The following is a 57,671-nucleotide window of genomic DNA, read 5'->3' as shown; positions in this document are numbered from 1 at the left end:
GTTGTCGCAGTTCGGTATCAAGGTGCCGGCGGGGTCGGGCAACGTGCAGTTGAAAAACGTCGCGGCGGTGTCGGTCAGTGCCGACCTGCCGGCGTTCGCCAAGCCAGGGCAACAGGTGGATATCACTGTTTCGTCCATCGGTAACTCCAAGAGTCTGCGCGGCGGCACCTTGCTGCTGACGCCGCTCAAGGGTATCGACGGCAACGTCTACGCCGTCGCCCAGGGCAACCTGGTGGTGGGCGGCTTTGACGCCGAGGGGCGCGACGGTTCGAAGATCACCGTCAACGTTCCGTCGGCTGGCCGTATCCCTGGTGGCGCGTCGGTGGAACGTGCGGTGCCGAGCGGTTTCAACCAGGGCAACAGCCTGACCCTGAACCTCAACCGTTACGACTTCACTACCGCCAAGCGCATCGTCGACAAGATCAACGACATGCTTGGCCCAGGCGTGGCCCAGGCCATCGATGGTGGTTCGGTGCGCGTCACTGCACCGCTGGATCCGAGTCAGCGGGTCGACTATTTGTCGATCCTGGAAAACCTTGAAGTCGATCCGGGCCAGGCGGTGGCGAAAGTCATCATCAACTCGCGCACCGGCACCATTGTGATCGGCCAGAACGTCAAGGTTTCACCCGCTGCGGTGACCCACGGCAGCCTGACCGTAACCATTACCGAAGACCCGATCGTCAGCCAGCCTGGACCATTGTCCAATGGCCAGACCGCCGTGGTGCCCCGTTCGCGGGTCAATGCCGAGCAGGAAGCCAAGCCGATGTTCAAGTTCGGCCCGGGCACTACCCTGGATGAAATTGTCCGGGCGGTGAACCAGGTCGGCGCGGCGCCGGGCGACTTGATGGCGATTCTCGAAGCCTTGAAGCAGGCCGGCGCGTTGCAAGCCGACCTGATCGTGATTTAAGGAACGAGCCATGGATATGCGCAAGGGCGCTTTGATCAGCGGGGATTCGGGTTCCTACTCGGACCTCAATCGCCTGAACCAGCTCAAGGTCGGCGACAAGAACAGTGACGGCAACCTGCGCAAAGTGGCGCAGGAATTCGAGTCGTTGTTCATCGGTGAAATGCTCAAGTCCATGCGCGCGGCCACCGAGTCGATGGGCAAGGACAACCCGCTCAATACCGCTGAAGCCAAGCAGTACCAGGAAATGTACGACCAGCAGTTGGCCGTTTCCATGTCTCGCGAGGGTGGTGGTATCGGCTTGGCCGACGTGCTGCTGCGCCAGATGTCCAAGAACAAACCCCTGGCGTCAGGCGAGGCGGCAACGCTTTCGGCGGGCAAGCAGGAGCAAGCTTTGGACGAGGCCGTCAAGGCCTCGGTGCCGACGCCCATTGCCGCCGGCACATTACCCGACGGGCCATTGTCGCGCTCCAACGGCCAGCGGCCCCTGTGGGCTTCGCGGGCCGTGAGTGCGCCGCAAGGGGCGGGCGAGGGCGTTCATCGCAACGACATGGAATTGCTCAACCAGCGCCGCCTGGCTTTGCCGCCGAAACTGGCCGACCGTCTGCTTGCCGGGCTGGTGCCTTCGGCTGCCGCAGCGCCTGACGTCAAGGCGCAGAACATGTTCCCGGATCGTGCCATCACCGCCGTCAAGCCTGCCACCGGCGAACTGGCTAATGGCGACTGGCTGGCCGCGCTCAAGGCAGCAGAACCGAGTGGATCCATGCAGGTGTACGGGCGCGCCGTGGCGCAGCCACCCCTGGCTCCAGCCCGCAAGGCCTTCCGCGACGCTGACGAGTTTGTCGATGCCATGCTGCCAATGGCCAAGGAAGCCGCAGACCGTATCGGCGTGGACCCGCGTTATCTGGTGGCCCAGGCGGCCCTGGAAACCGGCTGGGGCAAATCGGTCATGCGTCAGCCCGATGGCAGCAGCAGTCACAACCTGTTCGGTATCAAGGCCAGCAAGAACTGGACGGGCGATTCGGCGCGGGCGATCACCAGCGAATTCCGCAATGGCGAGATGGTCAAGGAGACGGCCCAGTTCCGTTCCTACGCCTCGTATCGCGACAGCTTCCATGACCTGGTCAATCTGCTGCAAAGCAACAGTCGCTATCAAGATGTGCTGAAGTCGGCCGATAACCCGGAACAGTTTGTGCGTGAGTTGCAGAAGGCCGGTTACGCCACCGACCCGAACTACGCCAGCAAGATTTCGAATATAGCCCGGCAGATGACCAGTTACCAAAACTACGCTTCGGCTGGCGCCACTACGACTTTATAAGGTCTGAACCATGAGTTTGCTCAACATCGGGATGTCGGGTCTGTCCGCAAGTCAGACCTCATTGGTGACCACGGGTAACAACATTGCCAACGTTGATACCGCCGGTTATTCGCGTCAACAGACCGTGCAGACCACCAAGGCATCCAATCAATACGGCAACGTTTTCATCGGCTCCGGCACCACCCTGGCCGATGTGCGCCGGGTCTATAATTCCTACCTTGAAGCGCAGTTGAAGACCACGACCTCGCTCAACAGCGATGCGGCGGCCTATCAAGGGCAGATCACCCCGCTCGACTCCCTGCTCTCGGACAGTGGCACCGGTCTTAACGGCGCCCTGACCAAGTTTTTCGCGTCGGTGCAGAACGTCAACGCCAAGCCGGGTGACGATGCGTCCCGTCAGTTGTTGCTCAGCGATGCCCAGGCCCTGAGCAACCGTTTCAATTCGGTCGCCAGCCAGTTGACGGAGCAGAACCAGAACATCAACGGTAACCTGTCGAGCATGGTCGATCAGGTCAACAAACTGGCCACCACCGTTGCTCAGTTGAACAAGAAGATCGCCGAAGTCTCCAACTCCGGCGGGGCTCCCAACGATCTGCTCGATGCCCGCAACCAGACCATCCTCCAGCTCTCGGCGTTCACCGGTACTCAGGTCGTGGAGAACGGCAGCAGCCTGGACATCTACCTGGGTTCCGGCCAGCCGCTGGTGATGGGCAATACCGTCAATACCCTGCAAACCGTGCCGGACAAGAACGATCCGGGGCGCTTGGGGATCCAGCTCAATAGCGGCTCCAGTGTCATGGACCTCACCCAGGTACTCACGGGTGGCGAGATCGGCGGCCTGATGCGCTATCGCAGCACCGTGCTCGACCCGGCCATGAATGAACTGGGCCGCGTGGCCCTGGTGGTCGCCGACCAGATGAACGCGATCCAGGCCTCCGGCATCGACAAGAACGGCGCCTTCGGTTCCAACCTGTTCACCAACATCAACAGTGCCGCGCAGATGAGCCAGCGCAGCATTGCCGCGCTGGACAACAGCGCCGGTTCCGGCAACTTCAACGTGTCCATCGAAGACACCGGCGCGCTGACCACCAATGATTACAAGGTGACGTTCACCAGCGGTACCAACTACACGGTCCAGCGCCTGCCCGACGGCACTTCAATGGGTTCGTTCAATACCGCAACGACGCCGCCGCCGGTGATCGACGGTTTCTCGATGACCTTCGCCAATGGCACCGCTGCCGCTGGTGATTCGTTCAAGATCACCCCGACCCGCAACGCAGCGACCAGTATCAAGACCGAGATGACCGACTCCAAGCGGCTGGCGATTGCCGCCCCGCTGGGCGCCGCCATCGTGCCGGGCGGCAGCGGTACGCTGACCATTCCGGCCAGCGGCCAGCCGGCCATGACGTCGCAGCTGGATATCTATGACGAAGCCACCACCACCATCATCCAGAACGGCATCAAGACCTCGATGCCAGTCAAGGTGGTCTTCGGTGCGACGTCCGCCGACGGCACCAGCCAGGCTTATCAGTTGCTCGATGCCACGGGCGTCGAGATCAGCAATGGCACGATCAAGCCCGGCCAGAGCAATACCTTGAACCTGAGCGTTCCGCTCAAGGATGCCAGTGGCAACCCGATCATGGATTCTTCCGCACCGCCGGTGCAGCGTACCGTCACCTTCGACATGTCGATTGCGGGCGCGCCGTCCAACGGTGCCGCGATCGATGTGAGCGTCAGCCAGGCCGGCAGCCTGGACAACCGTAACGGCACTGTCCTGGCTGGGTTGCAGACCGCCAAGACCGTGGACACCGGTTCTGCCAGCAAGGGTATTTCCCTGGGCGATGCCTACGGCAAGCTGGTGGAAGGGGTCGGCTCCAAGGCCGCTCAAGGCAAGCTCGACAGCGCCGCGACCGGTGCGATCCTGGATAACGCCAAAGGCGCTCGCGACTCGCTGTCGGGCGTGGACCTGGACGAGGAAACCGGCAACCTGGTCAAGTATCAGCAGTACTACACCGCGTCTTCGCAGATCATCAAGGCTGCGCAGGAAATCTTCAGCACATTGATCAACAGTCTTTAAGGAGTCGTAGCCCATGCGAATTTCTACCGCCCAGTTTTACGAATCCACGGCTGCGAACTATCAGAAAAACTTCGCCAATGTGGTCAAGACCAGCGAAGAGGCCAGTAGCCTGGTGCGCATCAATACCGCCGCCGATGACCCGGTAGGGGCTTCGCGTCTGCTGCAATTGGGGACGCAGGCCTCGATGCTGGCCCAGTACGAAACCAACGCCAACACCATCAAGGCCACCCTTGGCACCACTGAAGCGGTGATGACCAGCATTGGCAACGTGCTGCAGCGCGCCAAGGAATTGGCCGTCGGTGCCGGCAACGCTGGCTACACCGACGCCGACCGCCAGGCCAATGCTTCTGAGCTGGCGCAGATCGAAGAGCAGTTGCTCAGCCTGATGAACAGCAAGGACGAAAACGGTAAGTACATTTTCGCCGGTTCCAAGGGCGATACCATTCCGTTCACCCGCAACAACGACGGCACCTACAGCTATAACGGTGATCAGGTGACCCTTGATCTGCCGGTCGGCGACACCATGTCGATGGCCACCAACAGCACCGGCTGGGAAGTGTTCCAGCAGGCCGTCAACACCAGCCGCAGCCAGGTCACCATGACCGCGCCGGCGGTGGACGATGGTCGTGTCGTGCTGTCCAACGGTCAGGTGTCGTCCAGTGTCAGCTACAACAGCAAATTTCGCAGCGGCGAACCGTATACCGTTGAGTTCACCAGCGGCACGCAGTTGAGAATCACCGACTCCGGCGGCAACGACGTCACCGCCGAAGCCAGCCAGGGCGGCGCTTTTGATCCCACCAGCAAAAGCGGTCAGGCGGTGCAGTTCCGTGGTCTGGAACTGACCCTGAACATCAATCTGCAAACCGGTGATGATGCCAATACCGTGTTGCCGGGCCATACCTTCACCCTGGCCGCCAAGCCGGACACCTTTGCCGCGACCCGCAGCCCGGGCAATCCGACCGCCGTCCAGGTCACGGGCAGCGAGATCACCGACCCGGTGGCGTATCACGCCAGTTTCCCTACCGGTTCGGCCGTATTGAAGTTCACCAGCGCCACCGATTTCGACCTGTACGCCGCGCCGTTGACCGCCAACAGCCAGCCGGTGTCCAGCGGCACCCTGGCCGGCAACGTGGCCACTGCCTCGGGCGTGAGCTTCACCCTGAACGGTACGCCCGGTGCAGACGATCAGTTCAGCATCGCGGTCAATACCCACGAGACCCAGAACATTCTGGACACCGTGAACCAGCTGAAAACCGCGTTGGACACGCCGACCAACAACGATCCGATTGCGCTTCAAAAGCTGCAGGCTTCGCTGGCTTCTGGTATCGGCAACCTGGCCAGCGGCACCGATCAGTTGTCCAGCGCCTTGAGTTCGGTAGGTGGGCGTGGTCAGGCTCTGGAAACCCAAAGCGACACGAACCAGAGCCTGTTGTTGGCCAATACCCAGACCCAATCGTCGATTCGTGATTCCGATGCGGCCGAAGTGATGACTCGCCTGACCTTGCAGCAGACCATGTTGCAGGCTTCGCAACTGGCTTTCAGCAAGATCACCCAACTGGGCCTGTTCAACAAGATCTGAGCCGGTATCGACCGAGCCGCCAACCGTCTTTTTTAAGCGGTTCCGGGGCTCCGACCTGAAAAGGCCGGGGCCCGCCGCTCGAGAGTTTTCGCCGTGAAACCATTGCCCCTCGTCAGTATTGTCATTCCTGCGTACAACCCCCGGTTCTTCGATCAGGCACTGCTCAGTGCCCTGGCCCAGACTTACGAGCAGATCGAAATCGTTGTTTGCGACGATTCGCCTGGCGATGAAATTCGCCGGATAGTCGATTCCTTCACTGAACCGTCCCATCCGATCCGCTATCTGCGAAACCCGCAGCGACTGGGGCTTCAGGGCAACCTGTTGCGTTGTGTCGAAGAGGCCAGGGGCGAGTTCATCAAAGTGCTGTGCGACGATGATCGGCTGTTTGCGCCGAGCATTGCCAAGCAGGCTCAGGTGTTGATCGATCATGCCGATGCCAGTGTGGTATTTGCGCTTCGGTTGTTGTGTGATGCGGGGAATTTCATTCTGCCTCCGCGTATCGACAATTGCCGGTTCGCGCCGAATGACGCTTTGCTCAAGGGCGACGATATGCTCGCCATTTTCGAGAAAACGCCGACCAATTTCGTCGGTAATTTCAGTTCCGCCCTGATGCGCCGGGCCGATGTACTTGAGCTGCTGCCCACGCTGGTTCAGGACGGTGCCGGGTTCATTGCCACCCTCGACTTCGCCCTGTTTGTCTGCCTGATGCGTCGCGGCAATCTGGTAGCGCTCGGTACCGTGTTGAGTATCGAGCGCCTGTACCCCGAGCGTTTGAGTAAGACCCCTGAGATGCTCAAGGCCGCCAAGGTAGAGTGGGACTGGCTGACGCAGATGTTGGCGGTGCGCAACGGTGAATCGGCACCGGCCTCGGGGTGGGTGCGTTATATCGACTTGATCGACATTACTGACCAGCCCCATGCATGGCGGGAGCTGTGCATAACACGTGTGCTGGGCAATCGCAGCACAGTGGTCAATGGCCGGGTGGGGGCGCAGAGCGAGAGTTACGCTGAGTTTTACCGCGAGTGGCTGGCGATCCGTCGGTTCAGCGACGCTGAACAACGGGTCATGCCCCAGCGCATCGACAGCTGGCCGGTGAGGCCAAAAATCGTTCCCGTGGTCATCGACAGTGTCGGCAGCAGTGCGGCGCTGGACACAACGCTGCGCAGCATTGCTGACCAGTTGTACCCGGCTCAAGCGGTTTTGGTGTTATCCGATGCCCATTGCGAGGCTGATGAACGTGTGATGCAGTTGCCGCACCAGCCGAACTGGGCGGTTCAGCTCAATGCCATCGTTCCTCAGTTGGAAGGCGCGCACTGGTTCTATCTGTTGCGAGCTGGCGACACCTTGCGCGATTCTGCGCTGTTGATCCTGGCCGAGCGGGTGGCGGGTTCGCCCGGCATTCTCTGCGCTTACAGTGACGAGGGCGCACTGGTGGACGGGGAGTCCGTAGAGCCGGTGTTCAAACCCGATTTCAACGTTGATCTGATGCGTGCCTATCCCTACGTTGGCCGGACCCTTGCCTTCGAGCGTGAGCGTTTTATGACCCTGGGCGGTTTTGACCCCGCTCGTGGTGAGCTGGCGCCCCAGGATTTGCTCTGGCGCTTTGTGGAGGAGACCGGACCTCAGGCCATCGGGCACATCGCCGAGATTCAGGTTGAATCGACGCTGACCTTCGCTCAATGGCTATCGTGGCCCGAGGTTATCGAGGGTAATGCTGCAATGGTGGGGGCGCATCTTGACCGCATTGGCATGCCCCATGAAATTCGCCAGGATGGATTGCCACTGATCAATCGCATCGACTACCGGCAGAATGTGCGTCCGTTGGTGTCGATCATTGTGCGCACTGGCGACTCGCTGCATGCCTTACAGCGTTGCACTGAAAGTCTGATCGAGCTTACTGCCTATTCGCAGTACGAAATCTTGATTGTCGATAGTGGTACACAAGAGCCCGCCATGCTCGACTGGCTGGCGAACATGGCGCAGTTGGGCGCGAGCATGTTGAGAGTCTTGCGTTACGTCGGTGATGACAGCGATGCGGCGGTGCATAACTTTGCCGTGAGTCAGTCCCGGGGTGAATACTTGTTGTTTCTCAGTCCGCACACGGTCATTTGTGAAAGTGACTGGCTGGATGAGTTGCTCAACCACGCCCGGCGGCCGGAAGTTGCCGTTGTGGGGGCGAGAATACTCAGCCCGCAGGGCGCAATTGTCGGGGGCGGGCAGATTCTTGGATTGGCGGGACCGGTTGGATCGCCGTTTTATGGCGAGCCGGCTGATACCCGCGGTTATATGCAGCGCTTGCACGTTACCCAGAACTGGAGTTCGGTGAGCCGCGATTGTCTGATGGTCCGCAAGCAGGTATTCGATGACCTCGGATACTTCGATGAGACAACTTTTACCCGCGGCCTTAGCGACGTCGACTTTTGTCTGCGTGCGGGCAAAGAGGGGTATCTGGTGGTTTGGACGCCTTACGCCAGTGTCATGCATACGGGGAAAACTGTACGCTCGCTTCAGCCAGAAGCCTCTCCAGTATTGGAGCGTGAGACAGAGGTTTTTTATCGCAAGTGGTTGCCACAGGTTGCTCGGGATCCGGCTTACAACCCCTCTTTGAGTCTGGGAGCGTCGAGCTTTAGCCTGGAGCCCTCGCTGCGTAACAACTGGAACCCTTTCTGCAGCCGCGCCTTGCCACTGGTGCTCGGCTTGCCGGTCAATACCACCGCTGTTGGAAGCTATCGTGTCACCTCTCCACTGTCCGAACTCGAATCCGCCGGGCGAGTGATTGCCCGTGTGGCATACGAGTCGCCTTCAATGGTGGATATCGAACGGCTGTCCCCAGACACCATAATCTTGCAGTGCCGCTATAGCGAAGGATCGACCGACGATATCTTGCGGATGAAGAAATACTCCGGCGCCTTGCGGGTTTTCGAGTTGGACGACTATGTCGTGAGTGCTCCGAAGAAAAACACCCACGCTCGCAATAAACCGGTCAACACCGAGCAAATGTTACGTGAGGGGATTGCGTTGTGCGACCGCGTGGTCGTCACGACCCAGGCGCTGGCCGATGCTTTGTCCAGCATGCACAGCGATATCCGCATAGTGCCGAACATGTTGCCGCCAAACCCTTGGGCGACGCTGACCAGCCGTCGCGGGACGTCTCGCAAGCCGAGAGTCGGTTGGGGCGGCGGGACCAGTCATACCGGCGATCTGGAAATCATTGCGGACGTCGTTCGGGAATTGGCCAATGATGTCGAATGGGTGTTCTTTGGCATGTGCCCTGACGCGTTGCGGCCGTATATCCATGAGTTTCATCCCAGTATCAGTTTCCAGAGCTATCCGTTCAAACTGGCCAGCCTGAACCTCGACCTGGCACTGGCGCCGCTGGAGTTCCACATCTTCAACGACTGCAAGAGCAACCTGCGCTTGCTGGAATATGGTGCCTGCGGCTACCCGGTGATCTGCACCGATACCAAGGCCTACGACGGCTTCCTGCCGTGTACCAAAGTACGCAGCAACAGCACCGAGGAGTGGATCGCGGCAATCCGCATGCACCTGGCCGACCCTGACGCCAGCTACCGCATGGGCGATGAACTGCGCGAAGCAGTGCTTCGTGATTTCATGCTCAGTGGTGACAACTTGCAGCATTGGTTGTGGGGCTGGTTGCCGGACTGAGCATGAGCTGTTTGGGCCGGAAGGCCTGTGGCGAGGGGATAAAATTCCCTCGCCACAAAGATCAGTATTCAACCCTGTTTTGATTCAAATCCCCTCCAGCGAGCTGGCGCGTTTCCTGCAAGCCCCCCTCATATCGCCATAAAACGAGCGCTTGCGGCATACCGCAGCGCCCGGATCGGCATCGAAGGTGTAATCCCCGCGCCCGCAAAGCGAAACAACGCTTGGCCGAGCCCGGTGATGGACAAGAGGGGAGACGATGAAGGCAGTTATCTTGGCAGGTGGTCTCGGCACGCGGATCAGCGAGGAGTCGCACCTCAAGCCAAAACCGATGATCGAAATCGGCGGCAAGCCAATTCTTTGGCACATCATGAAGCAGTATTCCGCTCATGGAATCCACGACTTCGTCATTTGCCTGGGCTACAAGGGCTACGCCATCAAGGATTTCTTCGCCAACTACTTCCTCCACACCTCCGATGTCACCTTTGACATGTGCAACAACCGTATGGACGTTCACCAGAACTACAGCGAGCCGTGGCGCGTGACCCTGATCGACACAGGCGAAGAGACCATGACCGGCGGGCGGCTGCGTCGCGCGGCCCGTTATCTGGAAAACGAAGAGGCGTTTTGCTTTACCTACGGTGACGGCGTCTCGGACCTCAATATCGGTGCGCTGGTGGATTTTCACCTGGCGCACGGCAAGCTCGCCACGGTCACCGCAGTCCAGCCGCCGGGACGCTACGGCGCGCTGGAGCGCAATGGCGATACGGTCCTGGGCTTTACCGAAAAACCTCGGGGTGACGGTGGCTGGATCAACGGCGGTTTCTTTGTGCTCTCGCCCAAGGTCCTGCCTTATATCGCTGACGACCAGACTTCCTGGGAGGCCGAACCGCTGGCGGCGTTGGCAACGGAACAGCAACTGCAGGCGTTCCAGCACGACGGTTTCTGGCACCCGATGGACACCCTGCGGGATAAAAATCATCTTGAGGCGCTGTGGCAAAGCGGGGAGGCCCCATGGAAACAATGGGGTTGAGCCCGGAGTTCTGGCGCGGCAAGCGGGTGCTGGTCACCGGCCACACCGGTTTCAAGGGCAGTTGGCTGGTGCTGTGGCTGCAAAGTCTGGGCGCCCGGGTCAGCGGTTTTTCCCTGGATCCTGTCACTGAGCCCAACCTGTTCGAGCTGGCACGGGTGGGCGAGGGTATTGATGATCGGCGCGGAGATTTGCGCGACCTCGGCGCCTTGCTGGAAGTGCTCGCCGACGTGCAGCCGCAGATCGTCCTGCACCTGGCGGCCCAACCGTTGGTGCGTGAAGGTTATCGCGATCCGCTGGGCACTTATTCCAGTAACGTCATGGGCACCCTGAACCTGCTCGAAGCGCTCCGTCAGATCGGCGGCGTGCGAGCCTGTGTCCTGGTCACTACCGACAAGGTCTATGCTAATCAGGAATGGCTGTGGCCCTACCGCGAAAACGAAGCCCTGGGCGGCCATGATCCTTACAGCAGCAGCAAGGCCTGCTGCGAGTTGCTGGCGCAATCTTATGCCGCCTCGTTTTTCTCCGCCGATCGTTACGCCGAACACGGCCTGGCCCTGGCCACGGCCCGGGCCGGAAACGTGCTGGGCGGCGGTGACTTCGCCCCTGAACGGCTGATCCCGGACGTGCTCAAGGCTTGGTCGGCGGACGAACCGGTGACGCTGCGTTATCCCCAGGCCGTACGCCCCTGGCAGCACGCCCTGGAACCGCTGGCCGGTTACCTGCAATTGGCCGCGCGGCTCTTTGAGCAAGGCCCGGAGTTCGCCGGTGCCTGGAACTTCGGCCCCGGCGAGGCTGATATGTGCAGCGTCGGCGAAGTCGTCCAGTTGCTCGCCGAACGCTGGCCGCTGGCGCCGGGCCTGCGGATCGAACCGAGCGATTTGCATGAAGCCGGCCTGTTGCGCCTGGACAGCAGCCGCGCCCGGCAGTTGTTGGGTTGGCAGCCGCGTTGGTCGTTGCAGCAGTGTCTTGCCCAGACCCTCGATTGGCATTTGGCGTGGCAGAACGGCGATGACATGCGTGCGATCACGCTGAATCAATTGAATCTCTACAGGGGGCGGTTATGACTGATTTCACCCTTCAGGCGTTAGCGCCGGAAGGCTTGTATCTGATCCGGCAAAAAGTCTTCTGCGATGATCGGGGGCGTTTTGCCCGATTGTTCTGTCAGTCCCGCCTCACGCTTCAGGGGCGACCGTTCGCTATTCGCCAGATCAATCATTCCCGCACGGTCGAAAAAGGTAGCGTACGCGGCCTGCACTACCAAAAGGCCGGATACGCAGAGTCCAAGCTGATTACTTGCGTCCGGGGCGCGGTATGGGACGTGGTGGTCGATTTGCGGCCGCAATCCCCAACCTACCTGCAGTGGCATGCCGAGGAGCTGCGAGCCGATGACGGCCGCAGTTTGCTGATTCCTGCCGGTTTCGCTCATGGTTTCCAAGCCCTGACCGATGACGCTGAAGTGCTGTACCTGACCGATGCTGACTACGCTCCGGATCATGAAGCCGGCCTTTCGGTGATTGACCCTGCACTGTCTATCCCCTGGCCGTTGCCGGTTAAAAACCTGTCGGCCAAAGACGCGAGTCATCCGTTGCTGGACAAAGACTTCAGTGGAGTTGAGCTGTAATGGGGCATTCCTCGACCGTACTGGTTACGGGAGCTACCGGTTTTGTCGGTCGGCATCTGGTCAGTGCATTACTCGCCAAAGGCTTCAAGGTTCGAGCTTCTGGCCGAAACGTCGAAATCGCGCGTGCTATGCCATGGTTTGATGATGTGGAGTTCTGCACGGCAGACATCCACGCACCAGACCTGGACGTGGCCGCTCTGACTGACGGGGTCGAGGCCATCGCGCATCTGGCTTGGCCAGGCCTGCCGAACTATCAGGCGCTGTTCCATTTCGAGCGAACCTTGCCTTTGGACTACGCGTTTCTCAAACGCGTGATCGAGGCCGGTGTTAGCCATGTTCTGGTCACCGGTACCTGTTTCGAATACGGGCTGCAAAGTGGCCCATTGAGCGAGACGGTGATCGCACAGCCTTGCACGCCGTATGGCCTGGCGAAACATACTTTGCATCGGTTCCTTGAAGCCTTGCAGCGAGAACGCGCCTTTACGTTGCAGTGGGCACGCCTGTTTTATTTGCACGGCGCGGGGCAGAACCCTAACAGTCTGCTGGCCAGTCTCGATCGGGCGATCGACGAAGGTGATGCGCAGTTCAACATGTCTGCGGGCGACCAGTTGCGCGATTACCTGGAAATCGGACAAGCCGCTTCTCAATTGGCCTCGCTGATTGCGCGGCGCGATGTCGATGGGGTGATCAACTGTTGCAGTGGTCATCCGGTGTCGGTGCGGGCTCTGGTTGAACAGCGAGTGCGTGAGCGCCAGTCGGCCATCGCCTTGAACCTGGGGCACTACGGGTACTCGGGGCATGAGCCCATGGCGTTTTGGGGTGATGCTCAGCGGATTTCGCAGCTCAGGAGAGAAGAACATGCAGCATGAACTGTATCGGGCGAGCGGACTGCCGATTCTGCAGAACCGCACATTTGCCACTGCCGAACAGGCTCAGGCGTCGGCCAGCGCGGATATCGTGCTGGTGCAGGACAGCCAGAGCGGTCTGATCTTCAATCAGGCATTCGACGCGAGCAAACTCAGTTATGACGTCGACTATCAAAACGAGCAGGCCCACTCAGTGCAGTTTCAACAGCACCTGAATGACGTCGAAGCGATCCTGGCGCAACATTTCAAAGACAAAAGCCTGATTGAAGTCGGCTGCGGCAAAGGTTATTTCCTCGAGATGCTGCGAGGCATGGGCTACGCCATCACCGGGATCGATCCTTCCTATGAAGGTGACAACCCTGATGTGATCAAGGCTCCCTTCAGTCGGGAGTTGGGGATGGCGGCTGATGCCATTGTGTTGCGCCATGTGCTGGAGCACATCAGCAATCCGGTTGGTTTTCTGGCGGAAATCGCTGCTGCCAACCAGGGCGGACAGATTTATATCGAAGTGCCGTGTTTCGACTGGATTGTCGAGCACAGAGCCTGGTTCGATGTGTTCTACGAGCACGTGAATTACTTCCGCCTAGCCGATTTGCGCGCAATGTTCGGGACGGTGCACGAGGCGGGGCATTTGTTCGGCGGCCAATACCTTTACATCGTTGCGGATCTTTCCACTTTGCGCAGCACGCCCGCCGAGGCACCACAGTCGCTGATGCTGCCGGAAAACTTTACCGCCAGCCTCGACCGTGCCGTGCAGATCATCCGGGGCGCGCCTGAGCAAGGTTCGGCGATCTGGGGCGCTTCCTCCAAAGGCGTGATCTATTCATTAGCGCTGCAACGTGCAGGCGTGGCCGTGGATCGCGTGGTGGATATCAATCCCACCAAGCAGGGGCGCTACTTGCCTCTGAGTGGTGTGCGAGTGTCCTCCCCCCAGGAGGCGATGGACACCTTGCCCGAAGGCGCCAATCTGTTTGTGATGAATTCCAATTACTTCGAAGAGATCAAGCGGATGACCGGTGGGCGATACGTCTATCACGCCGTTGACAGCGCTTCGTTCCAATAACCGCGAGATTCGAACATGACCGACAATACTCTTCATAAAACTTTCGAAGCCCAATGCCAGGCTGAGATTTCAGCTCAAGGCCAAGACGAGAAAGTCGTTGCGCTGGCCAAGGAGTTTTTCAACGAATCGGCCCGTCACAAGTACAGCTACCATTTTTCCTGGATGGGCCGCCCCATCATCCAACTGCCGCAGGACATGATGGCCATGCAGGAATTGATCTGGCAGATCAAGCCCGACCTGATCATCGAGTGCGGCATCGCCCACGGCGGTTCGATCATCTATTACGCCTCGTTGCTGGAACTGCAAGGCCACGGTGAAGTGCTGGGCATCGACCTGGATATCCGCCCGCATAACCGTGAAGCCATTGAAAGCCACCCGATGAGCAAACGCATCTCGATGATCGAGGGTTCGAGCATTGATCCGGCCATTGCCGAGCAAGTCCATGCAGCGGCCAAAGGCAAGAAAGTCATCCTGGTGCTCGATTCCAACCACACCCACGACCATGTGCTCGAAGAACTACGTCTCTACGCGCCACTGGTTTCGGTGGGCAGCTATTGCGTGGTGATGGACACCGTGGTCGAGGACATGCCGGCGGACTTTTTCCCGGATCGCCCATGGGGCCCGGGCGACAACCCGAAAACCGCGGTGTGGAAATACCTCGAGGAAAATGGCGATTTCGAAATTGACCGGCAGTTGCAGAACAAGCTGCTGATCACCGTTGCACCGGATGGCTATCTGCGCCGGGTTCGTTAATTCATCCGTATCAAATCATTGGCGTCTGGCAGGTTGTGGGGACAGGAAATATGCAGGTTCGAAACAATGCTCAAAGCAACGTGGCACCGCTGAACGAGCGGTTCACAGTGGTGGTGATCTCCCACAACCGCAGTGCGTTCCTGCGCCGGACATTGCATTACTACAGCGGCTATCCGTGTTCGGTGCTGGTGCTTGATTCATCGGTCGAGCGCGATGAGCAAATTGCCCGGGACTTTCCCTCGGTCGATTACCGGCACTTGCCTCAGTTCACTTACAAGGGGCTGCAAGACAAGCTGGTGTACGGTGTCAATCAGGTCACGACGCCCTACATGGTGTTCGCCGCCGATGACGATTTCCTGCTGCACGATGCCTTGACCGAATCGGTGGAGTTCCTCGAAGCCAACCCTGACTATGGCCTGTGCCATGGCTACGGAATGATGTACCTGGCTCGCGCGGCCGAGGTGAATTACTACCGCCGCGATTGCAGGGTGCAGGAGGACTACAGCAGCGAATTGGCTGAAGAGCGAGTCATACCCTTCATGGGGCAGTTCCTGCCGCCATTTTATGCGGTAACCCGTACGGACCTGCTGCAACAGTGGTATAGCCTGTTGCCGCCAGGTACCAGTTTCGAGTGGCAGGAAATTGGTCATACCTTTTATCTGCTGAGTTGCGCCAAGGCACGGATTCTGCCAATTCCGTTCGCCGTTCGGGAAATCGCCTATGGCGGTTCTGAACACAGCACCAACGTGTTAACTGTGCTCACCTACAATGATCCAAAAAGCGTCGTTGAGCGTGAGCAGTTCGCCGAGTTTCTGGCCTCCATTCCTACGCAGTTGAGTGAACAGGCGCCGGAACGGGTCAAGCAGATTGCCCTGGACAGTTTTGCAGCCATGGCTGATTGCCTGCTCCACGGGCGTTCGCTCAACGCGATGCAAATCGTTCGTTCGGCCTGGACCGAGGTCGGGGGCGAACCGATTCGTTCGTTTGGTCCGCGGCAGTTCGTCGAGATGCCGTTTTATAACCAGCGGATGTTCGACTTGTTGACCGAGTTCGAATTTCTCATTCATGCGATGCCGGCTGGCCGCCTGCAACTCCAGGAGCTGGAAGGTATCCTGTTGCGCCAGAGAGAGTTGATGTGTATCCATCCCAACGATAATGAGCGCACTATCCGCGCCCGTCTGTGGGAGGCCTTGGCTCTTAATGTGTTCAACCGCTCGGTGGTCAGGCACCTGGCGGAGTCGCTTAAGGGCACCGAGGAGCACGAAGAGTGCCTCAAACTGCAGGCCTGGGCGCAGCGCCTGGACTCGGTGCCGGGGCAGCAGGATCGTCGGTTACTGGAGAACATGCACTCCGGCCGCTTGTTGAGCTGGCTTGACGCGCGAAACCCCGATGCACAACAGCTCAAATCCATCGCCGCCCATCTGGCCGAACATCAGGGCGGACCGCGCTTCGGCATCCTGCTGCTGGACCTGGACGCTGACATGTTCAAGTTGCAGGCCACCTTCGACAGCCTGGTCAATGGCCATAGCAAAGCGTTCAACGTGATGGTGTTTACCACCGGTGATTTGCCGGCGACCACCACCGTGCGTGACACCGTGCACTTCGTCAAAGTCAGCACCACTAATTACGTCGAGCGCATCAATCAGATCGTCGGGCAATCCACCGCCAACTGGCTGTTGCTGGCCGAAGCCGGTGACCAGTTCACCCAAAGCGGCCTGCTGCGCGCCAGCCTTGAACTGATCGGTGCCGAGGGCGTGCGTGCGGTAGCCATGGATGAAATCCAGCGCAAGACCGATGGCAGCCTCACCGACGTATTCCGTCCGGGGGTCAACCTTGATCTGTTGCAATCGGTGCCTTCGTTGATGGCGCGGCATTGGCTGATTCGCCGTGAGGTGCTGACCCAGGCCGGAGGCTTTACCGCGCAATACACCCAGGCGCTGGAACTGGACCTGCTGCTGCGCCTGATCGAGGACGAAGGGCTCAGCGGCCTGGCGCATCTGGCCGAACCGTTGTTGATCTGCAACGCCCCGGCGCAGGAAGAAAACCTTCAAGAGCGTCAGGTGCTGACCCGTCACTTGGCTGCCCGCGGCTATCGCGCCCAAGTCACTTCGGCCCAGCCGCTGACCTACCAGATCGATTACCAGCACGCCGAGCGGCCGCTGGTGTCGATCATCCTCGAGAGCCGCGACAACTTCGAACACGTCCAACAGGCGTTGGTCAGCGTGCTGCAACGTACTCGTTATCAGCGTCATGAAATACTGATCGCTGACAACCACAGCCAATCCGAGGCGCTGGTCCAGTGGCTGGACAGCCTGGAAGGCAAGGGCGACCGGGTTCGTATTCTGCGCAGCGATCGACGCCTGAGCACGTCGGCGTTGTACAACTGGGCCAGCGGCCAGGCCAAAGGTGACTATCTGGTGCTGCTGTCGGCCCAGGTGCAAGTGGTCAATGCCAACTGGCTAGACAGTCTGCTCAACCAGGCCCAGCGGCCTGAAGTGGGAATCGTCGGCAGCAAACAGATGGACATCCGCGGTGTCACCACCCAGGCCGGTCTGGTGCTTAAACCCGACGGCCAGGTGGGCTCGGTGTTTGTAGGCGAACGCAAGGACGCCAAGGGCTACCTCAACGGCCATCAGGTGGAGCAGAGCTACTCGGCGGTGTCGGGCGTTTGCCTGATGATTCGCAAGGAGCTGTTCGAAGCCGTGGACGGCCTGGACGAGGAGCACTTCGCTGACGCGTTTGCCGACGTCGATCTGTGCCTGAAAGCGGCCGATGCGGGTTATCTCACCGTCTGGACCCCTCAGGCCCAGATGCTGCACCCCGGCACATTCGTCGAAGCGCCACAGGCTGCCGGCGCCCTGCAGGACAAATGGCAGGCGCGCTTCGAACACGACCCGGCCCGTAACCCCAACCTGGCCTTGACCGGTACCGGCTTTGCGCTGGGCACCGCCACGGCCGTGGACTGGGCGCGGTTGTTGGCTTAGGCCTGGTTGTCAGGCAAAAGGACTCAAGGCATGTTCAACGGTAAATCGATTTTTATTTCCGGTGGCACCGGTTCGTTCGGGCGCAATTTCATCCGGCGGTTGCTGGAGCAATACCAGCCCAAGCGCGTGGTGGTATTTTCCCGCGATGAGCTTAAGCAATACGAAATGCAGCAGACGTTCAACGCCCCTTGCATGCGTTATTTTTTGGGGGACGTACGTGATGCTGACCGTTTGCGTCAGGCCATGCGCGGGATTGACTATGTAGTGCACGCTGCGGCTCTCAAGCAAGTGCCGGCAGCGGAATACAACCCCACCGAATGCATACGCACCAACGTCAATGGCGCCGAGAACATTATTGCCGCAGCCATCGACAATGGCGTGAAGAAGGTCGTTGCGCTGTCCACCGACAAAGCGGCCAGCCCGATCAATCTATACGGCGCGACCAAGTTGCTGTCGGATAAGCTGTTCGTGGCGGCCAACAATATCGCGGGTGAACAGCAAACCCGGTTCGCTGTGGTGCGCTACGGCAACGTCGCCGGCTCGCGAGGTTCGGTGGTGCCGTTCTTCAGCAAATTGATCGCAGAGGGTGCGACGCAGTTGCCGATTACGGATGAGCGCATGACCCGCTTCTGGATCACCCTCGATCACGGTGTGCAATTTGTGCTCGACAGCTTTGCCCGTATGCATGGTGGTGAAGTCTTCGTACCGAAGATTCCGTCAATTCGCATCGTCGATCTCGCGACGGGGATGGCTGGGCATTTACCTCACCAGAACGTCGGTATTCGTCCCGGCGAAAAACTCCATGAGCTGATGGTGCCGCTCGATGATGCGCGCATGACCATTGAGTTTGCCGATCATTACACCATCCAGCCATCGATTCGCTTCACCAGCGTGGATGTGGATTTCGCGCTGGACAACCTGGGTGAGCGCGGCAAGCCTGTGGCGGAGGACTTCGAATATCGCTCCGACACCAATCCGCTCTTTTTGTCGGTGGATCAGATTGCCGACCTTCATGCCCGGTTACCGACATGATTCCCTACGGTCGGCAAAGTCTCGATCAGGCTGATATCGATGCGGTGGTCGCGGTATTGCACTCCGATTGGCTGACCCAGGGGCCGGCTCTTGAGCGTTTCGAGCAGGCCATGGCCCTGCGTTGCCAGGCCGATCACGCCGTGGCGGTGTGCAATGCGACCGCTGCGCTGCACATCGCCTGCGTGGCGGCAGGACTCGGGCCAGGTGATCGTTTATGGACCACCCCCAATACCTTCTTGGCCTCGGCCAACTGCGGGCGTTATTGCGGCGCGCAGGTCGATTTTGTCGATATCGATCCGCTGACCTGGAATCTCGATGCCGCTGCCCTTGCCACAAAACTTGAAGAGGCCGAGCGCGATGGGAGGCTGCCCAAGGTGCTGGTGGCGGTGGCGTTCTCGGGGCAAAGCTGTGACATGCGCAGAATCGGCCAGCTATCGGAGCGGTACGGCTTTACAGTGATCGAGGATGCTTCCCATGCAGTGGGGGCGTCTTATGCGGGCCGGCCGGTGGGCTGTGGCGAATTCGCGGACATGACCGTGTTCAGTTTCCATCCGGTGAAAATCATCACCAGCGCCGAAGGCGGCATGGTCCTGACCAATCGCCCGGAACTGGCACAGCGCCTGCAACGCCTGCGCAGCCACGGAATGACCCGCGAGGCCGGCCAAATGACCGAGCCCAGCCATGGGCCGTGGTATTACCAGCAAGTCGAGTTGGGTTTCAATTACCGCATGACAGACCTGCAGGCCGCGCTGGGGCTCTCGCAGTTGAACAAGCTGGATGGGTTTATCGCACGGCGCCGTGAGCTGGCAGCGCGATACCATCGTTTGCTGGGCGGTTTGCCATTGACCTTCCCCGGCTTACAGCCCGACGCGGAGTCAGCCTGGCATTTGTATGTGGTGCGCTTGCAACTTGACGGCATCACCCTCAGCCATCTTCAGGTATTCGAGGGCTTGCGTGCGGCCGGGATTGGCGTAAACCTGCATTACATTCCGGTTCATTTGCAACCGTATTACCGTGACCTGGGATTCGCCACAGGTGATTTTCCCCAGGCCGAACGTTATTACAGCGAAGCCATCAGCTTGCCGATGTTTCCTTCCCTCAGTGATGAACAGCAGGACTATGTGGTCGAGCAACTGCGCCGATTGCTTGAGGAGTAATGAGGTGAACGCCATCGCGATCATTCCCGCCCGGGGCGGCAGCAAGCGGATCGCTCGCAAGAACCTGAAGCTGTTCGCTGACGTGCCTATGATTGTCCACTCGATTCGCACGGCCCTGGCCTCGCGGCTGTTCGATGAGGTGATTGTCAGCACCGACGACGAAGAAATCGCCGAGCTGGCGCAGGATCATGGCGCGCGGGTACCGTTTATGCGTCCGTCCGCGCTGGCTGATGATTTCACCGGGACGGCAGCGGTGATCGCCCATGCGGTGGGCGAGTTGCGCGAGCGGTCGTTCGATTTCGCCTGTTGTATCTATGCCACCGCTCCGCTGTTGCAGGCGCGGTTCCTGCGTGAGGGATTTGAGTTGTTACGCGAGCACCCCGACAAGTCGTTCGCGTTTTCAGTGACCGGTTTTGGTTTTCCCGTACAACGGGCCTTGACCCTGGATGAGCAGGGCGCGCTGACCCCGCTTTATCCGCAGTTTCGCGACACTCGCTCTCAGGACCTGCCGGAAGCTTTCCAGGATGCCGGCCAGTTTTATTGGGGGCGTCGGGAGGCCTGGTTGCGGGGTGACGTGCTGTTTTCCCCCAACAGCCTGCCGGTGATCCTGCCCCGCCATCTGGTGCAAGACATCGATACCCCTGAAGACTGGAAACGGGCCGAATACCTCTACGCCGCCTTGAAAGCAGGCGGGGAGCTGCAATGAGGGTACTGATTCGCGCGGACGCCTCGCCAACCATTGGCAGCGGGCACATTGCTCGCTGCCTGACGCTGGCTCGCGTGCTGCGCGGGCAGGGGACGCACGTGGCGTTTGCCTGCCGCTCGCTGTCAGGGCATCGATTGCAGGCATTGGCAACCGAAGGCTTCGAAACCTTTGCCTTGCCGGATCTCTATCCCGACGAGGATCCGCTACAGGCGATCGAGTCGTTGCTGCCCTGGCAGGCGGATATCACTGCGTTGGAACAGGCTTTGAGCGGTCAGCCGGGTTTCGACTGGATCATCGTCGACCATTACGGCCTGGACCATCATTGGCAAACCGCCGCACGGCGCTTTGCGCCCCGGATCATGGCCCTGGACGACCTGGCAACACGTACCTATAGCGTCGATCTACTGCTCAATCAGAACCTGTCCGGTACTCGGGCCGCGTACGCAGGGCTATTACCCGAGCACTGCCAGACACTGCTTGGGCCGCGGTACGCATTGTTGCGTGATGAGTTTTGTGGTCGGACGATTGAGCCACAACCCAAGGTCAGACGGGTACTGGTCAACTTCGGCGGGTTTGATGCAGCGATGCAAACCCATCACGCCATGCGAGCGCTGGCGGATTTTCATGATCTTGACGTCGATTTTGTCGCCGGAGCCGACAACCCCGCCTGGGCTCAGATGCAAGTGATGGTGGCGAGTCGGCCGCGTTGGCGATTGCACAGTTTCGTGGGCAACTTCCATCAACTCATGTTCGAGGCGGACCTGTTCATCGGGGCCGGTGGCGGGACCAGTTGGGAGCGCGCCGCGATGGGCCTGCCGACGATTTGCATTGCGGTGTCGAACAATCAGCAGGCCAATGGTGAGGTGATGGCGACGTTTGGCGCACACGTGTATCTCGGCCCTCGGGAAGTGGTCAGCGTCGAGCAGTTGCGCCAGGCCATCGGGTTCGTTGCGGACAATCACGGCATGCGCTGTAGTTTGGCCCAGCGCTCACGGCAATTGGTCGATGGCTTGGGCGCAAAAAGGGTCGCAGCGACGCTGGCCGGTGCCTTGCTCCAGATTCGCCCGGCCACGCAAGCCGACGCCCAGCTGCTTTTTGACGGTCGTAACGCCGAGGCCGTGCGCCGCGTATCGTTGGATACGTCGATCATTGACTGGGACCGCCATTGTCAATGGCTACAAGCAAGCCTGGTCAACGCGCAGCGTCTGTTACTGATCGGTGAAACCACGGACGGGCCCGTGGGCGCCTTACGTTATGACTTGCAAGGCAGCGAGGCGCTGGTGTCGATTTATCTGTTCGAAGGTCGCCTGGGGCTGGGATGGGGCAGGGCGCTGCTGGCCCGTGGCGAAGCCTTTGCCAGCGCCCATTGGCCTCAACTGCGGACTCTCACCGCGCAAATACTGCCCGGTAATCAAGCATCCCTGAACCTGTTTCGGCAGGCCGGTTTTATTCAAAGTACCTGCGTGTTTACGCGTGTATTGAAGGATCACCCTCATGAGTAGTTTCAAGATCGGCCACCGCAGCATCGGGGCGCAGGTGCCACCGTTCATCATTGCCGAGATGAGCGGCAACCATAACCAGTCCCTGGACGTGGCGTTGCAGATCGTCGAGGCCGCCGCCCGGGCCGGTGCCCACGCCTTGAAGCTTCAAACCTACACCGCCGATACCATGACGCTGGATTTGAGCGAAGGTGAGTTCTTCATCAAGGACCCCAACAGCTTGTGGGCCGGGACCTCGCTTTATGACTTGTACGAAAAGGCTCATACACCGTGGGAATGGCATGCGCCGATTTTCGCCCGGGCCAAGGCGCTGGGCATGCTTGCGTTCTCGACGCCGTTTGACGAGACAGCCGTGGATTTCCTCGAGAGTCTGGACGTGCCGGCCTACAAGATCGCCAGTTTCGAAAACACGGACCTGCCGCTGATCCGTCGGGTCGCCGCCACCGGCAAGCCGTTGATCATTTCCACCGGCATGGCCAGCATCGCAGAACTCGACGACACCGTGCGTGCCGCCCGCCAAGCCGGCTGCAAGGATCTGGTGCTGCTTAAATGCACCAGCACCTATCCGGCCACGCCAGCCAACAGCAATGTGCGCACCATTGCTCATTTACGAGAATTGTTCGGCTGTGAAGTGGGCTTATCGGACCATTCCATGGGCGTCGGGGTGTCTGTCGCCGCCGTGGCGTTGGGCGCTACCGTGGTGGAAAAACATTTCACTCTTGACCGCGCCGCCGGCGGAGTGGACGCCAGTTTCTCGCTGGAACCGGCGGAACTCGCGTCGCTGGTGATCGAAACCGAGCGCGCCTGGCAGGCGCTTGGGCAGGTGCACTATGGCGTGACGGAGGCTGAGCGCAAGTCGCTGGTCTATCGCCGGTCGCTGTACGTGACACAAGACATGAACCCTGGTGATGCGTTTACACCGCAGAACCTGCGGGCCATCCGCCCGGGCCTGGGACTGGCTCCCAAGCATGCGGACGCCGTGATGGGCCGGTGCGCTCGCCAGGCGATCGCGCGGGGTACTCCCCTGGCTTGGGCACTGGTTGAATAGCATTATGATCGAGCTTAATCAGTAAAATCGCGTGACCTGTGAGTCATAACGCGCATCTTCACTGTATTGTATTGACCGGGAAGATGGCGCCTGGCCCTTATCAGGCCCAGTGATAGCCCTTTACACTTCCCGTTTGTCGGCGCCCCTCGAATCCTTGCGAGCGGTGGTATTGGGCTGTTTTTAATTGGGAAGCCGTAATGATTGGCATAAAAGGCATTGCGAGCTACGTTCCTGTAGCCGGCGTGGATAATTACGCACAAGGTGCGAAGTTTGACAAGGATGAAGAGTTCATCCTGGGCAAGATCGGTTCCGCCTTCTTGCCGCGCAAGGATGACGGGCAGGAAACCTCGGACCTTTGTGTAGAAGCGGCCAATGCGCTGTTTGCCAACAATCCCGGCCTCAAGCGCGAATCTGTCGATGTACTGATCGTCGTTACCCAGAACGGCGACGAAGAAGGCTTGCCTCATACGGCGGCCATCGTTCAGGACAAGCTCGGCTTGCCGACCACCGTGGCGGCGTTTGATATTTCCCTGGGCTGCTCGGGTTATGTCTATGGTATCTACGCCATCAAGGGCTTCATGGAAGCTGCCGGCCTGAAAAATGGCCTGCTGATAACGGCGGACCCGTATTCGAAAATCGTTGATCCGGAAGATCGCAACACCACGATGTTGTTTGGCGACGCCGCCACCGCTACCTGGATGGGCGAGGATGCACCCTGGCATTTGGGCAAGGCCAAGTTCGGCACCGACGGTTCCGGTGCACCGCACCTGAAGGTCAGCGACGGCGTGTTCTTCATGAACGGCCGCCAGGTGTTCAATTTCGCCTTGATCAAGGTGCCGGCCCATTTGCATGAATTGCTCGCCGATTCCGATCTGCAAGCCAGCGACATTGATGCCTTTTGCATTCACCAGGGCAGCGCAGCGATTGTCGATGCGGTGGCCCGGCGTTTCGAAGGTGAGCCGGAGAAGTTCATCAAGGACATGGTCGAGACCGGGAACACCGTGTCGTCGAGCATTCCATTGCTGTTGGAAAAGCACGTGCTCGATTCCGACTGGAAACGCGTGGCGTTAAGTGGTTTTGGCGTGGGCCTGTCCTGGGGCTCGGCGATCATTTATCGTCCTTGAGCCGTTAAAGCCTGAGCACAAAAAATAGCGTCCAAGGTGTAACCTTGAACGCTATTTTTTTGCCCGATGGAAAAGCGAGACGCCATGAGCGAGTTCTTTGAGCGCAACTTCCAGGTCATCGAGCAGCGCTGGCCGGCTCTGGCTCAGCGGTTGCTGCTGGAGAATACCGATGAGTTGCAGGCCGATCTGGTGGAGGGCCTGGGTTCGACCCTGAGCATCAACGGCATCCAGCTGACCAGCCGGCATGACCGTCTCGCCGAAGCCGAACTGCAAGCGACCAGTCTGCCGCAGGACGCCACCATGGTGCATGTCTACGGCACCGGGTTAGGCGACCTGCAAAACCGCTTGCTGGAGCGGGCAGGGCTCGAGCGGTTGTATGTTCATGTTCTCAACGGCGCGGTGTTTTCCCTGGTACTGCAGGTACTGGATCAGATGCCATGGCTTGCCGATCCCAGGGTGGTGTTGCTCTACGCGGGCGATCTGGCGGAAATCCAGTTGCCATTCTTCGCGCTCCCCACCGAGCTGGTACTGGCCGATGATTACAGTGCCAAGATTCGTGATCGCCTGATCAGCGAAATTCATCTGGACTTCACTAATCGGGAGTTCGATCCTCAAGCCCCCGAGATCGTCGAGCGGCTGCAATCGACATTCAATCTCGTGCGGGACGACCGCGATGTTGCCGAGCTGTTCGGCGCGTTCAAGGGGCGTGAGGCGTTCGTTGTTGCCACCGGTCCCAGCCTTGAGCAACATTTCGAGAGACTGCGCGGCTTGAATAGCCAAGCCGAGCGGCCGCTGTTGATCTGTGTCGATACGGCCTATCGGCCCTTGATCACCCAGGGCATCCGACCGGATATCGTGGTCAGCATTGATCAACGCATTTCGGCGCGCCACCTTCCGCCCGAAGACACCGGCGATATTGCCCTGGTTTACCTGCCAATGGCTGATCCGTCTGTGATTGAGGCGTGGCAGGGGCGGCGTTACGCCGGTTATTCCGCCAGCCCTGTCTATCATCAAATGCGCCAGCAACTGCCTCGGGGCGAGCTGTACGTAGGTGGCAGCGTGATTCATCCGGCCGTGGACCTGGCCGTCAGGGTGGGCGCAGCGCAGGTCACTTTGTTCGGGGCAGATTTCGCTTTTCCCCATGACAAGACCCATGCGGGGTGGGGCGACGGCGACCTGGGGCCACAGTTGGACGCATCCAGGCACTGGGTGCTTGATGGCCATGGCCAGCGGGTAAAGACTCAGCTCAACTTCCGTAGCTATTTGTGTGAGCTGGAGCGATTTGTCGCCAGGCACCCTCAGGTGCGCTTTTATAACAGCAGTCGAGATGGAGCGATGATCGTGGGCACTGCTTTTCATCCGGAGTTTGTGCGATGAGCGGCCTTGAGGGTGTGATCGAAGAGGCGCGCCGGTGTGCTCGGCTGTTTCGTCTTGGCCGCGATGTCGAGGCGGGGCTGGCGATGGTTGCAGTGGTCGAGGCGGCCCAGCCTTTTGTCGAGCTTATGCCTGGCGATGTCCAGTCATCGTGGGGTGGTTTGCTTGGCTTGATGTTCAACGATCAGCAGGCTCAGAACTGGCTCTCGCTGGCGGATTATCTTGAGTACGAGCTGGTTGACCTGTTGACCACTGGTCAGACGGTTTAAGTCCTTTTTCCTCTCAGCTAGGGCTCCTGCTTGATAGAAGGATGGCCCTGGCATTTCCCTGACGTCATTTTTCTACCTCCTAGCCTCTGCCAAGTCCTTGATTTACGAGGGGTGGCACCCTGATGGCAAATTATTTGAAAAAACCGCTAAAGCAAGTTCCGATTACGACGATAACTATTACGAAGGTTCTCTAGGCCACACCCGGCGGTTGCCAGGGCCGGAAGCCGCAGTACCCAACCAACGAGGAATTCGTCATGGCTTTAACAGTAAACACTAACGTCACATCGTTGAACGTTCAAAAGAACCTGAACAAGGCTTCCGATGCACTGTCCACTTCGATGACTCGTCTGTCTTCCGGCCTGAAAATCAACAGCGCCAAAGACGACGCCGCCGGCCTGCAGATCTCTACCCGTATGACCTCGCAAATCCGCGGTCAAACCGTTGCGATCAAAAACGCCAACGATGGTATCTCCATCGCTCAGACCGCTGAAGGCGCACTGCAGGAATCCACCAACATTCTGCAGCGTATGCGTGAACTGGCAGTACAGGCTCGAAACGACAACAACGGCACTGCTGACCGTGTTGCTCTGGACAAAGAATTTGCCCAGATGTCGGACGAGCTGACCCGTATCGCCGATTCGACCAACCTGAACGGCAAGAACCTGATCGACGGTTCCGCTGGCACCATGACCTTCCAGGTCGGTTCCAACACTGGCGCTACCAACCAGATCACTTTGACTCTGAGCGACAGCTTCGATGCATCGACTCTGGGTGTTGACTCTGGCACCATCGTGATCAGCGCTGTTGACAGTGACACTGCTGAAACCAACACCGCAGCAGCAATCGTCGCAATCGACGCTGCTCTGGCCACCATCAACGCCAGCCGTGCTGACCTCGGTGCTGCACAGAACCGTCTGACCAGCACCATCTCCAACCTGCAGAACGTCAACGAAAACGCCGCCGCTGCACTGGGTCGCGTTCAAGACACCGACTTCGCTGCTGAAACTGCCCAGCTGACCAAGCAGCAGACTCTGCAACAGGCTTCCACTTCGGTTCTGGCTCAGGCCAACCAGCTGCCATCCGCTGTACTGAAGCTGCTTCAGTAATAGCTGGATGAGTTTTAGCGGGGGAGTGCGCTTGCGTGCTCTCTCGCTTTTTCCGTTCAAGAGGTGATGGACATGGATATGAGCGTGAAGCTGAACTTGTCTTATCCAGCTGCGAAGCCGGCGACGACAATTGCCGACAAGCCAGTGGAGAAGCCTCGGGCCGATGTTGCCAGCGTGGTACCGGTCAAGGATGAACCCAAAGACGCTGAGGCCGAGCAGGAGAAGCTGAAGAGGGCGGTTCAGGAAATCGAAACCTTCGTTCAGTCGGTCAAGCGCAACCTGGAGTTCTCAATCGATGAGCCTTCAGGCAAAGTGGTCGTCAAAGTGATTGCCAGTGGTTCCGGTGAAGTGATTCGCCAGATCCCAAATGAAGAAGTGCTTAAACTGGCGAACAGTTTGAATGATGCAAGCAGCCTGTTGTTCAGCGCACAAGCCTGACAGCTGGCACGAATTTTGTTGTTGGGTTCTTTTGAGCGTTGTAAAGGTCAAAAGGCCGGCGGCACACTGAAGGGAGTCCCACATGGCAAGTCCAATTCTACCTGGCTTGGGTTTAGGCTCTGGCCTTGATACCGGTGCTATCGTCAAGGCATTGGTGGATTCTGACAAAGCAGCCAAGCAGGGTCAGATCGACCGTGCCACCAAGACGAACACGGCCAATATCTCCGGGATTGGCACCCTGAGGTCGCTGCTGGCTACATTCCAGTCTGCTCTTAAAGGCTTGGGCAGTACCACCACGCCTCAATTTACCGGAGTGGCCGCGACTTCAGCCAATACCAGCGCGCTGACGGTGACGGCCGGCAACTCGGCGGTGAGCGGTACCTACTCGATAGACGTCGATACGCTGGCGACTTCTTCAAAGGTTGCGACCGCCGCATTCGCCGGTGGTACTTCCAGTGCGGTGGAGGCCGGTACGCTGACTATCAGTCAGGGCGGGACTAATTACGCTCTAGAGATACCCGCCGACGCGACACTGCAATCGGTGCGGGACGCCATCAATAGTAAATACTCCTCCAGTGGATTGACCGCCAACATCGTGACTGACAGTTTCGGTTCGCGTCTGGTGGTGGGGTCGACCAAAACCGGTGCGGGTAACGATATCTCCCTCAGCGGTATCGCCAGCTTGGCGGCGGACGGCTCTACTTTGATGGGCACGCCTAGCGCAACCTCCTCAGGTTCGATCAGTCTCGCCAAGGACGCAGTATTCACTGTCGACGGACTATCGATGACCAGTCCGACCAATAAACTGGACAACGTCATCTCGGGCCTGAGCATGACGTTGCTCGTCGAAAAAACCGGCCCGACGACCGTCACTGTTGCCCCCAATGCCGACGGTTTGAAAGCTTCGATCCAGAAGTTTGTTGATGCCTATAACGCTATTGCGAAAGCCGTGACATCCCTGACCAAGCCGACCACAGATGCCGAAGGCAACTCTGTCCCGGCCGCACTGACCGGTGATTCGTTACCGCGCTCGATTTTGGCAGCCATTCGTGGTCCGTTGTCGCAAACCGGCGCCGGTGACAAGCTGACTGTTCTATCTCAGTTAGGGATCACCACCAATCAGTCGACCGGTGCTCTGGATTTCGATAGCACGAAATTTAGCGCAGCGTTGAACGAAAAGCAGTTGGGTGGGGAGATCCAGACACTGTTTGTCGGTGAAAATGGTCTGCTTGAACGCATGGAAAATGCGATCAAGCCTTACACGGAAGGTATTAAAAATGGTGAGGGTACGGCCGATGATGTAGAGGCCATTCTGACCACGCGCTCCAAGAACCTCGACCGCGTAAAGGCAAAACTGGTCGAAGACCAGCTGGCCCTGGATCGTCGTATCGAAACCCTCACCGCCGTACTTACCAAGAAGTACAACGACATGGACACCCTGGTCGGCAGGCTTAAAGCCACCGCCAGCAACATTACGTCCATGTTCGAAGCGATGACGGCGCAACAGAGAAATAGCTGAGTTTCGACCGATACAAAAAAGCCCGGCAGCGTTTTGACAGCGCTCCGGGCTTTCGGCTTTTTCGATCTAAAGTTTTTTGACGCGGCGTCGATACGCTGTTTATACGAACCGAAGTTTTTTGATGAGGTAGAACATGAATCCGATGTTAGCCCTTCGCCAATACCAGAAGATTGGCGCCCAGGCGCAAACCTCCGAAGCAAGTCCCCATCGTCTGGTGCAGATGCTGATGGAGGGCGGTTTGGACCGCATTGCCCAGGCCAAGGGTGCGATGGAGCGTAAGGATATCGCCAACAAAGGCGTACTGATCAGCAAGGCCATCGGCATCATTGGCGGTTTACGTGAAGGCCTGGACCTGGAAAACCAGGCCGAGTCGGTCACCGAGCTGGATGGCCTCTATACCTACATGATGAAGCGCCTGGCCGAAGCCAACGCCAAGACCGACCCGAAGATCCTCGACGAAGTCGCCGATCTGCTGAGCACGGTCAAGGAAGGTTGGGATGCCATCGCCGCCCCTGGTCCGCAATTCTAAGGAGCACGCTCATGAGTCTTGTCTTGCAGCGAATCGAACAAACCCGTGATGCCCTCGTCGGTGCCCTGGCCGAGCGCAACTGGGAGGCCATCGGTCAATTGGACCTGGCGTGCCGTTCCTGCATGGAAGACGTTCTGAGCGAGCCCGAGGTGGACGAGGCGGCGTTGCGGAGCAATCTTGAGGAGTTGCTGGGGGTCTATCGGCAACTGCTGGAGGCGGCGACTGGCGAGCGTCAGGCGATCGTCGACGAGATGTCGCAGATCCATCAAGCGCAGAACGCGGCAAAGGTTTACCATCTGTTCGGTTAACGCTCAGTTAATCCGAACAAAGTGCGCCATAAATTTGACTGTGCACGGATTTTTGACTTAACTAGTGGCTGTTTACAGATTTCAGGCGTCTACAGGCATGACAAGTCTGCAAGCGTCTAGCTTGCCCCCTAATTCCGGGCATTGAGTTGACTAGGGAAGTTGCTATTGCATGTGGCGTGAAACCAAAATTCTCCTGATCGATGACGATAGCGTCCGCCGCCGCGATTTGGCGGTGATCCTAAATTTTCTTGGTGAAGAAAATTTACCCTGCGGAAGCCATGACTGGCAGCAGGCCGTCGGCTCTTTGTCGTCCAGTCGTGAAGTCATTTGCGTTCTGATTGGGACCGTAAATGCGCCCGCAACGCTTTTGGGCTTGCTAAAGACACTCTCAACCTGGGATGAGTTCCTTCCGGTTTTGTTAATGGGCGAAAATTCTTCCGTTGACTTGCCTGAGGACCAGCGCCGCCGGGTACTTTCCACCTTGGAAATGCCACCCAGCTACAGCAAGTTGCTCGATTCGCTGCACCGCGCCCAGGTTTATCGCGAGATGTACGACCAGGCGCGCGAGCGCGGCCGGCATCGCGAACCCAACCTTTTCCGTAGCCTTGTCGGCACCAGTCGGGCGATCCAGCATGTGCGCCAGATGATGCAGCAGGTCGCCGATACCGACGCCAGCGTGTTGATCCTGGGTGAGTCGGGCACCGGCAAGGAAGTGGTTGCGCGCAACCTGCACTACCATTCCAAGCGTCGCGAAGCGCCGTTCGTGCCGGTCAACTGTGGCGCGATCCCGGCCGAGTTGCTGGAAAGTGAACTGTTCGGGCATGAGAAGGGCGCGTTCACCGGCGCCATCACCAGCCGGGCCGGGCGGTTCGAGCTGGCCAACGGCGGCACGCTGTTTCTCGATGAAATCGGTGACATGCCGTTGCCGATGCAGGTCAAGTTGCTGCGGGTCTTGCAGGAGCGCACCTTTGAGCGCGTGGGCAGCAACAAGACCCAGAGCGTCGATGTAAGAATCATCGCCGCAACCCACAAGAATCTCGAGAGCATGATCGAGGTGGGCAGTTTCCGCGAAGACCTCTATTACCGCCTCAATGTTTTCCCGATTGAAATGGCGCCGTTGCGTGAGCGGGTCGAAGACATTCCGCTGCTGATGAACGAGCTGATTTCGCGCATGGAGCACGAGAAGCGCGGTTCGATCCGCTTCAACTCGGCGGCAATCATGTCCCTGTGCCGCCACGGTTGGCCGGGTAATGTCCGTGAGCTGGCCAACCTGGTCGAGCGCATGGCGATCATGCATCCCTACGGTGTGATCGGCGTGGTCGAGTTGCCGAAGAAATTCCGTTATGTCGACGATGAAGACGAGCAAATGGTTGATAGCCTGCGCAGCGATCTGGAAGAGCGCGTGGCAATCAACGGCCATACGCCGGACTTCACCGCCAATGCCCTGCTGCCACCAGAAGGCCTTGATCTCAAGGATTATCTGGGAGGCCTGGAGCAAGGCCTTATCCAGCAGGCTCTGGACGATGCCAACGGTATCGTGGCCCGCGCCGCCGAACGCCTGCGCATCCGTCGTACCACCCTGGTGGAGAAGATGCGCAAGTACGGCATGAGCCGTCGCGAAGGAGATGAACAGGCGGATGATTGACGCCTGTTTTCCAACCGTCTGATTTTTCAGGCGGTTTTTTTTCGGCACGGGTATTGCTACATCCCTCGCAACGTTCCGTTTAACTGACGGTCAGCCAAGCGAGAGAGCACGATGACCCAAGCCGCCCAGATCTCCCCTGTCCCCGAGCCGGGGATCATGCCGTCCGCCGAACAGGCAAGCCGGGTTGGACTTGAGCAGGCCTATTCGCTGTTCGACCAGATGTCCAGCCGGTTGACCGATTCCTACAGCCTGCTTGAAGCTCGCGTCACTGAGCTCAAGGGCGAGCTGGCAGTGGTCAGTGCCCAGCGTATGCAGGAGTTGGCGGAAAAGGAACGGCTGGCCAATCGGCTGCAAAATCTCCTCGACCTGTTGCCCGGTGGCGTTATCGTCATCGATGCCCATGGGCGCGTGCGCGAAGCCAATCCGGCGGCCTGCGAGCTGCTCGGCCTGCCGTTGGAGGGCGAGTTGTGGCGGCACGTCATCGCCCGCTGCTTCGCCCCGCGTGAAGACGACGGTCATGAAGTGTCGCTCAAGGACGGTCGGCGCCTGTCCATCTCGACTCGTTCGCTGGACGCCGAGCCCGGGCAGTTGGTGTTGCTCAATGACCTGACTGAAACCCGTCATCTGCAAGATCAACTGGCCCGCCACGAGCGCCTGTCTTCCCTGGGGCGAATGGTGGCCTCGCTGGCTCATCAGATTCGTACCCCGCTGTCGGCCGCCTTGCTGTACGCCAGTCATCTGACCGAGCAGCAGCTGCCGGTGCATACCCAGCAACGCTTCGCCGGGCGCCTGAAAGAGCGGCTGCACGAGCTGGAGCATCAAGTGCGCGACATGCTGGTGTTCGCTCGAGGCGAGTTGCCATTGACCGATCGCGTTACCCCCAAGGCTTTGCTGCAATCCTTGCAAGCCGCCGCATTGACCCACGTGCAGGACCTGCCGATTCGCTGGCAATGCGACAGCCATGCTGGCGAGGTGTTGTGTAACCGCGACACCCTGGTGGGGGCGGTGTTGAACCTGATCGAAAACGCGGTCCAGGCCAGTGGCGGCGATGTCCGGCTCAAGGTGCACTTGTATACACGTGGCAATACCTTGCGCTTATGTGTCAGTGACAGTGGTAGCGGCATCGAGCCAGCGGTGCTGACGCGTTTGGGCGAACCCTTTTTTACCACCAAGACTACAGGCACGGGCCTTGGCCTGACCGTGGTCAAGGCTGTGGCGCGCGCCCATCAGGGAGAATTGCAACTGCGCTCGCGGCTGGGGCGTGGCACCTGTGCACTGGTGCTCTTGCCATTGTTCTGCAGTACGCCGGGAGTGGAGTGAAGGTCATGGCGATCAAGGTGTTACTGGTTGAGGATGACCGGGCCCTGCGTGAGGCGCTGGCCGATACCCTGGTGCTGGCCGGGCACGATTACACCGCCGTCGGTTCGGCGGAAGATGCTTTGCTGGCTGTGGCTCAAGAGACCTTCGGCCTGGTGGTCAGTGACGTCAACATGCCGGGTATGGATGGCCATCAACTGCTTGGTCTGTTGCGCGCCCGCCAACCTCAATTGCCGGTCCTGCTGATGACTGCCCACGGTGCCGTCGAGCGCGCCGTGGATGCCATGCGCCAAGGAGCTGCGGATTATCTGGTCAAGCCGTTCGAGCCCAAGGCGCTGTTGGACCTGGTGGCTCGCCATGCCTTGGGCAGCCCCGCCGTCGAGGGCGAAGGCCCGATAGCGATCGAGCCGGCCAGCGCGCAGTTGCTGGCGTTGGCCGCGCGGGTGGCGCGCAGTGACTCCACTGTTTTGATTTCCGGCGAGTCCGGCACCGGCAAGGAGGTGCTGGCACGCTACATTCACCAGCAATCCCGGCGTGCCAGCGAACCATTCATTGCCATCAACTGTGCGGCGATTCCCGACAATATGCTGGAAGCGACGCTGTTCGGTCACGAGAAGGGCTCGTTTACTGGCGCGATCTCGGCCCAGGCCGGCAAGTTCGAGCAGGCTGACGGTGGCACGATTCTGCTCGATGAAATTTCCGAAATGCCCCTCGGCCTGCAAGCCAAGCTGTTGCGCGTGTTGCAGGAGCGGGAAGTGGAGCGGGTCGGTGCGCGCAAGCCTATCAGCCTGGATATCCGCGTTGTGGCGACCACCAACCGCGACCTGGCCGGCGAAGTGGCGGCAGGGCGTTTTCGTGAAGACCTTTATTACCGTCTGTCCGTGTTTCCGCTGGCCTGGCGACCGTTGCGCGAGCGCACCGCCGATATCCTGCCACTGGCCGAGCGTCTGCTGAGCAAACACGTCAATAAAATGAAGCACGCGGCAGCCCGACTGTCCCCCGAGGCCCAGGCGTTTCTGATTGCCTACCGTTGGCCTGGCAATGTACGGGAGTTGGACAACGCCATTCAGCGGGCATTGATTCTGCAGCAGGGCGGTTTGATCCAGCCGGAAGATTTCTGTCTGAGCGGGCCGGTGGCCTGCGCGCCATTGCCGGCAGCGACCGCGGTCCCGGCGTTTGCCCCTCCGGTGGAAGTGGAGGGCGAATCGGCCGGTGCTTTGGGAGACGATCTGCGTCGTCGCGAATTCCAGATGATCATCGACACCCTGCGCGCCGAGCGCGGGCGGCGCAAGGAAGCGGCCGAGCGCCTGGGGATCAGCCCGCGCACCCTGCGCTACAAGCTGGCGCAAATGCGTGATGCGGGGATGGACGTGGAGGCTTATCTCTTCGCCAGTTGAGTGGTATGCACCGAAAATCCATGTGGGAGCGGGCTTGCTCGCGAAAGCGGTGGTTCAGCCAATGCAAATGTGACTGACAGATCGTCTTTGCGAGCAAGCCCGCTCCCACATGAGCTTATGTGAGCATTTGTTTTCTGTCGCCACGGAGCTGGCACCCTTGTTGCTAATACCTGTGTACCCGCTGAGTAAGTGTCAAAAAAATGCGGGCCGCCAGAGAGAGTAGACCATGAGCCAAGGTATTGAATTTAATCGGTTGATGCTGGACATGCGGGCCATGCAAATGGACGCCATGGCACAGCCTAAGTCGGTCGCGGTCCCGGAAGTGGGTGCCAGCAGTTTTTCCGACATGCTCGGTCAAGCCGTCAATAAAGTGAACGATACCCAGCAGGCGTCGAGTCAATTGGCCAGTGCTTTCGAGATTGGCAAAAGTGGCGTCGACCTGACGGACGTGATGATCTCTTCGCAGAAAGCCAGTGTCTCGTTTCAGGCGTTGACCCAGGTTCGCAACAAGCTGGTTCAAGCCTACCAAGACATCATGCAGATGCCGGTCTAAGGAAATTATTGAGTCATGGCAGAAGCAGTCGCTGATAACGTTCCGGCCAAGGCCACTCCGCCCGACGGCAAACCGCCGCTGTTCGGTCTGTCCTTCCTGGAAAACCTCTCCGAGATGACCATGCTGCGTCAGGTGGGCCTGTTGGTCGGCCTGGCTGCGAGCGTGGCGATCGGGTTTGCCGTGGTGCTGTGGTCCCAGCAGCCGGACTACCGTCCTTTGTACGGCAGTCTGGAGGGCATGGACGCCAAGCAAGTCATGGAGACCCTGGCTGCCGCCGACATTCCTTATACCGTCGAACCCAATTCCGGCGCCTTGCTGGTCAAGGCCGACGACGTGGCGCGCGCGCGCCTCAAACTCGCCGCTGCTGGCGTAACGCCCACCGATGGCAATATCGGTTTCGAGATCCTCGACAAGGACCAGGGCCTGGGTACCAGCCAGTTCATGGAGGCGACCCGTTATCGTCGCGGCCTTGAAGGCGAATTGGCGCGTACCATTGCCAGCCTGAACAACGTCAAGGGTGCCCGTGTGCACCTGGCGATTCCAAAAAGCTCGGTGTTTGTGCGCGATGAGCGCAAGCCAAGCGCCTCGGTACTGGTTGAACTGTATTCCGGTCGCTCTTTGGAGCCCAGCCAGGTCGTGGCTATCGTCAATCTGGTGGCAACCAGTGTTCCCGAGTTGAGCAAGTCCCAGATCACCGTGGTCGACCAGAAGGGCAACTTGTTATCCGATCAGGCGGAGAACTCTGCTCTGACCATGGCCGGCAAGCAATTCGACTACAGCCGTCGCATGGAAGGCATGCTGACTCAGCGGGTGCACAACATCCTGCAACCGATCCTGGGTAACGACCGCTACAAGGCCGAGGTGTCGGCCGATGTGGATTTCAGCTCCGTCGAATCGACGTCCGAACAGTTCAACCCCGATCAACCGGCGTTGCGCAGCGAACAGTCGGTGAACGAGCAGCGCACCGCCAGCAATGGCCCGCAAGGGGTACCTGGTGCGCTTAGCAACCAACCGCCGTCGCCGGCCAGCGCGCCCCAAACCACCGGTGGTGCCACTGCGGCCGCTGGCATGGTGCAACCGGGCCAGCCGCTGATCGACGCCAACGGTCAACAGATCATGGACCCGGCCACCGGTCAGCCGATGCTGGCGCCGTACCCGGCCGACAAGCGCCAACAGTCGACCAAGAACTTCGAGCTCGACCGTTCCATCAGCCACACCAAGCAGCAGCAGGGCCGTTTGAATCGCCTATCGGTGGCGGTGGTGGTGGACGATCAGGTCAAGATCAACCCGGCCAATGGCGAAACCAGCCGTGCGCCGTGGAGTGCCGACGAACTGGCACGGTTCACTCGCCTGGTGCAGGACGCGGTGGGTTTCGACGCCAGCCGTGGCGACAGCGTGAGCGTGATCAACGTGCCGTTCTCCCAGGAGCGCGGCGAAGAAATCGCCGACATTCCATTTTATTCGCAACCCTGGTTCTGGGATGTGGTCAAGCAAGTATTGGGTGTGCTGTTCATCCTGATCCTGGTGTTCGGCGTGCTGCGTCCGGTGCTCAATAACATCACCGGTGGTGGCAAGAACAAGCAGTTGGCTGGCTTGGGTGATGTAGAGCTGGGAGGCATGGGCGGCCTGGATGGCGAATTGGCCAATGATCGCGTCAGCCTCGGTGGGCCGCAGAGTATTCTGCTGCCAAGTCCGAGCGAAGGCTATGACGCTCAGTTGAACGCTATCAAGAGTCTGGTGGCAGAAGACCCGGGTCGTGTGGCTCAGGTCGTGAAAGAGTGGATTAACGCAGATGAGTGATAATCGAGCCGCTGTTGCCAAATTGTCCCGGGTCGACAAAGCCGCGATTTTGCTGCTGTCCCTGGGATCGACCGACGCCGCCCAGGTGTTGCGTCACATGGGGCCCAAGGAGGTTCAGCGCGTGGGCGTGGCCATGGCGCAGATGGGCAACGTGCACCGTGAGCAGGTCGAGCAGGTGATGAGTGAGTTCGTCGACATCGTCGGCGACCAGACCAGCCTGGGCGTCGGCTCCGACGACTACGTGCGCAAAATGCTCACCCAGGCGCTGGGCGAGGACAAGGCCAATGGCCTGATCGACCGGATTCTGCTGGGCGGCAACACCAGCGGCCTGGACAGCCTCAAGTGGATGGAGCCGCGCGCAGTGGCTGACGTGATTCGCTACGAGCACCCGCAGATCCAGGCGATCGTGGTGGCTTACCTCGACCCGGACCAGGCCGGTGAAGTGCTGGGTAACTTCGATCATAAGGTGCGCCTGGACATCATCCTGCGGGTGTCGTCGCTCAATACCGTACAGCCGGCGGCCCTGAAAGAATTGAATCAGATTCTCGAGAAGCAGTTCTCGGGTAACTCCAATGCCTCGCGCACCACCCTGGGTGGTATCAAGCGCGCGGCGGACATCATGAACTTCCTCGACAGTTCGATCGAAGGCCAGCTCATGGACTCGATCCGCGAGTTCGACGAAGACCTGTCCGGTCAGATCGAAGACCTCATGTTCGTGTTCAACAACCTGTCCGATGTCGACGATCGTGGCATTCAGGCGTTGTTGCGCGAAGTGTCCTCCGACGTCCTGGTACTGGCCCTCAAGGGGTCGGACGAAGGCGTCAAGGAAAAGATCTTCAAGAACATGTCCAAACGGGCGGCCGAACTGTTGCGCGACGATCTCGAGGCCAAGGGCCCGGTACGTGTCAGCGACGTGGAAACCGCACAAAAGGAAATCCTCACCATCGCCCGCCGTATGGCCGAAGCCGGAGAGATCGTGCTCGGTGGCAAGGGCGGCGAAGAGATGATCTAAGGTCGTTATGTCTGCCAAGAGTGATGATTCACCCAGCGACCTGATCCGCGCTCGGGACGTCGGTGGTTTTGACGTCTGGTCGCTGCCCAGCTTCGATCCGCACATCCCCGAGCCTGAGCCTGAGCCCGAGGAAGAACTGCCGGAAATGGAGGAGGTGCCGCTGGAAGAAGTCCAGCCACTGACCCTCGAAGAAGTCGAAAGCATTCGTCAGGAGGCCTACAACGAAGGCTTCGCCATTGGTGAAAAAGAAGGTTTCCATAGCACTACGCTCAAGGTTCGCCAGGAAGCCGACGTAGCGCTGACAGCCAAGCTCCGTGCGCTGGAATCGCTGATGCTCAACCTGTTCGAGCCTATCGCCGAGCAGGACACTCAGATCGAGAAGTCCCTGGTCGGGCTGGTGCAGCACATCACTCGACAAGTGATCCAGCGTGAACTGGCCATTGATTCGAGCCAGATCGAACACGTCATGCGCGAAGCCCTCAAGCTTTTGCCGTTGGGGGTGGGCAATGTGCGGCTGTACATCAATCCTCAGGATTTCGAACTGGTCAAGTCGCTGCGTGAACGTCATGAAGAAACCTGGCGCATCGTCGAGGACGAAGCCCTGCTGCCGGGCGGTTGCCGTGTGGAAACCGAGCACAGCCGCATTGATGCGACCATCGAAACCCGCATCAGCCAGATCATGGCCAAGCTCTTCGACCAGTTGCACGAGCAGGCACTGCACCCGGCCGCTGCCGACCTGAGCCTGGAATTGCCGGACGAACCCCCGGTTGACACCCATATTGATCAAGACGCCGCAGAATCGGATGCTCTTGAACTCAGTGCTCCTGAGCTGGACGGCCGCGATGCGCCTTGAGCGAACCAGCTTCGGCAAGCGCCTGGGCAGCTACGCCGAGGCCACCGAGCTGGCCGGACAGCCTATCCTGGAAGGGCGCTTGCTGCGTATGGTTGGCCTGACCCTCGAAGCCGAGGGCCTGCGTGCCGCCATGGGCAGTCGCTGCATGGTGATCAACGACGACAGCTATCACCCGGTCCAGGTCGAAGCCGAAGTCATGGGTTTCTCTGGCAGCAAGGTTTTCCTGATGCCGGTGGGCAGCGTAGCCGGCATCGCACCTGGCGCGCGGGTGGTGCCTTTGGCTGACACCGGTCGGCTGCCCATGGGCATGAGCATGCTCGGACGGGTGTTGGACGGCGCCGGGCGTGCCTTGGACGGCAAGGGCGGCATGAAGGCCGAGGATTGGGTGCCGATGGACGGCCCGACGATCAACCCCCTCAAGCGCGACCCCATCAGCGTACCGCTGGACGTGGGCATCCGGTGCATCAATGGTTTGTTGACGGTCGGACGCGGTCAGCGTCTGGGTCTGTTTGCCGGTACCGGGGTGGGCAAGAGTGTGCTGCTGGGCATGATGACCCGGTTCACCGAGGCGGACATTATCGTGGTCGGGCTGATCGGCGAACGGGGGCGCGAGGTGAAGGAATTCATCGAGCACATCCTCGGCGAAGAGGGTCTCAAACGATCAGTGGTGGTGGCTTCGCCGGCCGATGATGCGCCATTGATGCGTCTGCGGGCAGCCATGTATTGCACGCGGATCGCCGAGTATTTCCGCGACAAGGGCAAGAACGTCCTGCTGCTGATGGACTCGTTGACCCGCTTCGCCCAGGCCCAGCGGGAAATCGCCCTGGCCATCGGCGAGCCGCCGGCCACCAAGGGCTATCCACCCTCGGTATTCGCCAAGTTGCCCAAGCTGGTTGAACGCGCGGGTAATGCGGAGAAGGGCGGCGGTTCGATCACGGCGTTCTATACCGTGCTGTCCGAAGGCGACGACCAGCAAGACCCCATTGCCGACTCGGCCCGTGGCGTGCTCGACGGTCACATCGTGTTGTCCCGGCGTCTGGCCGAAGAGGGGCACTATCCGGCCATCGACATCGAGGCCTCCATCAGCCGGGTCATGCCGTCGGTCATCAGCGCCGAGCACTTGAAGCGTGCGCAACAGTTCAAGCAATACTGGTCACGCTATCAGCAAAGCCGTGACCTGATCAGCGTGGGTGCCTACGTGCCGGGCGGTGATCGTGAGACCGATACCGCCATCAATCTCTATCCGGCAATGGCGGTTTATCTGCGCCAGAGCCTGAACGACAACATCGGCATGGGCGCCAGCGAAGCGCACCTGCAGAGCATCTTCACTCCGGTCGCAGGCGGGTAACCGGCCATGGCCACGAGTCGTGCGGCACGTCTGGCGCCCGTGGTGGAGATGGCGGAAAAGGCCGAAAAAACCGCCGTCCAGCGCATGGCCTATTTCCAGGGCCAGGTGGCAGTCGCCGAAAGCAAACTGGCGGACCTGGAAAACTTTCGCCTCGAATATCAGGAACAATGGATCGCCCGTGGCAGTCATGGCGTTTCCGGCCAATGGTTGCTGGGTTACCAGGGCTTTCTTGCGCAACTGGGCACCGCCATCGACCAGCAGCGCCAGAGTCTGGTCTGGCACCAGAACAACCTGGAAAAGGCCCGTCAGAGCTGGCAAGAAGCTTTCGCCCGGGTCGAAGGCCTGCGCAAACTCGTACAGCGTTATATCGACGAAGCGCGGCGATTGGAGGACAGACGCGAGCAAAAACTGCTGGATGAGTTGTCCCAGCGTCTGCCGCGTCAGGATCCGTATTGATCATCGGGCCGGGATTTTGCGAGGCAAGTGTTGCAAACCTTGCTCAGACTTCTACCAGGTGCTAAACCTTGTACACGTATGTCCATGACAAGGAAGCCGAACATGTCAGTCGTTACCGAAGTATCCCCCGATGGGCAAAAGCTGACGATCTCGATCAAGGGTCGTTTCGATTTTGGCCGGCATCAAGAGTTTCGCGAGTCTTACGAGCGGCTCAACCAAAAGCCCGAATCCATTGTGGTGGACTTGAAAGAAGCCACCTATCTCGACAGTTCCGCCTTGGGCATGCTCCTGTTGCTGCGCGATCATGCCGGCGGCGAAGATTCGGATATCCGGATCGTGAACAGTAACAGTGACGTCAAGAAAATCCTGGCGATCTCCAACTTCGACAAGCTGTTCGATATCTATCCGAAAGAAGACGCAGGGAAAGACAGCGCGGGAGAAAAAGACAAGCCACAGGCAGGCCATCTCCAGGACAAGCTTCATCCCGGAAAAGCTTGACCTGCAGCCATGTTGTCCGACCTCGAACCGCTGACGGTCCTGATTGCCGAAGACAGTGCCGCTGACCGACTGCTGCTGTCGACTATTGTCCGTCGTCAGGGCCATCACGTGCTCACCGCGGCTGACGGCGCCGAGGCGGTGGATATCTATATCCAGCAGCGTCCACACTTGGTGCTGATGGATGCGATGATGCCGGTGATGGATGGTTTCGAGGCGGCGCAAAAGATCAAGCAACTGGCCGGGGAGCAGTTGGTTCCGATCATTTTTCTCACCTCGTTGACCGAAAGTGAAGCCTTGGCCCGATGTCTGGAGGCCGGGGGGGACGATTTTCTGGCCAAGCCGTATAACCAGGTCATCCTGGCCGCCAAGATCAAGGCCATGGACCGCTTGCGTCGGTTGCAGGCCACTGTCGTGGAGCAGCGTGACCAGATATCCCGGCACCATGACTACCTGCTCAACGAGCAGCGCGTAGCCAAGGCCGTGTTCGACAAGATCGCCCATTCCGGCTGTCTGAGCGCACCGAACATCCGCTACCTGCAATCCCCCTACGCGCTGTTCAACGGCGATTTGCTGCTGGCCGCATTCAATCCGGCAGGCGACATGCACATCCTGCTGGGGGATTTCACCGGACACGGTTTGCCGGCCGCGGTCGGCGCGATGCCGCTGGCGGAGGTGTTCTACGGCATGACCGCCAAAGGCTATGGCCTGGCGCAGATCCTGCGGGAGATGAACGCCAAACTCAAGCGCATCCTGCCGGTGGACATGTTCTGTTGCGCGACCCTGTTATGTCTGAGTTTCCAGCGCTGCACGGTGGAAGTCTGGAACGGCGGCATGCCCGATGGTTACCTGCATGACAGCCTCAGCGGCGTGCGCACGCCATTGCCGGCGCGGCACCTGCCGCTGGGGGTGCTCACTCCCCAGTTGTTCGATGACCGCACTGAAGTACACCCCATGTCGCTGGGTGACCGGGTATTCCTGCTATCCGATGGCGTTATCGACACCGCCGACGACAATGAGCAGCTGTTTGGCGTGGAGCGTTTGCAACAGGTCTTTTCGGCCAATCGCGAGCCCGACTGTCTTTTCGAAGACATCCAGCAAGCCTTGCGAGACTTTCGCGGCGAGCCGCGGGATGACTTCAGTATGGTCGAGGTGCGTTTGGTCGCACCGACGCAACTCAACCCGCCGCCGCCGGTCTATTCCGATAGCGGTCAGTCCAGCCCGCTGGACTGGTCGATGAGTTTCGAGTTTCGCGCGCAGACGCTCAGGCGGTTCAACCCAATGCCGTACCTGTTGCAGCTGTTGCTTGAGGTTCATGGGCTCAGGGCTCAGAGTGGCGCCCTTTACAGCGTGCTTTCGGAGCTCTACTCCAATGCGCTGGAACATGGCGTGTTGGGGCTCGACTCGAGTATCAAGCGCGACGCGTCGGGTTTCGCCCGTTACTACAGCGAGCGCAACCAGCGCCTGGATGAATTGAACAGCGGTCACGTCCGGGTTCATGTGCACGTCACGCCTCACGGTGACGGTGGTCGTCTGGTCATTGAGGTCGAAGACAGTGGCAAGGGCTTCGATGTCGCCCGGGTGTTGGCGCGACCTGCGGACAGTAACCGGTTGTCGGGGCGCGGCGTGAGCCTGGTCCGTCAGTTGAGCCATCAGGCCTGCTGGTCAGACGATGGTCGTAGTGCGCGCGTGGAGTTTTTCTGGGAGGCTCTGGCATAATCGGCGCCATTCTTGATCAGGGAGCGAACAAGTGAGTGAGATTCATCTGGACCGCGACGTACTGAGTACGTTGAAGGAAGTCATGGAGGACGGGTATCTGGAGTTGCTGGATACCTTTCTTAACGATTCCGAAGCACGCCTGCGTGTGCTGCATGAGGCTCGGGACGCGGAAAAGCTCAGTGCCACGGCCCACAGCTTCAAGGGCAGCAGCAGCAACATGGGCGCCATCCGCCTGGCAGAACTGTGCGGCGAACTGGAGCAACGTGCCAAACAGCCGTCGTTAGGCGGGATCGAAAAGCTGGTCAGCGAAATCGACAGTGAATTCGCTCACGTTCGCAAGCTTTGCAGAGAAGAGCGTGAAGGGTTCCACTGCTGAGAATCGAGCATTGCCAATAGGTTGGCCCGTCCCTTGCATTGTCCTCTCTCGACTGTACCTATGATTCCAGTGCAGCGGAGACCTTTTTATGCCCGTCACGCCCAATACATTGCTTCAGGCCACCGTTCAGGCCAAGCCTCAGGCCGCCGTCAATTCACCGGCAGCGGCCCCTGAGTTCGGGAATAAAGCCTCCAGCTTCGCTCAGGTCTTCGCCCGCCAAGCCCCCGCCAAAGCATCGACATCGCCTGAACCCTCGGTTAAACAGGCGCGCGACGAAGTTTCTGATAGCACCGTCAAAAAAGACGACGGCAACGAAACGGCTGCCGCCCCCGAGACGACGGTTGCCGATAGCGGCAAATCCTTGCCCGCCGACAAACCGTCAACGGCCGATGACAAAGTGGCCAATGATGACGGCGCCGACACTACACAAACCCCGGTCGCGGACGCGGCTTCTGGCGATCCGGCAGTGGATCCCGCGTTGCTGTCGGATATGATCGCGCCGGTTGTCGCAACCGAGGCAGAGCCCGTGCCCGTGGTGGTCACGACGACGCCCCAAGTCGTGGCTGCGGCTGCGGTGGCGGCGCCGGTCGCTCCATTGGCCACAGTGGCCCAGGCTGCGGTGGCGGTCGATCCTGAATTCGATCCGGCCGCCGATCCGCTCGATGCATTGCCTGCCTTGCGCCTGGCGATGGAGCAGGGCGGCCATGTTTCCGCTGCCAGCCAGGCCCAGTCCAAGGCACCTGCCCCGGCATCGCTCGACGCTGAATCGACATCTGCTCAAACCTTTGCCGCCGGCATGGCAAGCATGCTCACCGTGCAGGCTGACCAGAACAGTACCGGCCCCGGCAGCCAGGGTGGTGAAAAGGCATTTGGCGGCTTGCTCAATGAGGGCCTCAAGGATCTGACCGCTGCTTCCAGCGATACTCGCGTAGATGACTTCGCCAACCGCCTGGCGGCGCTGACCCAGGCCGCCACGCCAAAAACCGCCAATGCGATACCGGTCAACCAGCCTATCGCGATGAATCAGAGCGGCTGGACTGAAGAGGTGGTCAACCGGGTGATGTACCTGTCGAGCGTCAACCTCAAGGCGGCTGATATCCAGTTGCAGCCGGCCGAACTCGGTCGTCTGGATATCCGCGTGAACATGGTTCCGGATCAACAGACTCAAGTGACGTTCATGAGCGCTCATTCCGGCGTTCGCGAAGCTCTCGAAGGCCAGATGCATCGCCTGCGCGACAGTTTTGCCCAACAGGGTATGGGCCAGGTCGATGTCAGCGTGTCTGACCAATCCCGTGGCTCCCAGGGGCAGGATCAGCAAGCGCAGCAACAGGCTCAGGCGGGGCGCACAACTTCGTCCGGCGGGCGGGTGGATTCGGTAGAGGAAGACCTGCCAGCCAGCATCGCTGAGGTAGCAGCCACTGCCACCAGCGTGATCGGCACCAGCGCGGTCGATTTCTACGCCTGACCAAACGCTGAAAACCCTGTGGGAGCGGGCTTGCTCGCGAAAGCGGTGTGTCAGTTGGCAATGATGTCGACTGACACTGCGCCTTCGCGAGCAAGCCCGCTCCCACATTGGTTTATGGCGTCCTGAAGATTTATCTCACATCCCTTTCTCCAAACACTTCTGGCATAACACTTGCTCCTGCCTTGCCGTGCAACAGTGAAAACCCCGATTAGTGACGGATTATTGGCATGGCGAAGAGCGAAGCAGCAGCTGTAAAGGACCCGGCAACCAAGGGCAAAATCAAGCTGATCATTTTGATCGTGGTGGGCTTGCTCCTGGCCATTGGCGTCTCCGTAGGGGCGACCTGGTATTTCATGCACAACGCTCAAAGCAAGCCGGCCGTGGCGGTCGAAGCCGCGCCGGTGGGCAAGCAGCCGGCGATTTTCGAGCCGATGGCGCCTGCTTTCGTGGCCAACTACACCCAGAACGGTCGCCAACGCTACATGCAGGTCAGTATCACCCTGTTGGGTCGCAACCAGGCTGACCTGGAAGCGCTGCGGGTGCACATGCCCCTGATCCGCAATAACCTGGTGATGCTCTTTTCCGGACAGAATTTCGACACCCTGGCCACGCCCGTGGGCCAGGAAATGCTGCGTCAGAAAGCCACGGCCAGCGTGCAGGAAGTGGCTCAGAAAGAGCTCGGCAAAGTGGTGATCGAACAGTTGCTCTTCACTAACTTCGTATTGCAGTAGGAACCCGACATGGCCGTGCAGGACCTGTTGTCCCAGGATGAAATCGACGCGCTGTTGCATGGTGTCGACGATGGCCTGGTGCAGACCGAAAACGCTGCTGAGCCGGGCAGCGTCAAAAGCTACGACCTGACCAGCCAGGATCGCATCGTTCGCGGACGGATGCCGACCCTGGAAATGATCAACGAGCGTTTCGCCCGATACACCCGCATCAGCATGTTCAACATGCTGCGCCGTTCGGCCGATGTGGCCGTCGGTGGCGTGCAGGTGATGAAGTTCGGTGAATACGTGCACTCGCTGTATGTACCCACCAGCCTCAACCTGGTGAAGATCAAACCGTTGCGCGGCACTGCGCTGTTCATCCTTGACGCCAAACTGGTGTTCAAGCTGGTGGACAACTTCTTTGGCGGTGATGGTCGTCACGCCAAGATCGAAGGGCGTGAATTCACCCCGACCGAGCTGCGGGTCGTGCGCATGGTGCTGGAGCAGGCCTTCGTCGATCTGAAGGAGGCCTGGCAGGCGATCATGGAAGTGAACTTCGAGTACATCAACTCGGAAGTGAACCCGGCCATGGCCAACATCGTCGGACCGAGCGAAGCCATTGTGGTGTCGACCTTCCACATCGAGCTCGATGGCGGTGGTGGCGATCTGCACGTGACCATGCCGTACTCGATGATCGAGCCGGTACGGGAAATGCTCGACGCCGGCTTCCAGTCGGATCTCGACGATCAGGACGAGCGCTGGATCAATGCTTTGCGTCAGGATGTGCTGGATGTCGACGTGCCGATCGGCGCGACGGTTGCCCGGCGTCAGCTGCGCCTGCGGGACATCCTGCATATGCAGCCGGGGGACATTATTCCTGTCGAGATGCCTGAAGACATGATCATGCGCGCCAACGGTGTACCGGCCTTCAAGGTCAAGATGGGCTCTCACAAAGGCAACCTGGCGTTGCAGGTGATCGAGCCGATCGAACGCCGCTGAGCGGTGTCGAACCCTTACGTTTTTAACTGAATTTTTGCCCGCCGAGGACAAATGATGGCTGACGATATGAACACCCAGGATGACCAGGCGCTGGCCGACGAGTGGGCTGCAGCCCTGGAAGAAACCGGCGACGCCGGGCAGGCCGACATTGACGCTTTGCTGGCGGCCGACACTGGCGCTCACGCCTCCAACCGCCTGCCGATGGAAGAGTTTGGCAGCGTGCCTAGAAGCAACGAACAGGTGACGCTGGACGGGCCGAACCTGGACGTGATTCTCGACATCCCAGTTTCGATTTCCATGGAAGTGGGCAGCACCGATATCAATATCCGCAACCTGCTGCAGCTTAACCAGGGCTCGGTGATCGAGCTTGATCGCCTGGCTGGCGAGCCGCTGGATGTACTGGTCAACGGCACGTTGATCGCCCATGGCGAAGTGGTGGTGGTCAACGAGAAGTTCGGCATTCGCCTGACGGACGTGATCAGTCCGAGCGAACGCATCAAGAAGCTGCGCTGAGTGAAAGGTTTCTTCGCCGCAGCCTTGATGCTGCCATTCAGTGTGCTGGCGGCCGAGCCGGTAGCCACCGTAGCTGCTGCACCGGCGGCAGGTAGCGGGATCGCCGGGCAACTGGCGCAATTGGTGCTCGGTCTGCTGTTGGTGCTGGGGTTGATCTTTTTCCTGGCCTGGTTGCTGCGGCGCGTGCAGCAGGCGGGGCCAGCCGGCAAGGGGCAGGTCATCGACATCGTCGGTTCCCGCGCGCTTGGCCCGCGGGACCGGCTGGTCCTGGTTCAGGTTGGCAACGAGCAGATTCTGCTGGGGCTTAGCCCGGGCACTATCACTGCATTGCATGTTCTCAAGGAGCCGGTGCAGGTGCCGGCCACCGAGCAGGCCACCCCCGAGTTTGCCCAGCGTCTCATGGAACTGTTGGGTAAAGATCAGAAGGATAAAAAGTAATGCCGTTGCGCATCCTGTTGGCGGTGGTCCTGATGCTGGCCGCGCCGTTGGTGCTTGCCGCCGATCCGCTGTCGATCCCGGCAATTACCTTGGGCACCAACGCCGAAGGGGCTCAGGAGTATTCGGTCAGCCTGCAGATCCTGCTGATCATGACCGCGCTGAGTTTCATCCCGGCGTTTGTCATGCTGATGACCAGTTTCACCCGGATCATTATCGTCTTTTCGATCCTGCGCCAGGCCCTGGGCTTGCAGCAGACGCCGTCGAATCAGATTCTGACCGGCATGGCGCTGTTCTTGACGATGTTCATCATGGCACCAGTCTTCGACCGGGTGAACCAGGATGCGCTGCAACCCTACCTGGCGGAAACCATCACCGCCCAAGACGCGGTGGCCAAGGCTGAAGTGCCGATCAAGGATTTCATGCTGGCCCAGACCCGCACCAGCGACCTGGAACTGTTCATGCGCTTGTCCAAGCGCACTGACATTGCCAGCCCGGATCAAGCGCCGCTGACCATCCTGGTGCCGGCGTTCGTAACGTCCGAGCTCAAGACCGCGTTCCAGATTGGTTTCATGATTTTCATCCCGTTCCTGATCATCGACCTGGTGGTCGCCAGTGTGCTCATGGCCATGGGTATGATGATGTTGTCGCCATTGATCATTTCCCTGCCGTTCAAGATCATGCTGTTCGTGCTCGTGGACGGCTGGGCCCTGATCATCGGCACCCTGGCGGGCAGTTTCGGCGGTGTTTAGGCCATTTGTGCGGGTAGCAAGAATATGACGCCTGAAGTAGCGGTAGACCTGTTCCGCGAAGCGCTCTGGCTGACGACCATGATGGTCGCCGTGCTGGTGATACCCAGCCTGCTGGTGGGCTTGCTGGTGGCGATGTTCCAGGCCGCGACCCAGATCAACGAACAGACCCTCAGCTTCCTGCCGCGTCTGCTGGTGATGTTGGTGACGTTGATCGTCGCCGGTCCCTGGCTGGTGCAAACCTTCATGGAATACATCCTGCAGCTTTACGGCAGTATTCCGCAGTTGATCGGTTGACCTGATGTCGATGCTCGAACTGACGGATACCCAGATCAGTACCTGGGTGGCGTCATTTATCCTGCCGCTGTTTCGCGTTACCGCGCTGCTGATGAGCATGCCGGTCTTTGGTACCACCCTTGTGCCGACCCGCGTACGGCTGTATTTCGCCCTGGCGATCACGGTGGTCATCGCGCCGGGGCTGCCACCTATGCCGCCGGTCAACGCCCTGGACCTCAGTGCGTTGATGCTGGTGGCCGAGCAGATTCTGATTGGCGTCTTGATGGGCTTTTCGCTGCAACTGTTCTTTCAGGCGTTTGTGGTCGCCGGGCAAATCATTTCGATCCAGATGGGCATGGCGTTCGCCTCCATGATCGACCCCACCAACGGCGTGAACAGTGCGGTAATCGGGCAGTTTCTGACGATGTTGGTGACCCTGCTGTTTCTGGCCATGAACGGGCACCTGGTGGTGTTTGAGGTGCTGACTGAGAGCTTCACCACATTGCCGGTGGGCAGCGCGATGCTGGTCAATCATTTCTGGGACATCGCTGGCAAGCTTGGCTGGGTTCTGGGCGCGGCGATGGTGTTGGTATTGCCCGCGATTACCGCGCTGCTGGTGGTCAATATTGCCTTTGGTGTCATGACTCGGGCGGCGCCGCAGTTAAACATTTTCTCCATTGGTTTTCCGCTGACCCTGGTGCTCGGCCTGGTGATTTTCTGGATCAGCCTGGGGGATATCCTCAATCAGTACCAGCCGTTGGCGACCCAAGCCCTGCAGCTGTTACGCGATATGGCACAGGCGCGCTGAACCATGGCCGAAAGCGAGAGTGGTCAGGACAAGACAGAAGACCCCACGGAGAAGCGCAAGAAAGAATCCCGGGACAAAGGTGAGATTGCGCGCTCCAAGGAGCTCAACACCCTGGCGGTGACGATGGCCGGGGTCGGTGGATTATTGATTTATGGCGGCGGGCTGGCCCTGGATCTGCTGGAAATCATGCGCCTGAATTTTTCCCTGCCCCGCGAGGTACTGCTCAGTCCCGGTGCCATGGGGCAATACCTGCTGCACTCCGGCAAGATCGCGATCCTGGCCGTGCAACCGGTTCTGATCTTTCTCCTGCTGGCGGCCATTATTGGTCCGATCTCCCTCGGAGGCTGGCTGTTTGCCGGCAAGAGCCTGGCCCCCAAGTTCAGTCGGATGAACCCGGCTAACGGCCTCAAGCGAATGTTTTCCAGCACGGCGCTGATTGAACTGCTCAAGGCGCTCGGCAAGTTCCTCCTGATCCTGTTCGTAGCGCTGACGGTACTGCAGGCTGATATCGACGACTTGCTGCGCATCGCCCATGAACCCTTGGAGCAGGCGATCATCCACAGCGTGCAGTTGGTGGGCTGGAGTACATTGTGGATGGCTTGCGGCTTGATTCTGATTGCCGCCATCGACGTGCCGATCCAGCTGTATCAGAGCAAGCAGAAGCTGATGATGACCAAGCAGGAGATCCGCGACGAGCACAAGGACCAGGAGGGCAAGCCGGAGGTCAAACAACGGATTCGCCAGTTGCAGCGTGAAGTGTCCCAGCGCCGGATGATGGCGGCGATCCCGGACGCCGACGTGGTCATCACCAACCCCACCCACTATGCCGTGGCGCTCAAGTATGACCCCGATAAAGGCAATGCCCCGGTGTTGCTGGCCAAGGGCAGTGATTTCCTGGCGCTGAAAATTCGTGAGATCGCCGTAGCCAACGAAGTGATGCTGCTTGAATCCCCGGCTTTGGCGCGGTCGATTTACTACTCCACCGAACTCGACCAGGAAATTCCTGGCGGCCTGTACCTGGCCGTGGCTCAGGTGCTGGCTTACGTCTATCAGATCCGTCAACACCGCGCCGGCAAGGGCAAGCGCCCCGAGCCTCTCAAGGATTTGCCGATTCCACCGGATTTGCGCCGCGACTCCTGATTCGGGCTCCCACTCGATTGCATTCAGCGCTTTGGCTAGCGCCTCTATTTCAGCCTCCGACGAAAGTTGGAAGGCTTCTTGCAATACCCCGTCTGCGCCCGTTTCGGGCGTCAAAAGTTTGCTTCACAGGAACGGGGATTATTGGTGGATCGCTCTCAGTTATTCAGCACCGCACGCAGCAACGTAGCCGACCTCAGCCGGGGTAATCTGGGCGTGCCGTTGTTGCTGCTGGTCATGCTCGCCATGATGATGCTGCCGGTGCCACCGTTTCTGCTGGACGTGTTCTTCACGTTCAACATCGCTTTGTCCATCGTTGTACTGCTGGTGTGTGTGTACGCATTGCGGCCACTGGATTTTGCAGTGTTCCCGACCATTCTGCTGGTGGCGACGCTGATGCGTCTGGCGCTCAACGTGGCGTCCACCCGGGTGGTGATGATCCACGGGCATGAAGGCCACGCCGCTGCCGGTAAGGTGATCCAGGCCTTCGGTGAGGTGGTGATTGGCGGAAACTACGTGGTCGGTATCGTCGTCTTCGCCATTTTGATGATCATCAACTTCGTGGTGGTGACCAAGGGTGCCGGGCGGATTTCCGAGGTGAGCGCGCGTTTCACCCTCGATGCAATGCCCGGCAAGCAAATGGCAATCGACGCTGATCTCAACGCCGGCCTGATCGACCAGGGCCAGGCCAAGGCCCGTCGCCTGGAAGTGGCTCAGGAAGCCGAGTTCTACGGCTCCATGGACGGTGCCAGCAAATTCGTGCGCGGTGACGCCATCGCCGGTCTGCTGATCCTCTTCATCAACCTGATCGGCGGTATGGCTGTCGGTATCTTCCAGCACGGTATGACCTTCGGCGATGCCGGCAAGGTTTACGCGCTGTTGACCATTGGTGACGGTTTGGTGGCGCAATTGCCATCACTGTTGTTATCCACAGCTGCCGCGATCATGGTGACCCGTGCGTCCGGCTCCGAAGACATGGGTAAGCAGATCGGCCGGCAGATGTTTGCTTCGCCCAAGGCGTTGGCCGTTGCAGCCGGACTGATGGCCGTGATGGGCCTGGTCCCCGGGATGCCGCATTTCTCGTTTCTGAGCATGGCCGCATTGGCGGCGGGTGGCGCCTACCTGTTCTGGAAGAAGCAGAACGTGCAAAAGGTTCAGGCCCTGCAGGAGGTCAAGCGTCAGCAGGAACTGCTGCCATCGCCGGCTCGCGCCATGGAAACCAAGGAGCTGGGCTGGGACGACGTGACGCCAATCGACATGATCGGCCTGGAAGTCGGTTACCGTCTGATCCCCTTGGTGGACCGCAATCAGGGTGGTCAGTTGCTCGCGCGGATCAAGGGCGTGCGCAAGAAGCTGTCCCAGGACCTGGGGTTTCTGATGCCCACCGTCCATATTCGTGACAACCTCGATCTGGCACCCAGTGCCTATCGCTTGACGCTGATGGGCGTGATTCTGGCCGAAGCCGAGATCTACCCGGACCGTGAACTGGCGATCAACCCAGGGCAGGTCTACGGTTCGCTCAATGGCATTACCGCCAAGGATCCGGCTTTTGGCCTGGAAGCGGTGTGGATCGAAATCAGCCAGCGGGCCCAGGCTCAGTCCCTTGGCTATACCGTGGTGGACGCCAGTACCGTGGTTGCGACCCACTTGAACCAGATTCTGTACAAGCACTCCAGTGAGCTGATCGGCCACGAAGAAGTCCAGCAATTGCTGCAAGTGCTGGCCAAAGGCTCGCCAAAGCTGGCCGAAGAGCTGGTGCCTGGTGTGGTTTCGTTGTCGCAATTGCTCAAGGTGTTGCAGGCGCTGTTGGCCGAGCAGGTGCCGGTGCGCGACATTCGCAGCATTGCCGAGGCGATCGCCAACAACGCTTCCAAGAGTCAAGATACCGCCGCTCTGGTGGCTGCGGTGCGGGTTGGCGTATCCCGCGCAATCGTCCAAAGCATTGTAGGCACTGAGTCGGAGCTGCCTGTGATCACGTTGGAGCCAAGGTTGGAACAGATATTGCTCAATAGTCTGCAGAAGGCAGGACAAGGCTCGGAAGAGGGCGTTCTGCTGGAGCCAAGCATGGCCGAGAAGCTGCAGCGTTCGCTGATCGATGCAGCCCAGCGGCAGGAGATGCAAGGCCAACCGGTGATCCTGCTGGTGGCCGGTCCGATTCGCGCGATGCTTTCGCGATTCGGGCGCCTCGCGGTTCCAGGGCTGCATGTGCTGGCGTACCAGGAAATACCGGACAACAAGCAAGTGACCATCGTTGCGACAGTAGGGCCCAACGGCTGAGGTAGTGGTTTATGCAAGTGAAGCGTTTTTTCGCCGCCGATATGCGTCAGGCCATGAAGCTGGTTCGTGACGAGCTGGGCGCTGAAGCCGCCATCATCGGCAACCGTCGGATCGCCGGCGGTGTCGAGCTGACGGCGGCTCTGGATTACAAATTGTCGGCGCTGGCCCCGCGGGTTCCCAACATGGAACTCGAGGATGAGCTACGCAAGACCCAGTCGCGCATCGCCAGTGCTCAGGCCGAATTGAGCTTGCGCAGCACCGACGGCGAAGCCAGCGCGGGCACTAATCGTCAATTGTTCGCCGGCCAGCCACTGACCGCCGGACTGCCGTTGACCGCTGCCGAGCCGCTGGTCGAGCAGGCCAAGGCCGAGCCGCGTCGTCCGGCACCGGTTCAGGCTGCGTCAGGCGGTGGCGTCGACCCGCGGGCCCTGGAGTCGATGCGCTTTGAACTCAACAGCCTGCGTGAACTGATGGAAGTTCAGCTCGGCTCCCTGGCCTGGAACCAGTTGCAAGGCAACCGTCCGGCCCAGGCTAATCTGTGGCGTCGCCTGCAACGCATCGGCTTGTCCGGCCCGTTGTCCCGCGACCTGCTGGCGCTGATCAACGATATCGAAGAACCCCGTCAGGCCTGGCGCATGTTGCTGGCGCACCTGGCGCGGATGATCGCCACCCCGGAAGTCGAGCCGCTGGAAGAGGGCGGAGTCATTGCCATGGTCGGCCCGGCCGGCATGGGCAAGACCACCACCCTGGCCAAGCTCGCGGCGCGTTATGTACTCAAGTACGGCGCCCAGAGCATCGCCCTGGTGAGCATGGACAGTTTCCGTATCGGTGCCCAGGAACAACTCAAAACCTTGGGTCGGATCCTCAATGTGTCGGTGACCCATGTGGATCCGGGCCAGTCCCTGGCCCAGGCGCTGGAGCCGCTGCTGCGCAAGCGCGTCGTGCTGATTGATACCGCCGGCCTGCAAGCCAGCGATCCGGCCCTGCGCATGCAGCTTGAAAGCCTGGCCGGGCGTGGTATCCGGTCAAAAAATTATCTCGTGTTGGCAACCACCAGCCAGAAACAGGTTCTAACCGCCGCATACCACAGCTACAAACGCTGCGGGCTGGCCGGTTGCATCCTGACTAAGCTGGACGAAACGGCAAGCCTGGGCGAGGTGTTGAGCCTGGCGATCGGTCATGATTTACCGGTGGCCTACCTGACCGACGGGCCGCGGATCCCGGATGATTTACATCTGCCGCGCCGTCATCAACTGGTCAGTCGTGCCGTGAGTGTGCAAATGCAGGAAGAACCCAGCGAAGAAGCCATGGCTGATATGTTCGCTGACATCTACCACAGCCCGACCAAGCAGGTCGGCTGAGGTAATCATGAATATTTTTTGTACCTACATCGATGGTCTGCCATGCATTGTTCCTTCATGCGAGCGCGCAGCCAGTAATGTGGCCTCCGTCTAAGTAAGACAAGGTAAAGAACGAACATGGGCAGCATGCATCCCGTACAGGTGATCGCGGTGACCGGCGGCAAAGGTGGCGTCGGCAAGACTAACGTGTCAGTGAACTTGTCCCTGGCTCTGGCAGAGCTTGGCCGACGGGTCATGCTGCTGGACGCCGACCTGGGCCTGGCGAACGTCGATGTGCTGCTGGGGCTCACTCCCAAGCGCACGCTGGCGGACGTGATAGAGGGGCGCTGCGAACTGCGCGACGTGCTACTGCAGGGTCCCGGCGGGATTCGCATCGTGCCGGCTGCCTCGGGCACCCAGAGCATGGTTCATCTGACTCCAGCTCAACACGCTGGTCTGATCCAGGCCTTCAGCGACATCGGTGACAACCTCGATGTGCTGGTGATCGACACCGCTGCCGGTATCGGTGATTCGGTCGTCAGTTTCGTACGCGCTGCCCAGGAAGTCTTGCTGGTGGTCTGCGACGAACCGACGTCCATCACCGACGCCTATGCCCTGATCAAATTACTGAACCGTGACTACGGCATGAACCGCTTCCGCGTCCTGGCCAACATGGCCCAGAGCCCGCAGGAAGGACGCAACCTGTTCGCCAAGTTGACAAAGGTCACGGATCGCTTCCTGGACGTCGCCCTACAATACGTCGGCGCAGTGCCCTACGACGAAAGCGTACGCAAGGCCGTCCAGAAGCAACGTGCGGTTTATGAAGCTTTCCCCCGTTCCAAATGCGCACTGGCGTTCAAGGCTATTGCCCAGAAGGTTGATACCTGGCCATTGCCGGCCAACCCTCGCGGGCATCTGGAGTTTTTCGTCGAGCGTCTCGTGCAACAAACAGCAGGGCCCGTGCTATGACAGCCAGCGGTTACAACCATCTCTACAAAAAATCGGCACGGGACGCCCAGTACGAATTGATTGAGCGTTATGCGCCTCTGGTCAAGCGTATCGCCTATCACTTGCTGGCGCGGTTGCCGGCCAGTGTCCAGGTCGAGGACTTGATCCAGGCGGGCATGATCGGCCTGCTCGAAGTCTCGAACAAATACGACGCGAGCAAGGGCGCCAGCTTTGAGACCTATGCCGGTATTCGCATTCGCGGGGCGATGCTCGACGAAGTCCGCAAGGGCGACTGGGCACCGCGTTCGGTGCACCGCAATACCCGCATGGTCAGTGATGCCATTCGCGCCATTGAAGCTAAAACCGGGCGTGACGCTAAAGATCATGAGGTTGCGGCCGAACTCCAATTGAGTCTCGACGATTATTACGGGATTTTGAACGATACCTTGGGCAGTCGCCTGTTCAGTTTCGACGACCTGTTGCAGGACGGCGAACACGAAGGGCTGCACGAGGACGGCGCGAGTGCTCACATGGAGCCATCGCGTGACCTGGAAGATGAACGTTTCCAGAGCGCGCTGGCGGATGCGATTGCCAATTTGCCGGAGCGTGAGCGACTGGTCTTGGCGCTGTACTACGACGAAGAGCTGAACCTCAAGGAAATCGGTGAGGTCCTGGGGGTCAGCGAATCGCGGGTCAGCCAGTTACACAGCCAGTGCGCGGCCCGTTTGCGGGGGCGTTTGGGGGAGTGGCGAGCGCGCTGACAGCAGTGTGGGGACACTGCGAACGAGTCTGGCCTGGTATGCGCTGAGCCAGTCTCTCTCCGTTGTCCTCCAGACCGTTGTCGAGTGTTGTGCCGGAATGATTGAAATGGCGCGTTCAGGTGCTGGGCGCGTTTAAGACTGCTTGGAGGTCGAATTGGACAAGAACATGAAAATCCTCATCGTTGATGACTTCTCAACGATGCGGCGGATCATAAAAAACCTGTTGCGTGACCTTGGGTTCACCAACACGGTCGAGGCCGACGATGGCACCACTGCCATTCCGGTTCTCAACAGCGGAAGCATCGACTTTCTGGTGACTGACTGGAACATGCCCGGCATGACCGGTATCGACTTGCTGCGCCATGTGCGCGCCGACGAAAAACTCAAGCACCTTCCGGTGCTGATGGTCACTGCCGAAGCCAAGCGCGAGCAGATCATCGAAGCGGCCCAGGCCGGTGTGAACGGCTACGTGGTCAAACCCTTCACGGCCCAGGCGTTGAAAGAGAAGATCGAAAAAATCTTCGAACGCATCGGTTAACGGCGCCACGGGGGAGCTATGGATAACGAATCTTCAATGGGTGATTTCGAATCGACCCTGAAAAAACATGCCCGCGAACTGGTCGACAGCCTTGAAAAAGGCCGCTTTGGCGATGCGGTTCAAATGATCCATGAGCTCAACCAGACCCGTGACCGCGGTCTGTATCAGGAAGTGGGCAAGCTCACGCGTGAACTGCACAGCGCGATTGTCAATTTTCAGATCGATCCAAACATGCCGCAGGCCGAGGAGGTCTCGCAGATCACTGATGCGACCGAGCGTCTGGGTTATGTGGTCAAGCTGACCGAGGCCGCGGCCAACCGCACCATGGACCTGGTGGAGAGCGCAACGCCGCTGGTCAATGGCCTGAGCGATGAAGCCCAGGCCTTGAGCACCGACTGGGGCCGCTTCATGCGGCGTGAAGTCGGCGCTGAGGAGTTTCGGGACCTGGCCCGTCGGGTTGACGGTTTCCTGACGCGCAGCAGCACCGAGAACCGTGCTGTGGCGAGCAACCTCAACGACATTCTGCTGGCTCAGGACTATCAAGACCTGACCGGCCAGGTGATCAAACGGGTAACCCAACTGGTCACCGAAGTGGAAAGCAACCTGCTCAAACTGGTGTTGATGGCCAGCCAGGTCGACCGCTTTGCAGGCATCGAACACGACCGTGAAGCGATACTTGCTGAAAAAGATCCACAAAAACATCTCTCTCAGGGTGAAGGTCCGCAGATTCATGCCGATAAAAGAGAAGACGTTATGTCCGGTCAGGACGATGTGGACGATTTGCTGTCCAGCCTTGGATTCTGAGTTTTAGCCCTGTTTTAGGAGCAGCCATTAATGAGCTTCGGCGCCGATGAAGAGATCCTTCAGGATTTCCTGGTTGAGGCCGGCGAGATTCTAGAGCAACTTTCCGAACAACTGGTCGAGCTGGAAAGCCGACCGGATGATGCGGATCTGCTCAATGCAATTTTTCGCGGTTTCCACACTGTAAAAGGAGGCGCCGGCTTCCTCCAGCTCAATGAGCTGGTGGAGTGCTGTCACATTGCCGAGAACGTGTTCGACATCCTGCGCAAGGGTGAGCGTCGCGTTGACTCGGAATTGATGGACGTGGTGCTCGAAGCGCTGGATGCGGTCAACAGTATGTTCAGTGAAGTGCGCGAGCGCTCACCGATCACCGCTGCTACGCCTGAGTTGCTCGCCGCGCTGTCGCGCCTGGCCGAGCCGCAGTCGGCTGACGAGGCTGCACCGGTAGCCGCGCCAGTGGTTGAGGAACCGGTCGCCGAGGAATCAGGCGACATCACCGATAACGAATTCGAACAACTGCTGGACTCGCTGAACGCCGTCAAGGCCCAAGCCCAGGCTCCGGCGGCGCCTGCTGCCCCGGCTGCGCCGGCCGCCGATGCCGCCACCAGCGATGAAATCACCGACGCCGAGTTCGAGTCGCTGCTCGATCAGCTTCACGGCAAGGGCCAGTTCGCCGTGGATGCAGTCGTCCCCCCGAGTGCCCCGGCCGCCCCGAAAGCAGCGGGCGACAACTCCGATATTACCGACGATGAGTTCGAGGCTTTGCTCGATCAGTTGCACGGCAAGGGCAACTTTGCCGTGGACGCACTGGATTCGGCCATCGCTTCGGCGCCGACCCCAGCCAAGCCTGCCGCCGCCGCAGCGGGCAGCGACCTGATCAGCGATCACGAGTTCGAATCACTGCTCGACGAACTGCACGGCAAGGGCAAGTTCAGCGAAGTCGGCACCGCCTCAGCAGCCACTGCGCCTGCCG

53 protein-coding genes (1 of these 53 running past the window's edge) are annotated in these 57,671 nt (G+C 59.6%); all 53 read left to right on the top strand.

Annotation, left to right across the window (positions count from 1 at the left end):
• Window positions 1-907, top strand: partial view of a flagellar basal body P-ring protein FlgI gene (locus HU811_RS03860; RefSeq protein WP_177193342.1) — the 3' portion only. Its footprint begins 179 nt before the window's first position; only the last 907 of its 1,086 coding nucleotides appear in the window; its start codon lies beyond the left edge, outside the window; its stop codon occupies window positions 905-907.
• Window positions 908-917: 10 nt separating this feature from the next.
• Entirely contained in the window at window positions 918-2,222 is a 1,305-nt protein-coding gene (gene flgJ / locus HU811_RS03855) for a flagellar assembly peptidoglycan hydrolase FlgJ (protein ID WP_186654077.1), read from the top strand.
• 10 nt (window positions 2,223-2,232) lie between these two features.
• The gene (flgK, locus tag HU811_RS03850; RefSeq protein ID WP_186654075.1) at window positions 2,233-4,299 is read left to right on the top strand and encodes a flagellar hook-associated protein FlgK; all 2,067 of its coding nucleotides are present in this window, start codon (window positions 2,233-2,235) and stop codon (window positions 4,297-4,299) included.
• 13 nt (window positions 4,300-4,312) lie between these two features.
• Complete coding sequence (locus HU811_RS03845) at window positions 4,313-5,878, top strand: flagellar hook-associated protein 3 (protein ID WP_186654073.1); 1,566 nt, start codon at window positions 4,313-4,315, stop codon at window positions 5,876-5,878.
• Between the two features lie 93 nt (window positions 5,879-5,971).
• Window positions 5,972-9,544: a glycosyltransferase gene (locus tag HU811_RS03840; protein WP_186654071.1), complete on the top strand. Its 3,573-nt coding sequence runs from the start codon at window positions 5,972-5,974 to the stop codon at window positions 9,542-9,544.
• Between the two features lie 256 nt (window positions 9,545-9,800).
• A complete protein-coding gene (rfbF, locus tag HU811_RS03835) occupies window positions 9,801-10,574 on the top strand; it encodes a glucose-1-phosphate cytidylyltransferase (protein ID WP_186654069.1) in 774 nt (257 codons plus the stop codon).
• Window positions 10,556-11,638 carry a CDP-glucose 4,6-dehydratase gene (rfbG, locus tag HU811_RS03830; RefSeq protein ID WP_186654067.1) on the top strand — a complete coding sequence of 361 codons (1,083 nt, stop codon included), beginning with the start codon at window positions 10,556-10,558 and terminating at the stop codon, window positions 11,636-11,638. The genes rfbF and rfbG overlap by 19 nt, the downstream gene beginning before the upstream one ends.
• The gene (rfbC, locus tag HU811_RS03825; protein WP_186654065.1) at window positions 11,635-12,195 is read left to right on the top strand and encodes a dTDP-4-dehydrorhamnose 3,5-epimerase; all 561 of its coding nucleotides are present in this window, start codon (window positions 11,635-11,637) and stop codon (window positions 12,193-12,195) included. The genes rfbG and rfbC overlap by 4 nt, the downstream gene beginning before the upstream one ends.
• A complete protein-coding gene (locus HU811_RS03820; protein WP_186654062.1) occupies window positions 12,195-13,064 on the top strand; it encodes an NAD-dependent epimerase/dehydratase family protein in 870 nt (289 codons plus the stop codon). The genes rfbC and HU811_RS03820 overlap by 1 nt, the downstream gene beginning before the upstream one ends.
• Window positions 13,054-14,124: a class I SAM-dependent methyltransferase gene (locus HU811_RS03815; RefSeq protein ID WP_186654059.1), complete on the top strand. Its 1,071-nt coding sequence runs from the start codon at window positions 13,054-13,056 to the stop codon at window positions 14,122-14,124. Before HU811_RS03820 ends, HU811_RS03815 begins: the two co-directional genes overlap by 11 nt.
• 15 nt (window positions 14,125-14,139) lie before the next feature.
• Window positions 14,140-14,877 carry a cephalosporin hydroxylase family protein gene (locus tag HU811_RS03810; RefSeq protein WP_186654056.1) on the top strand — a complete coding sequence of 246 codons (738 nt, stop codon included), beginning with the start codon at window positions 14,140-14,142 and terminating at the stop codon, window positions 14,875-14,877.
• Between the two features lie 50 nt (window positions 14,878-14,927).
• A complete protein-coding gene (locus HU811_RS03805) occupies window positions 14,928-17,861 on the top strand; it encodes a TIGR00180 family glycosyltransferase (protein WP_186654054.1) in 2,934 nt (977 codons plus the stop codon).
• 30 nt (window positions 17,862-17,891) lie between these two features.
• The gene (gene pseB / locus HU811_RS03800; RefSeq protein ID WP_186654051.1) at window positions 17,892-18,893 is read left to right on the top strand and encodes a UDP-N-acetylglucosamine 4,6-dehydratase (inverting); all 1,002 of its coding nucleotides are present in this window, start codon (window positions 17,892-17,894) and stop codon (window positions 18,891-18,893) included.
• Window positions 18,890-20,050: a UDP-4-amino-4,6-dideoxy-N-acetyl-beta-L-altrosamine transaminase gene (pseC, locus tag HU811_RS03795; RefSeq protein ID WP_186654048.1), complete on the top strand. Its 1,161-nt coding sequence runs from the start codon at window positions 18,890-18,892 to the stop codon at window positions 20,048-20,050. The genes pseB and pseC overlap by 4 nt, the downstream gene beginning before the upstream one ends.
• Before the next feature lie 4 nt (window positions 20,051-20,054).
• Window positions 20,055-20,756, top strand: a complete 702-nt coding sequence (gene pseF, locus HU811_RS03790; protein ID WP_186654046.1) for a pseudaminic acid cytidylyltransferase — start codon at window positions 20,055-20,057, stop codon at window positions 20,754-20,756.
• Window positions 20,753-22,258, top strand: coding sequence for a UDP-2,4-diacetamido-2,4,6-trideoxy-beta-L-altropyranose hydrolase (gene pseG, locus HU811_RS03785; protein WP_186654044.1), 1,506 nt, complete (start codon window positions 20,753-20,755; stop codon window positions 22,256-22,258). Before pseF ends, pseG begins: the two co-directional genes overlap by 4 nt.
• On the top strand, window positions 22,251-23,303 hold the full coding sequence (gene pseI / locus HU811_RS03780; RefSeq protein ID WP_186654041.1) for a pseudaminic acid synthase: 1,053 nt from the start codon (window positions 22,251-22,253) through the stop codon (window positions 23,301-23,303). Before pseG ends, pseI begins: the two co-directional genes overlap by 8 nt.
• A gap of 197 nt (window positions 23,304-23,500) precedes the next feature.
• On the top strand, window positions 23,501-24,427 hold the full coding sequence (locus tag HU811_RS03775) for a ketoacyl-ACP synthase III (protein ID WP_047226235.1): 927 nt from the start codon (window positions 23,501-23,503) through the stop codon (window positions 24,425-24,427).
• Window positions 24,428-24,511: 84 nt separating this feature from the next.
• The gene (locus HU811_RS03770) at window positions 24,512-25,804 is read left to right on the top strand and encodes a motility associated factor glycosyltransferase family protein (RefSeq protein WP_186654038.1); all 1,293 of its coding nucleotides are present in this window, start codon (window positions 24,512-24,514) and stop codon (window positions 25,802-25,804) included.
• Window positions 25,801-26,070, top strand: a complete 270-nt coding sequence (locus tag HU811_RS03765; RefSeq protein WP_186654035.1) for a hypothetical protein — start codon at window positions 25,801-25,803, stop codon at window positions 26,068-26,070. Before HU811_RS03770 ends, HU811_RS03765 begins: the two co-directional genes overlap by 4 nt.
• A gap of 254 nt (window positions 26,071-26,324) precedes the next feature.
• Window positions 26,325-27,176 carry a flagellin domain-containing protein gene (locus tag HU811_RS03760; RefSeq protein ID WP_186654032.1) on the top strand — a complete coding sequence of 284 codons (852 nt, stop codon included), beginning with the start codon at window positions 26,325-26,327 and terminating at the stop codon, window positions 27,174-27,176.
• A gap of 72 nt (window positions 27,177-27,248) precedes the next feature.
• On the top strand, window positions 27,249-27,614 hold the full coding sequence (locus HU811_RS03755; RefSeq protein ID WP_186654029.1) for a flagellar protein FlaG: 366 nt from the start codon (window positions 27,249-27,251) through the stop codon (window positions 27,612-27,614).
• Between the two features lie 82 nt (window positions 27,615-27,696).
• Window positions 27,697-29,133, top strand: a complete 1,437-nt coding sequence (gene fliD, locus HU811_RS03750; RefSeq protein WP_186654026.1) for a flagellar filament capping protein FliD — start codon at window positions 27,697-27,699, stop codon at window positions 29,131-29,133.
• Window positions 29,134-29,266: 133 nt separating this feature from the next.
• On the top strand, window positions 29,267-29,662 hold the full coding sequence (gene fliS, locus HU811_RS03745) for a flagellar export chaperone FliS (protein ID WP_186654022.1): 396 nt from the start codon (window positions 29,267-29,269) through the stop codon (window positions 29,660-29,662).
• A gap of 11 nt (window positions 29,663-29,673) precedes the next feature.
• Window positions 29,674-29,970 carry a flagellar protein FliT gene (gene fliT / locus HU811_RS03740; protein WP_047226242.1) on the top strand — a complete coding sequence of 99 codons (297 nt, stop codon included), beginning with the start codon at window positions 29,674-29,676 and terminating at the stop codon, window positions 29,968-29,970.
• 169 nt (window positions 29,971-30,139) lie between these two features.
• The gene (locus HU811_RS03735) at window positions 30,140-31,615 is read left to right on the top strand and encodes a sigma-54 dependent transcriptional regulator (RefSeq protein ID WP_047226243.1); all 1,476 of its coding nucleotides are present in this window, start codon (window positions 30,140-30,142) and stop codon (window positions 31,613-31,615) included.
• Window positions 31,616-31,726: 111 nt separating this feature from the next.
• Window positions 31,727-32,935: a sensor histidine kinase gene (locus HU811_RS03730; RefSeq protein WP_186654020.1), complete on the top strand. Its 1,209-nt coding sequence runs from the start codon at window positions 31,727-31,729 to the stop codon at window positions 32,933-32,935.
• Window positions 32,936-32,940: 5 nt separating this feature from the next.
• On the top strand, window positions 32,941-34,329 hold the full coding sequence (locus HU811_RS03725) for a sigma-54-dependent transcriptional regulator (RefSeq protein ID WP_186654018.1): 1,389 nt from the start codon (window positions 32,941-32,943) through the stop codon (window positions 34,327-34,329).
• 226 nt (window positions 34,330-34,555) lie between these two features.
• The gene (gene fliE, locus HU811_RS03720) at window positions 34,556-34,882 is read left to right on the top strand and encodes a flagellar hook-basal body complex protein FliE (RefSeq protein WP_047226246.1); all 327 of its coding nucleotides are present in this window, start codon (window positions 34,556-34,558) and stop codon (window positions 34,880-34,882) included.
• Between the two features lie 15 nt (window positions 34,883-34,897).
• Window positions 34,898-36,682 carry a flagellar basal-body MS-ring/collar protein FliF gene (fliF, locus tag HU811_RS03715; protein ID WP_047226247.1) on the top strand — a complete coding sequence of 595 codons (1,785 nt, stop codon included), beginning with the start codon at window positions 34,898-34,900 and terminating at the stop codon, window positions 36,680-36,682.
• Entirely contained in the window at window positions 36,675-37,694 is a 1,020-nt protein-coding gene (gene fliG, locus HU811_RS03710) for a flagellar motor switch protein FliG (protein ID WP_003199086.1), read from the top strand. Before fliF ends, fliG begins: the two co-directional genes overlap by 8 nt.
• Window positions 37,695-37,701: 7 nt before the next feature.
• The gene (fliH, locus tag HU811_RS03705) at window positions 37,702-38,547 is read left to right on the top strand and encodes a flagellar assembly protein FliH (RefSeq protein WP_186654016.1); all 846 of its coding nucleotides are present in this window, start codon (window positions 37,702-37,704) and stop codon (window positions 38,545-38,547) included.
• The gene (fliI, locus tag HU811_RS03700; protein WP_047226249.1) at window positions 38,537-39,895 is read left to right on the top strand and encodes a flagellar protein export ATPase FliI; all 1,359 of its coding nucleotides are present in this window, start codon (window positions 38,537-38,539) and stop codon (window positions 39,893-39,895) included. Before fliH ends, fliI begins: the two co-directional genes overlap by 11 nt.
• A 6-nt stretch (window positions 39,896-39,901) precedes the next feature.
• Entirely contained in the window at window positions 39,902-40,351 is a 450-nt protein-coding gene (fliJ, locus tag HU811_RS03695) for a flagellar export protein FliJ (RefSeq protein WP_186654014.1), read from the top strand.
• 102 nt (window positions 40,352-40,453) lie between these two features.
• The gene (locus HU811_RS03690; protein ID WP_256244292.1) at window positions 40,454-40,849 is read left to right on the top strand and encodes an STAS domain-containing protein; all 396 of its coding nucleotides are present in this window, start codon (window positions 40,454-40,456) and stop codon (window positions 40,847-40,849) included.
• A 9-nt stretch (window positions 40,850-40,858) separates the two neighbouring features.
• Window positions 40,859-42,565, top strand: a complete 1,707-nt coding sequence (locus HU811_RS03685) for an ATP-binding SpoIIE family protein phosphatase (protein WP_186654012.1) — start codon at window positions 40,859-40,861, stop codon at window positions 42,563-42,565.
• Window positions 42,566-42,596: 31 nt separating this feature from the next.
• Window positions 42,597-42,941: an Hpt domain-containing protein gene (locus tag HU811_RS03680; protein WP_092458410.1), complete on the top strand. Its 345-nt coding sequence runs from the start codon at window positions 42,597-42,599 to the stop codon at window positions 42,939-42,941.
• Between the two features lie 88 nt (window positions 42,942-43,029).
• Window positions 43,030-44,406, top strand: coding sequence for a flagellar hook-length control protein FliK (locus HU811_RS03675; protein WP_186654010.1), 1,377 nt, complete (start codon window positions 43,030-43,032; stop codon window positions 44,404-44,406).
• Window positions 44,407-44,633: 227 nt separating this feature from the next.
• A complete protein-coding gene (fliL, locus tag HU811_RS03670; RefSeq protein WP_047226254.1) occupies window positions 44,634-45,137 on the top strand; it encodes a flagellar basal body-associated protein FliL in 504 nt (167 codons plus the stop codon).
• A 9-nt stretch (window positions 45,138-45,146) separates the two neighbouring features.
• The gene (fliM, locus tag HU811_RS03665) at window positions 45,147-46,115 is read left to right on the top strand and encodes a flagellar motor switch protein FliM (RefSeq protein ID WP_003184019.1); all 969 of its coding nucleotides are present in this window, start codon (window positions 45,147-45,149) and stop codon (window positions 46,113-46,115) included.
• A 54-nt stretch (window positions 46,116-46,169) separates the two neighbouring features.
• A complete protein-coding gene (gene fliN / locus HU811_RS03660) occupies window positions 46,170-46,628 on the top strand; it encodes a flagellar motor switch protein FliN (protein ID WP_047226255.1) in 459 nt (152 codons plus the stop codon).
• 27 nt (window positions 46,629-46,655) lie between these two features.
• Window positions 46,656-47,066 (top strand): flagellar biosynthetic protein FliO, encoded by a 411-nt coding sequence (fliO, locus tag HU811_RS03655; protein ID WP_189673976.1) that lies wholly within the window; start codon window positions 46,656-46,658, stop codon window positions 47,064-47,066.
• Window positions 47,066-47,815, top strand: a complete 750-nt coding sequence (gene fliP / locus HU811_RS03650; RefSeq protein WP_047226257.1) for a flagellar type III secretion system pore protein FliP — start codon at window positions 47,066-47,068, stop codon at window positions 47,813-47,815. The genes fliO and fliP overlap by 1 nt, the downstream gene beginning before the upstream one ends.
• Window positions 47,816-47,839: 24 nt before the next feature.
• Window positions 47,840-48,109 carry a flagellar biosynthesis protein FliQ gene (gene fliQ / locus HU811_RS03645; RefSeq protein ID WP_047226258.1) on the top strand — a complete coding sequence of 90 codons (270 nt, stop codon included), beginning with the start codon at window positions 47,840-47,842 and terminating at the stop codon, window positions 48,107-48,109.
• 4 nt (window positions 48,110-48,113) lie between these two features.
• Window positions 48,114-48,896 (top strand): flagellar biosynthetic protein FliR, encoded by a 783-nt coding sequence (gene fliR, locus HU811_RS03640; protein ID WP_092458419.1) that lies wholly within the window; start codon window positions 48,114-48,116, stop codon window positions 48,894-48,896.
• A 3-nt stretch (window positions 48,897-48,899) separates the two neighbouring features.
• Window positions 48,900-50,036: a flagellar biosynthesis protein FlhB gene (gene flhB, locus HU811_RS03635; RefSeq protein WP_186654005.1), complete on the top strand. Its 1,137-nt coding sequence runs from the start codon at window positions 48,900-48,902 to the stop codon at window positions 50,034-50,036.
• A 144-nt stretch (window positions 50,037-50,180) separates the two neighbouring features.
• A complete protein-coding gene (gene flhA, locus HU811_RS03630; RefSeq protein WP_186654002.1) occupies window positions 50,181-52,310 on the top strand; it encodes a flagellar biosynthesis protein FlhA in 2,130 nt (709 codons plus the stop codon).
• A gap of 11 nt (window positions 52,311-52,321) precedes the next feature.
• Window positions 52,322-53,671 (top strand): flagellar biosynthesis GTPase FlhF, encoded by a 1,350-nt coding sequence (flhF, locus tag HU811_RS03625; protein WP_186653999.1) that lies wholly within the window; start codon window positions 52,322-52,324, stop codon window positions 53,669-53,671.
• A gap of 117 nt (window positions 53,672-53,788) precedes the next feature.
• Window positions 53,789-54,619: a flagellar synthesis regulator FleN gene (fleN, locus tag HU811_RS03620; protein WP_003184001.1), complete on the top strand. Its 831-nt coding sequence runs from the start codon at window positions 53,789-53,791 to the stop codon at window positions 54,617-54,619.
• On the top strand, window positions 54,616-55,359 hold the full coding sequence (gene fliA / locus HU811_RS03615; RefSeq protein ID WP_003184000.1) for an RNA polymerase sigma factor FliA: 744 nt from the start codon (window positions 54,616-54,618) through the stop codon (window positions 55,357-55,359). Before fleN ends, fliA begins: the two co-directional genes overlap by 4 nt.
• Before the next feature lie 166 nt (window positions 55,360-55,525).
• Window positions 55,526-55,897 (top strand): chemotaxis response regulator CheY, encoded by a 372-nt coding sequence (locus HU811_RS03610; protein ID WP_003183998.1) that lies wholly within the window; start codon window positions 55,526-55,528, stop codon window positions 55,895-55,897.
• An 18-nt stretch (window positions 55,898-55,915) separates the two neighbouring features.
• A complete protein-coding gene (locus HU811_RS03605) occupies window positions 55,916-56,701 on the top strand; it encodes a protein phosphatase CheZ (protein ID WP_092397563.1) in 786 nt (261 codons plus the stop codon).
• Between the two features lie 30 nt (window positions 56,702-56,731).
• Window positions 56,732-57,671, top strand: a 940-nt coding sequence (locus tag HU811_RS03600) for an Hpt domain-containing protein (RefSeq protein ID WP_186653997.1), incomplete at its 3' end; no start/stop codon positions are given.

Origin of the sequence: Pseudomonas tehranensis, assembly GCF_014268615.1 — a bacterium.
Taxonomy (GTDB): Bacteria; Pseudomonadota; Gammaproteobacteria; order Pseudomonadales; family Pseudomonadaceae; genus Aquipseudomonas; species Aquipseudomonas tehranensis.
This window is presented reverse-complemented; position numbering and strand designations above follow the sequence as displayed.

What these genes read in the sequence shown, in the direction of transcription:
- flgJ (WP_186654077.1), top strand. Translation starts at nt 918, where the DNA reads ATGGATATGCGCAAGGGCGCTTTGATCAGCGGGGATTCGGGTTCCTAC.
- flgK (WP_186654075.1), top strand. Translation starts at nt 2,233, where the DNA reads ATGAGTTTGCTCAACATCGGGATGTCGGGTCTGTCCGCAAGTCAGACC.
- HU811_RS03845 (WP_186654073.1), top strand. Translation starts at nt 4,313, where the DNA reads ATGCGAATTTCTACCGCCCAGTTTTACGAATCCACGGCTGCGAACTAT.
- rfbF (WP_186654069.1), top strand. Translation starts at nt 9,801, where the DNA reads ATGAAGGCAGTTATCTTGGCAGGTGGTCTCGGCACGCGGATCAGCGAG.
- rfbG (WP_186654067.1), top strand. Translation starts at nt 10,556, where the DNA reads ATGGAAACAATGGGGTTGAGCCCGGAGTTCTGGCGCGGCAAGCGGGTG.
- rfbC (WP_186654065.1), top strand. Translation starts at nt 11,635, where the DNA reads ATGACTGATTTCACCCTTCAGGCGTTAGCGCCGGAAGGCTTGTATCTG.
- HU811_RS03820 (WP_186654062.1), top strand. Translation starts at nt 12,195, where the DNA reads ATGGGGCATTCCTCGACCGTACTGGTTACGGGAGCTACCGGTTTTGTC.
- HU811_RS03815 (WP_186654059.1), top strand. Translation starts at nt 13,054, where the DNA reads ATGCAGCATGAACTGTATCGGGCGAGCGGACTGCCGATTCTGCAGAAC.
- HU811_RS03810 (WP_186654056.1), top strand. Translation starts at nt 14,140, where the DNA reads ATGACCGACAATACTCTTCATAAAACTTTCGAAGCCCAATGCCAGGCT.
- HU811_RS03805 (WP_186654054.1), top strand. Translation starts at nt 14,928, where the DNA reads ATGCAGGTTCGAAACAATGCTCAAAGCAACGTGGCACCGCTGAACGAG.
- pseB (WP_186654051.1), top strand. Translation starts at nt 17,892, where the DNA reads ATGTTCAACGGTAAATCGATTTTTATTTCCGGTGGCACCGGTTCGTTC.
- pseC (WP_186654048.1), top strand. Translation starts at nt 18,890, where the DNA reads ATGATTCCCTACGGTCGGCAAAGTCTCGATCAGGCTGATATCGATGCG.
- pseG (WP_186654044.1), top strand. Translation starts at nt 20,753, where the DNA reads ATGAGGGTACTGATTCGCGCGGACGCCTCGCCAACCATTGGCAGCGGG.
- pseI (WP_186654041.1), top strand. Translation starts at nt 22,251, where the DNA reads ATGAGTAGTTTCAAGATCGGCCACCGCAGCATCGGGGCGCAGGTGCCA.
- HU811_RS03775 (WP_047226235.1), top strand. Translation starts at nt 23,501, where the DNA reads ATGATTGGCATAAAAGGCATTGCGAGCTACGTTCCTGTAGCCGGCGTG.
- HU811_RS03770 (WP_186654038.1), top strand. Translation starts at nt 24,512, where the DNA reads ATGAGCGAGTTCTTTGAGCGCAACTTCCAGGTCATCGAGCAGCGCTGG.
- HU811_RS03765 (WP_186654035.1), top strand. Translation starts at nt 25,801, where the DNA reads ATGAGCGGCCTTGAGGGTGTGATCGAAGAGGCGCGCCGGTGTGCTCGG.
- HU811_RS03760 (WP_186654032.1), top strand. Translation starts at nt 26,325, where the DNA reads ATGGCTTTAACAGTAAACACTAACGTCACATCGTTGAACGTTCAAAAG.
- HU811_RS03755 (WP_186654029.1), top strand. Translation starts at nt 27,249, where the DNA reads ATGGATATGAGCGTGAAGCTGAACTTGTCTTATCCAGCTGCGAAGCCG.
- fliD (WP_186654026.1), top strand. Translation starts at nt 27,697, where the DNA reads ATGGCAAGTCCAATTCTACCTGGCTTGGGTTTAGGCTCTGGCCTTGAT.
- fliS (WP_186654022.1), top strand. Translation starts at nt 29,267, where the DNA reads ATGAATCCGATGTTAGCCCTTCGCCAATACCAGAAGATTGGCGCCCAG.
- fliT (WP_047226242.1), top strand. Translation starts at nt 29,674, where the DNA reads ATGAGTCTTGTCTTGCAGCGAATCGAACAAACCCGTGATGCCCTCGTC.
- HU811_RS03735 (WP_047226243.1), top strand. Translation starts at nt 30,140, where the DNA reads ATGTGGCGTGAAACCAAAATTCTCCTGATCGATGACGATAGCGTCCGC.
- HU811_RS03730 (WP_186654020.1), top strand. Translation starts at nt 31,727, where the DNA reads ATGACCCAAGCCGCCCAGATCTCCCCTGTCCCCGAGCCGGGGATCATG.
- HU811_RS03725 (WP_186654018.1), top strand. Translation starts at nt 32,941, where the DNA reads ATGGCGATCAAGGTGTTACTGGTTGAGGATGACCGGGCCCTGCGTGAG.
- fliE (WP_047226246.1), top strand. Translation starts at nt 34,556, where the DNA reads ATGAGCCAAGGTATTGAATTTAATCGGTTGATGCTGGACATGCGGGCC.
- fliF (WP_047226247.1), top strand. Translation starts at nt 34,898, where the DNA reads ATGGCAGAAGCAGTCGCTGATAACGTTCCGGCCAAGGCCACTCCGCCC.
- fliG (WP_003199086.1), top strand. Translation starts at nt 36,675, where the DNA reads ATGAGTGATAATCGAGCCGCTGTTGCCAAATTGTCCCGGGTCGACAAA.
- fliH (WP_186654016.1), top strand. Translation starts at nt 37,702, where the DNA reads ATGTCTGCCAAGAGTGATGATTCACCCAGCGACCTGATCCGCGCTCGG.
- fliI (WP_047226249.1), top strand. Translation starts at nt 38,537, where the DNA reads ATGCGCCTTGAGCGAACCAGCTTCGGCAAGCGCCTGGGCAGCTACGCC.
- fliJ (WP_186654014.1), top strand. Translation starts at nt 39,902, where the DNA reads ATGGCCACGAGTCGTGCGGCACGTCTGGCGCCCGTGGTGGAGATGGCG.
- HU811_RS03690 (WP_256244292.1), top strand. Translation starts at nt 40,454, where the DNA reads ATGTCAGTCGTTACCGAAGTATCCCCCGATGGGCAAAAGCTGACGATC.
- HU811_RS03685 (WP_186654012.1), top strand. Translation starts at nt 40,859, where the DNA reads ATGTTGTCCGACCTCGAACCGCTGACGGTCCTGATTGCCGAAGACAGT.
- HU811_RS03675 (WP_186654010.1), top strand. Translation starts at nt 43,030, where the DNA reads ATGCCCGTCACGCCCAATACATTGCTTCAGGCCACCGTTCAGGCCAAG.
- fliL (WP_047226254.1), top strand. Translation starts at nt 44,634, where the DNA reads ATGGCGAAGAGCGAAGCAGCAGCTGTAAAGGACCCGGCAACCAAGGGC.
- fliM (WP_003184019.1), top strand. Translation starts at nt 45,147, where the DNA reads ATGGCCGTGCAGGACCTGTTGTCCCAGGATGAAATCGACGCGCTGTTG.
- fliN (WP_047226255.1), top strand. Translation starts at nt 46,170, where the DNA reads ATGGCTGACGATATGAACACCCAGGATGACCAGGCGCTGGCCGACGAG.
- fliO (WP_189673976.1), top strand. Translation starts at nt 46,656, where the DNA reads ATGCTGCCATTCAGTGTGCTGGCGGCCGAGCCGGTAGCCACCGTAGCT.
- fliP (WP_047226257.1), top strand. Translation starts at nt 47,066, where the DNA reads ATGCCGTTGCGCATCCTGTTGGCGGTGGTCCTGATGCTGGCCGCGCCG.
- fliQ (WP_047226258.1), top strand. Translation starts at nt 47,840, where the DNA reads ATGACGCCTGAAGTAGCGGTAGACCTGTTCCGCGAAGCGCTCTGGCTG.
- fliR (WP_092458419.1), top strand. Translation starts at nt 48,114, where the DNA reads ATGTCGATGCTCGAACTGACGGATACCCAGATCAGTACCTGGGTGGCG.
- flhB (WP_186654005.1), top strand. Translation starts at nt 48,900, where the DNA reads ATGGCCGAAAGCGAGAGTGGTCAGGACAAGACAGAAGACCCCACGGAG.
- flhF (WP_186653999.1), top strand. Translation starts at nt 52,322, where the DNA reads ATGCAAGTGAAGCGTTTTTTCGCCGCCGATATGCGTCAGGCCATGAAG.
- fleN (WP_003184001.1), top strand. Translation starts at nt 53,789, where the DNA reads ATGGGCAGCATGCATCCCGTACAGGTGATCGCGGTGACCGGCGGCAAA.
- fliA (WP_003184000.1), top strand. Translation starts at nt 54,616, where the DNA reads ATGACAGCCAGCGGTTACAACCATCTCTACAAAAAATCGGCACGGGAC.
- HU811_RS03610 (WP_003183998.1), top strand. Translation starts at nt 55,526, where the DNA reads ATGAAAATCCTCATCGTTGATGACTTCTCAACGATGCGGCGGATCATA.
- HU811_RS03605 (WP_092397563.1), top strand. Translation starts at nt 55,916, where the DNA reads ATGGATAACGAATCTTCAATGGGTGATTTCGAATCGACCCTGAAAAAA.